Raw genomic sequence first — 45,601 nt, forward strand, 5'->3', positions numbered from 1 at the left:
GGGCAATAAAACGGACAAGAAGCCCATAACAGTCCGAGCTGTCCGCTACGACGGACACCTCATCATCACCGACCGCGACGCCTTCACCGCCGCCCTGCAAACCGGTATCGGACCAGCGAAGGCCTACGGCTGCGGCCTACTCACCCTCGCCCCACCCCGAACCACATGACAGCAGCCGACTCCCACCCACTGCGCATGCGACGATCGTGGGTACTGACAGAAACCGATTGAAAAACCCGGATGCTCGCGGAAAACGCCCAGGTCAACAAGTATCTTCCCCGCGCACGCGGGGGTGCTCCCTGGACAGCCCGGTCGTGCTGGCAGTGGGATGCATCTTCCCCGCGCACGCGGGGGTGCTCCCACCCGCAGACGAAGCAGCCTCTTTAGCACCGGATCTTCCCCGCGCACGCGGGGGTGCTCCGGCCCACGACCAGGTCGCGAACGCCGCGTACGCGATCTTCCCCGCGCACGCGGGGGTGCTCCGAACTTCTGGTCGTGCGAGACACACTCGGACAGATCTTCCCCGCGCACGCGGGGGTGCTCCCCGGCCCGGGGGGTCGCTTCGCGTTTGGGTCGCATCTTCCCCGCGCACGCGGGGGTGCTCCTTGAACCCTGTGCGACCTTGCGTGCGATCGCTGATCTTCCCCGCGCACGCGAGGGTGCTCCGGTGTCGTCATCGAGCAAGTCGAAAGCCGCGGCATCTTCCCCGCGCACGCGAGGGTGCTCCGCGCTGGCCGCCGCCTTCAACGTCAGCACTCGGATCTTCCCCGCGCACGCGGGGGTGCTCCGCCCGCCCCGCGGGGAGAACCCAACCTCCATGGGATCTTCCCCGCGCACGCGGGGGTGCTCCCGCGGAAGCCGCGCTCTTGGCTCAGGCCACTCCGATCTTCCCCGCGCACGCGGGGGTGCTCCGCAGGCGAGGCAGGCCAGCGACCCGGCGGCGTGCATCTTCCCCGCGCACGCGGGGGTGGTCCAAGCAGCTCGGAGCGGCGCAAAGGGACATCCCCGCCGCATCCTTGGCCCCCAGCATGCGGACTCGTCCTCCTCGCCCTCCCGAAGCGGCCATCTCCGCCGAAATGCCCCATGTTCGTACACAGCTCAGGCGCACGCTTGCTACAAGCAGGTCATCGCGCTGGAACAAAGTCTCGCAGGTAGATTGGGAGATCAACTGCCCTCAGGCGGTGACCCTCAAGCTGCGACGCCACAGCGGGCGGATTGTCCCAGCGGTTCGCTGCAAGGCCAGCGGCGAATGCGATGACTGCATCCTTGATCCGTTGCAGGCCACTTTCATCGAGTACCTTCATTCCGGGAGTTGCCGCAGCATCGTCGTGCATTCTGTGTGCCTTGTGAACCATCACGGGTGCGGCCGCAACGAGGTCGCCGTATCGCTCGCGGAACCAGTTCATGTGCCCAGACAACTGGTCGGCACAGTCCTTATGGATCCGTTGTGTGTTCGAGCCGCTTTTAGCCTCGATCACCCAGTAGTCCGATGGGCTCAGCGCCCATAGGATGTCTGAGCCGCGCCTCTTCTCGAAGTCTGGCCTGTGCGCCGCGAAGCCCAGGTGTAGTGCGAGCTGTAGCATCGCATCTTCAAATTCCGGCACGTGATCCTTGTCGAAAACCAGGTCGTCCACGATGCCCTGGAAGGCGAGTCGTAGCTCCTCTGCCTTGGAGTAATTCCTTGTGAGCAAGTCGGCTGCGCGCTTGGCTTGATTGCTCTGGAAGTCCAGCTTCCGGTACTCGATGCCGCTGAGGGGACGCAGAACCTCCGAGTTTAATGTCCGAGCACTCGCTAGTATGCGTTGAGCCTCAGCCGGATCGAGGTGGTCTATATACGCGGCGCGTTGCGCTTGGAGCCAGCCCTTCTCCCGCGGCTCCTCAACTTGCTCCTCCACCTTTTCAAGAATGTCTGCTGCGGCTTTGACCCGGCCGTTCGCGGCCGCATTAAAGGCCTCACGCCGGGCGACGGCGACGGGCGAAACGTGTCCGGGAGCTGGTTTGACCGCCGTCAGGGCACGCTTGGCAAGAATCGTCCATTTTGGATCCCTATTCAGCGCCTGGCCAGCTGTCTGCATTACCGCGTCCAACGTCTTGCCGGGCATTGCCGCGGCGACTCTATGCGAGAGCTTCAGTTGTGCCTGTGTTGCCGGGCTGAATCTGGCAAGGGAACGCGGATCAACCACCAGTTGACTCAGCCGAGTGCCGAGTAGGAACACGACGCAGTGGTCCTCGCTGCTACGAACACCGCGTCCCATACCTTGCTCGATTCGTTGAACCTGCCGGTCGTCCGAGCCAGCCTGGCGCAGCAGCTTGGTTTCTAGGCGATCTTCTGCCGATCTCGCCTCTGGTAGCCCGTCCAACACCAGAACGCGGCATGCCTTGCCAGGCAGGTCGATTCCGTCGTAACGGTTCGAGAACACCACGAGGCCAACATGCTCGTCTTCCTTGCGGAGCCTCTGGACGACTTCCTCGACCTGACTGCTGCCGTCCGTAACCACGATCGCACCGAATTTCGACCACTCGCCGGCTGCTCGGTTGCTAGGCGCGAGAACGACAACGTTGTAGCGCTTCGCTAGCTGAGCGATCTGGCGCCTAACGTCTTCGACAACGATACCCGGGTTAATGCCTTGGGGTGCGAGGATCATCCGCTCGCCAATATCCCCCGCCGTCGAAGGCGCAATTGGCTTCTGCACGCTCGTCCGATCCGCGCCGAACGTCTCCACCAGGACGCTGTCGTCTGCCAAGGTTGCGGTCAGATAGACACGCCGCTTGGCATCGGCGAACTCAGTAATGTGTCCAATTGGCGGGCATGGAGGGGTGATCGTTACCTCTTTTCCGGTGAAGACAATCCGACAGAACCCCAGGACGTCACGAACCGCAGGCCAGACATAGCGGAGCTCATCGGACTCCCGATGCGTGTGCAGCTCTCCGCGCACCTGCTCCAGCTTGGCGCGCAGGGCCCAGAATGGCACTTCTGCTAAAGAGCCGTAGCTCTGGTCGTCGATGTCGAGCAGCTCTGTCGGTGAAGACTTCTCAAGGTCGCTCCGGAACAACTTAAGCAGTTTCGGGTAGGCGTTGTGCTCTCGCTCGAGCTTGATGGACAGGTTTTCGCGGACGGTCGCCAGAGCAGCGTGCGCGTCGTCGATGACCACGCTCCCAATGGGGGCCGGCGGGCGGCTCGGACGCCTCGTGGAAAACACGGTCCTACCGTTCACCAATTTGAAGGCGTTGATTACCGCGACGGCCTGACATCCTGTGTAGGCAGGGCTGTCGGGGTCATCGACCGCCGGGATGCCGATGCGCTTGGCCTCGTCCAGCACCTGATTGACTAGCTGCTTGCCAGGCGCGACATAGAGAGCTGGTCCGAGCCCCTCGTTCAACAGGCTCTGAAGGATAATTAAGCCGTCGATGGTCTTGCCGCCGCCTGTGTTGACTTTGACTACCAGGTCACGCTCACCGCGTCGCGCATGCCACGCTTCCAGAACCTCGCCCTGCACGAGCCGCAAGTAGCCGTAGCCCTCCTTCTTATCCGGAAGCGCCTCATACAGTTCACGGGGCTCGATCGGGGCTTCCGCATCCTGTCCATCGAGCAACTTTCCAAAGTCCATTTAGCTGGAGCCCCCGTATCAAGATCGCGACTATTGGCATCGTGGCAAAGGCGATCTGGACAGAGCATGAGGCTGCTGCCTGCACTCCGATCACAGCTGACTTGGCGCACACCGTAAGCATCGTCTCGCGCCTGTAAGTCGTTTCCATGCGCTGGAGACCGCGCGACCTCCTGGCGGGCTGGTCGATTGGTGCCGACGGTCGCCTTCCCTGATGCAGCGCGGACCGCACTATCGTGGCGCTCGTAGTCGACGTCTGGCAGGTACAAGTGGCAGCTCCGCCGCAGGCAGCCGCGATTAAGCTGGCCGAAGGAGCTGTCGAGGTGAAGCCGACAGTCGGCGAGCAGGTCGCAGGGCTCTCGACCGTTCTGACACCAGGCGCTTCACCCAGATCTCACGGCCCGCGCGTCAGACGGATACCGCTAGCGGCCGGCCTGCTCGGCAGCGGCGCCCTCGTGGCCGGCATCTAACGCCTCTGGCGCGAAACGTGAGCAAGCTCCGCTAACGCTTCCGCCACCGTCCCTGGTTGCCCGATTCAGTGCCGATCGTCCTTGACCGTTGCCGCATGCCGTTCGACAACGGTAAACCGATCCTCGCGCGGCGGCGCCCCCTCGTCGCGGTGGCCGTCGTCGAGGCAGTCGGCGTGCACCCAGTCGCGTGTGAGGCGTTCGGCGAAGCCGGGACGCCATTGGTGTAGCCAGTACTGGGCCTCACGGGCACTGGCCGACGATCCCATGTTGGCCGACCGCCAGCTGTAGGCCAGCGTGGCGACCTCCATCGCCAGGCCCGGGTGCTGTCGCCAGCACGCCGGGATCGGTTTGGCGCGGCCGCCGTCGATCCCTACGAACGTGTTGTTGTACCAGGTCACGAAGTTCTTGACGGTGAGACGCGGGTCCTGATCGGTCTGCGGTTCGTCCTCCGTGGCCGCGGGCGGGTTGAACCACAGCCATGCGGCCGGTTCGGCAGAGTCCTGTTCGTCACGGGCTTCGGCCACGATCTTGGCAACCCAGTTGACCTGGCCTTCGACGCGGCGCAGGTTCTGTGCGAGCGTGCCGACGATCTGGGTGAGAGCGGCGATCTGGAGGTCCCGCTCACCCTGGTCCTTGCGGCGTTCGTGTTCAGGCAGCTCCGCCATCGGCTACGACCTCTCTTCAGCTGGCGTGGTTAGTGCGAAGCCCGTGCGATCGACCGGGACCTGCCCGGCCCGCACCTTCGCGACGTGGTCACGGATGGTCGGCCAGTCACGGCGTTTCCCCACGTCAAGCGTGTGGGCGAGGACCGGGTCGAGGTGGCGGTGGATCACCAGCACCCGGCCGCGCCGGATGCGACGCACGTCGCCGGGGCGGTAGGTCGGGACGGTCTCGGTGCCGACTGCGGTGCGCCCGGCACTGAGGAGCCCGTCGGTGTGCTGTTGGTAGCGGCGTCGGTCGTGGTGGCCAGTCAGCATCGACACCCACTCCAGGGTGCGCTGGTCCTTGATCCCGCCCCACACCGACAGCGTCGTGGTGTTGTCCATCAACTGGCGGGTGCGCTGCGGGGTGAAGGCATCTTCGAGGGCGGCCAGCGACTGCGCACCCCAGTGGATCAGCACGCCGCGACCGGCGGAGTCGGAGATGATCTCCGGGATCTGCGGCACCGGAGTGGCGTTGGTCAGCTCGTCCAGGATCGCGGTGGCAGGCGGATCCAGCCTCCGGTGTGGGGTGTGTGGAGCCATGTCCTGTGCAGCGCTCAGCCAGTGCTCGACCAGCGCGGTCAGGATTGGTGCGGCCTGCGCGGCCTGGTACTGACCGGCGACGATGTAGAGCGATCCGTGCTGCGCGATGAAGGCGCGCGCGTCGAAACCCTCACCGGGACGCGGGGTGCACAGCCGACGCAATCGCTGGTCCATGAGAGGTTCGAGGACCCGCCGCACCGACATCCACACGGCGTCCGAGGTCTCGGCCACCATCCCGATCTCCGAACGGAGATTGCGGGCGTGCTCGGCATATCCAGCTTGTTGTAGCAGCTTCGCCGGTTCCTGGTCGGCAGGCTTGGACATCGCCCAGCGCACCAGGTCCCCGACGTCGCGGTCATGGATGGCCGCGGCGAGGAAGTACGCCTGGATCACCATCTTCGCTCTGTCTCGGAAGACCTTGTCGTTCCCGGTAACGTGCGCCAGCCCGACCGAGGCAGCTTCGACCATGGTGTGCGCGCGCCGGTAGGCGACGTCGGTGTCCTGGCAGCCGTCGATCGGCGACCAGTACAACTGCGCCGGCCAGGGCACCGTGCCGGTCGCGTCATAGACCAGCACGGGTCCGGCCTGGGGTCGCATCGTTCGCAGCAACGCCGAGAACTCCAGGAGGTCTGGCTTCGTCGTGCTGCACAGCAGGGCGCCTGGTGCCGCGATTGCCTTGTGCACCAAGTCCTTGCGGCTCTTACCCGACTGGGTCGGCGCGAGGGTGCCGGTCGGATTCTCCAAGGGGGTGCACATCGGTTGCCGTTGCGGAGACAGGTGCAAGGGCGCGGCAACCTCCTCCAGCGGAGCCCGACGCGCTTGCGCTGGTGGCAGGCTTGGCCGCGTCCACTCGGCCGTCGTCCGCGCGGCTGCGAGCGACAGTTCCCGGCGAATGTCCTCTCGAGTGGCGTGGCCAGCTGCTACCGGCCCAAATCGTCGCCATAGGAAGATTTCGACGAGGGAGCCGCCGACGAGGGCGAGCGCACCGAGAACGGTGGTGATCGTCCAGTACAGGGCGGTGTGCCCAGCCAGTTTCGTTGCCCAGGGAGGACCGAGCGCCACGCCGGGCTGACCGGGGTGGCCGAGAACGCTGATGGCACCTCCAATCCAGTGCGCCGGGTCGGGCAAGAGCCATCCGGCACCCAGCAGCGCACAGGTTGCGGCGGCGCCGACCATCAGCACAGCCGCGATGAACGCGAGGTTGAGCAGCGCGACTACGACCAGGCTCAGCAAGGCAAAGTCACGGTCGGTGGCAGGCGAGATGGTCTTCCTCATGTCTTCCCGTCGCCTCCTGAAGGAAGCGGTCGGCGGATGGCAACGACCTTGAGCGCCCAGGAAGCGAGCGATTCTGTGATCACGCCGTGCTTCTCGTCGTAGGCGTTGATCACGGTCCCGTACCCGACGTACATCCCGACGTGTCCGGGATTGACCGGAGTGCCGTCGGCTCCAGGAATGAACAGCAGGTCACCGGGTTTGACGGAGCTCAGCGAGCCGACGGCAACACCGTCATGTACCTGGCTGCTGGTGGTGCGGGAGATGCCGACACCGGCATGTGCCCAGGCGGCTTGCATCAGACCGGAGCAGTCGAAGGCGTCCGGACCGGTGGCGCCCCAGACGTAGGGCTTACCCAACTGGGCGATCACATAGGTCACGGCCGCGCTCAGCCTCGAATCGGCCGGCGGCCGGAAGTCAGGCGGGAGCTGCTTGTTGTCACGATCGGAAGCCAGTGGCAGATTCGACTGACCGTTGTCCGGACAGCCGCCGTAGGAGAGGCTGACTTGCTGTGCGGGATTCGGTCCTGGCGCCGACGACGTTGGGTTATCCGGCCCCTGCCAGTACTTCGCCACCAACTCGGCCGCTGTAGCTTCTCGCGGCGCGTAGCGTCCGGGGAACGCCGAGCGCTGCACCTGCTGCTCGGCGATGCCCGGTGACATCGTCTGCCAGCCGGATACCGCCAGAAGACGGTCGTAGAACGCGTTGGCCGCGTAGGTCGGGTTCAGAACCTCGTCAGCGGCGCCCCAGCCCTGGCTGGGGCGCTGCTGGAAGAGCCCGAGGGAGTCGTGGTCCCCGGTGGGCAGGTTGCGCAACCCTGATTCCACCATCGCGGTCGCGAGTGCGAGCACTGCGGCTCGTCGGGGGAGCTTACGTTGGACCGCGACGGTGACGACGGTCTGAGCGTTGGTCAACTGCTCAGAAGTCCAAAGCTGGTCGCCGACCTGCTGGGTAGCGTGGCCGCAGCTGGGAGCCATGGCCGCGAGGTCATTCTGGGTCGTCATGACGACGGTGCCGACCACCAGCGCTGGGAGCACCACGACGGGGCAGACCGCGATGGCCACCGCGGCGAGGTTCGCTCCCCCAGCCGCCCCCATCAGCGAGCCCGCCAGTCCGTCCGGCGCTCACGAGAGACGCTGCGAAGCTGAGCGTTCGTGTCGAAGATTTCCTTCTCGGTGCGCGAGAGCACGGTCTGCACCTTGTAGCCCGGGCGGCCCTCGATTTTCCACAGCGCTCGCCCGATCCGCTCCATCGCCCAGCCGGTGGTGACGTCCTGTTCCCGCTCGCTCAGCGCCAAGTCCTCGGCGAGCTCGTCGGCAACCCTGGTGGACTGTCCAAAAAGGATGCGAGTCGAGCACAGAGCGAGCAGGTCCTTGGCGATGGCCACTTCCTGCGAGCCGACCGCGCCCACAGACAGTGGATCGGAGGGCTTGTGCATGACCAGGATCTGGATCTTCTTCTCCGCTCGGCTCAGCCGCAGGTCGGAGTCCACCGCCTGCACCGCGCGCAGGCCGAGCCGCATCTGCCGCCACACCTCGTCCCGGACCACGATGCGGATCTCGCCGTCGTCCTGCAGGTCGGTGACCATCGACGACCAGGAACCCAGGCAGGTCAGCGCGACCGCCACGGCCTGGTCGCCGCGCGAGCGCAGCAGCGACAGGTCCATCGATTGCACCGGGGCGTCCCAGTCCAGCTCGAAGTTCGTCTGCACGTCGAACAACCCGGACAGCGGGCCGCTGATCAAGTTGCCGAGTGCGTCGGTGATCGGCCGGAGCACGTCCAGGAACTGACGGCGGTCGGCGAAGCGCATCCCCTCCCACAACTGCGGGTCGGGGTCGGCGAGCTGGCGCTGCACATCCGGGATGGTCACCGGAGTCAGCTCGGTGTATCCGTCGTGCGCCCCGACCAATCGCCGCAGCACTGCCGAGAGCGTGGCCTCGTCGGTCACGGTCGGCCGGTAACCCTGCGCCTCGGCGAGCGCCACCAGCAGTTTCACCCACCGGCCGAGCACGCCCTCAAGTTCTTCGACCTGTCGCTCGACCGAACAAGCGGCCCAGCGCGAGCGCAGTGGCCCGAGGTCGAGGGCGTTGAGCCTGGCCCAGCTACCGCGGCCGAGCGCGATCGGCGTGATCCCCAGGGCCCGCAGCAGGGGCGAGTACTCCCCTTTGACGTCGCCAGAGATCAACGTCCTGATGCCGAACAACATCATCCTCAGCAGGAAGGCGACGACCGTCGACGACTTGCCCCTGCCCGGCTCGCCAAAAACGACCACATTCGGGTTGGTCGCCAGGCCCCGCAGGACCCACTCGATCGGATGGGCGTAGAAAGCCCCGCCAGACAGGCTGTCGTAACCGATGCGGGCGCCCACCGCGGGGATACCGTTGGCGGCCAGCAGGGGAAACAATCCGCCGATCTCACTGGTCGCGGCTTGATAGACGGCCATCGGCGCTTCCACTGGAGACCAGCCTTCTCCCGGCCGGGCGCGGCCACGGCGCGGCGCGATCGGCCGGTTCACCCGTTCCCGGCTGCGTTGTTTCTTCTCCCCCGGTGGTTTGACGGTTGGCGGGGCGCCGAAAGACCCGAGCAACTGCGCGGCGCTGCGCTCGCATCCGATATCCCGGCTCACAGCAGACCTCCCCGGTGACGAGGAAGTCCGATTCCGACCGGTAGGACCGCCACCACGAAGGTGCTGTCCTGCGCCAAGTCCAGCCTGAGGAGGCGGAATCTTCCGCTGGCGTCGTTCTCCAGCCGGGCGGCGTGATCCTCGATGTTCCATGTCCGCGGCACGGTGACCGAGGCAGCGACCGCGAAGCGCACCACCGAGTGCCCGGCCGCAACCGCCCGCTCCTGCGCGCGGGCACCGCTGGCCTCCCGCTCGTCCCTCGCGGTGGTGTTGAAGCCCTTCGACCGCTTCCAGTCGGTCGTGACGTTGACTCGGAATCGGTTGCCTTGGACCGCGCGGTGCGCCCTACGGGCGTCCAGCACCTCGTAGTGGATCGCCAGCGTGCGGCGCTCTCCAGCGGTGCGCACCGCCAGTAGTGGGCCCAGGCTGCCGAAAACCGTCCCGGCTTCGGGCATGAGCACGGTGTAGGAGACGGTGGCGAACCCGTCGTGGGTGTAGGCGCGCGGCGCAGGCGACGGCGCCTCGGTGGGGCCGGCCGCTGCCTTCTCCAGTCCGTGGCCGGCGACGCCGCGTTCGTGCGCGGACGCCAGAACCGCGCGGGCGGCCGGGTTGAACCCGGTGCGCAGCGCCTCGGCCATGCCCGCACCGTCCAACCACTCCACGGTCTGCGCGCCGAGCGCCTTGAGCGGGTCCTCCAGACCGTCGAGCACCCGGTACAGGGCGTGCGCCCGACCAGCGACACCCCCACCGGCGGCCACCGCAGGCTTGCGGAGGCTGTCTTCCGGGCCGCTGACCGTCACGAACAACTCGTGCCGCACGGAGACATTGCCGATGGTGCGGTCGAGTTCGTTGGTGGCCTGTCGGGCCAGTCGAGGTGCTTCCGGAACCTCATGGCTGCCGCGCCACACCTCGTACTCGGTGCCGTCGTCGGGCACTGTGCGCACCAGCAGGCTCATCCGGTCGATGACCTCGCGGTGTCCCAACGACAACAGCAGGTTTCCAAGCCGGGAAGCGAGCCGTTCGCACTGCTCGTAGGACAGCATCCCGACTCCGGAGTGCGTCAGCCGTGCGGTGGCACCCCATCGGTCGTCGCCGGTGTCATGAATAAGGCAAACCCGCCCCTGGTCCCTGAACTGCGGACCGTCGGGAAAGCTCACCCGCTGGAGGACTCCGGGAAGATCGGGCTCGCCCGGGTCGACCGGGACGCCCGCGGCGGCTTTGGACTGCCAGCGGGACCAGCCGGTAAGGACGCCGATCTGGTAGAGGACGAGGTGCCAGAACCATCGGAATGCCGGACGGCCGCGCACCGGAACCACGACCAAGGCGGCGATGAAGCCACAGATCAACAGCAGAATCGCCGCCTCGCCGAACCGGCCGTCCGAGACCGTCCAGAGCACCGGCAATGCCAGCGCGATACAGAGCATTACCTGCAACGGGGTCAGGCCCATGATCCAGCCGACGTGCTCACGCCGGTTGAGCCCGCGGTAAATGCGGGGTGCGCTTGACGTCATGCGATCACCGCCGCTTCCCCTGCTTCACCGGCGGCGGCACCACCGCTGCCGCCGTCCGGCGGTTTCGGCGGAGGTGGGTCGTCTCCCTCGTCACCTGGACCGCCTTCGTCGTGGTCGCTCGGACCGAGATCGCGCCCGGAGGACGCGGCTCGTCCATGGTGGGCCGGAGGCGGTGCTGCGGCCTGCAATGCGGTCGAACTGTGGCCGACATCGGTGTCGTCCACCGATTCGTTGGCCTGGTTGGCCACCGTCTCGTCGAACCGGCCGGTGTTCGCGTCTTCCATCGCGCCACCGCCTCCGCTGCCACCAGCCGCGCCGGCGGCGAACATCGCGGGGTTGTTCGCACCGTAGGAGTCGACTCCGACGTCGGAAAGGGCGTCACGGAGGGCGGCTCCGGCATCGGAGTTCGGGTCGACGAAGGCAAACAGCCGGAACAGCACGAAGGGCGCCAGCAACGAGATGATCAGCACGCCGACCCCGGCCAGCAGCCCCGACAGGCCCCGGGCGCCACCGGCGATGGCGACTCCGAGCACCAGGGTCATCGCCAGAACCGGTTTCATCGTGATGCAGGCCAGCAGCCACCGGCAAGCTCGCCAGAACCAGTTGGCTGTGACATTGGCGAGCAGGCCCGCCACGACGATCGGGATGGTGGCCACCAGCACGTAGGTCGCCGCCTCGCGGAAAAGCATCTCGAGGAGGTAGCCGATGGCCGCGGGGATCACACCGACGAACGCACAGACGCCCAGTACGACAGCTTTGACGCCGTCAACCACGCCGTCACCGAAGCTGGTGTGGTTGAGCGCATCGCTGAAGTTTTTGGACTGCAAGCCGTACTGGAGGATGCCGTTGGTCAGGCCGTCGACGGCCGCCAGGAATCCGGCGACCAGGCCGACGGTCACCGCAAGCGCGATCCCGTACTGCACTGGGCCGCTGACCAGCCGCATGAATCCGCGGCCGCCGCGCAGATTGGTCAGGGTGAGCTGCCAGAAGAAGAGCCCCAGCGCAAGCACCCCGCTGATCCACAGCATCATCGGCCACAAGATCGAGATGGGTCCGGTGCGAGTGTCCACAGTGAACACCGAAAACTGGTCGGCCAGGCCGAACGCGCCCCGCAGCACAGCGAGGCTCGCATCCCAGATCGCCTTCATAGACGCATCGAAGGCCGAAGAGATCATGCCCTTGATCGCGCTGCCGAGAGCAGCGCCGATGTCATCGAACGGCCACATGGCTACCTCACCTCCCGGTAACCGGCCTTGACCGCGTCGGCGCTTCCCGGCCAGGCGCTGGGTGCCGGAGCGGCCAGCGCACCGGGTGCCATTCGCCAAGTCGACCCTGTCCACCGCATCGCCTGGCAGTCCCCTACTCCAGCGGCTACTACCTGGCCCTGGACTGTCACGGAAAACTGGCCAAGCACGCACACCACGACGTACCTGCCATCGGCGGCCGTGCCCTTGATCTGCCCGTAGTTGATCTCATAGGTGGCCGACATCCCGGCGACCGAGCCCGTCGCGGGCAGTCCGGCGCGTGACCGGAGACTGGTCAGCAAGGAGTAGAGCCCCGTCAAGCCGGGATCGGGCGCGCCAGGAAGCGATAACTCCCGGTAGGCGCGGGCATATACCTGTGGGTCGGCGGCCGTCAGTGCTGTCTCGTTGAGCGCCTTGAGCTGGCCGAGCGCACCCTCCGGGGTCTCGGGGAAGCCGCCGGGAATCCACTGCCCGATGGTGATGGCTGGGTCCGGCACGTCGATGTCGGGCCCGGCGGTCATGGTGGTCATGACCTGCGGCTGAGCTGCCTGCGCCGGTAACTGCACCATCGGCCGCGCGGCGAGCGCATTCTCCTCTGCAGCCGCGCTGTCCGGCCCGGCCGGCGCTGAAGGCGCTGGCGTACCCGCTGGCCTCGACTTGTCCGGGCGTGTGAGGTAGTGCGCGATCAGCACTGCGGCGGCCACGGCCACCACGAGGACGATCAGAGTGAAGATGGCAGTCAAGGTCATGCCCGCCTGACGGCGGGCCCGGCCCTCAGTGCGCGCCCCGGTCACGGGATCAGCCCCCTGTACCGGCGAAGTGCGAGATGAGCTGGTAGCCGATGCCGTAGAGCAGGCCACCCCCGATGGCGCAAAGCATCATGATCACGCCGATGCGGCCTGCGCGGTGATGGTCGACCCACCGGCCGCCGGCCCAGACGACCAGCCCGACAAAAAAGCCAACCAGGAGGGCGATTCCGGCCCCCCACTTGGCATTGCCGACTGCTTCGAGGATCTTGTCGCTGCCCGGCGGCGCGACAGGTCCTGGATTCGGGATCTGCTGGGCGAGAAACTGGATCGCCTCAAAACGCTCAATCACGAACGCCCCCTTCGGTGCAAGCGCTTGCCAGTGCTCATGGGCTCGGGAAGAAGACCCCAGCGGCGCAGTACCGGCGTGATCGCCTGGCGCAGCCGAGCAGGGGTGACAGACGCGGTGATGCCGGACGCGGCAAGTTCCGAGTCGTAGGGCACGAACACCGCGTCCTTCAGCAGCGCCTCGACCCGGCGGCCTGCCGCGCCCGCGACCCCTTCTGGCCAACGTTTGGCGCCCATCACGAGCAACTGCGTCGGCTGGTTCAGTTCAGCGCAGGCCGCCCACGGGTCCAGCCGGGCCAGCACCTGCTCGGCGTGCAGCAGCGAAGGACGGGACGGCCGCACGACCAGGACCGGCCGCGGCTGCGGAGTGCCCCGGCGCAGCCATGCTCCTGGCCCGGACAACGGGTGCGCCGCGACCCGCCACGGGTCGTGGCCCAGATCGACCACGGTGGCGTGCAGCTGCCGGACCGGCGGCCGCCAGAACCGCGGCTGGGGCACCGCGCCGGGCGCGACCACTGGCAACGTGGTCTCCAGGCGCGCCAGCAGGGCCTGGGCGCGCCACGAGTAACGGATGTGGACCTGCGAGTGTGGCCGAGCCACCCACGGCCCTTCGGAACGGGCCGCCATCGTTAGTCCCGACCTCGACGGGTCGGCCGGGTCGATCATCAGCGCGCAGCGCCCGGAGAGTTGGAGCACATCGGCAAGCAGCGTGGCCACAACCGACGCTCCAGCGCCGGGCGAGCCAGCCAGGACCGGGATTACCGTGCCGAAGCCCGACCAGTCCACAGCGGCGGCCACCGACGGAGACAATCCCCGCCCCTGCAACGTTGCCGCCGCGGCGCTTGCCGCGGTGAGCATTCCCGCTTCCACTGCGGCAGCAATGTCGGCTGGGGGCAGATCTGGCCACATCCGTTGGGCAGCGCGCGCAAGCTCGGCTTCGAAGGCGCGAACACCTTCCCCCGGCTCAGCCGGTGCATGCCCCGGCCTGGAGGATGACACCGTGGTGCTCGAGAAACCGTTGCTTCCCTGAGGATTCCTCGCTACGGCCATGTCCTCTCCTTCCCCCTCGGCCACCCTCGACGTGTAAGCACCCAGTTCCCGGCGCGGCGGCGAACACGTGCTGCCAAACACGGCAGCGTGCGAGTGCCAGCGAATGGCGGACCGCTGACACCGTCCACACGTGCTTGCCTGGGGCCGCGGCCTCGCGCGCCCCGCGTCGCCAGACGTCCACATCAGTTGCCGTTCTCGCTAGACAGAGCTTAAGTCGAAGTGGGAACATGTCAACTGATGTGGACGTTTTGACGAACGATCACCTATGATTGGGTGACCGGTGGTCACCCGTGGCGTGGAGAAACCGATTAAGGAGGCGTAGGCCGTGGCGGAGGCACCGACGCTGGCAGCCGTCATCGACAAGCTGTTCAAAACGATCAAGCGACCCAACGGGCAAGAACACTCTCTGGAGGAGGTCGCCCGGTGGTGTGCGGCATGGCTACGGCAGCGCGGTGAAGGAACCTTCTCAAAGGAGTACCTGCGGCAACTCCGGTTAGGGATCAAGAGCAACCCGACCAAGCGTCATCTGGAGGCCATGGCCGCGTTCTTCCAGGTCGACCCGGCGATCTTCCTCGACTCGGAGAGGTCAGCCGAGATTCAAGCCGACCTCGAGTTGGCGGTGGCTATTCGCGACGCTGGTGTTTCGGCCCTGGCGATGCGGGCGGTCAGCCTCACCCCCGACGCACGCAAGCAGGTCATCGAATTCATCAAAAGCCTGCAAAACGAAGGAAAAACCCAAGGGTGAGGTTGGTGTCGTCTGGTTTCAGCCGGATGGCGTTCCGCGCCCGACACCGCCGAGAGCGCGGGACAAGGCGAGCAGTTCCCTCGTATCAGCTTCCATTCCCGCAGCTCTCGGCGCAGCCAGGACCATGGTCGTGCCGATCTCCTTACCCTGGGCGCTGCGAACCAGCGCGTCCCCGATCAGCTTGGATTGCCGCTCGGGAGGCTGGGACACGTCGATCGGCTCTTCCACGAAGGGACTGAGGCACACCAGTCCGTCGCGACATTCGATCACACGTCGATAGAGCCGGAGCCGCATCTGGCGAACGCGGAAAGCCTCCCGCAGCGCACTGTCGGGCGGGAACAGCGCGATGTTGGGGAACTGCGTGGTCACCGCAAGCCAGAGGGGCCGCAACTGGCGATGCTGCCGCCGGGCCTCCAGCCACAGCCGCGCTTTCATCGCCCCGGTCCGGGCGCCGGGGTATCCGATACCGAGGCAGAACACGCTGATGCCGATCGCGAGCAGCGGGGTGGTCCACACCGCAACACCGAGCAACCCTGGCACGTTGAGGGTGAGTCCTCCCGCCACCGCCACCACCCGCGGCACATGGGTACCCAGGCAGCACACCATGAGGCCGACCGCGGCGACGCGGAGACTCAGGCGGGCCTGAGAATGGGAGCGTTCGGCGGCCGCCCATGCGAGGTAGGCCCCACGGCTCGTCGCGTAGGCCATGTACAGGTTGCCGATCAGGTAGAAGACGAGCGCCCCGGTGAATCCACCCGCGTCCTGGTAACTGGCACCACGGGCACCGGGAGTTGTGGCTACGAACGCAGCGGTCAGTGCGACGCTGGTCAGCAGCGCCAGGCCGACCTCGGTGTATCCGCGCATGCCTGCCCTTGCCGGGGCGATCGCAGCCTGCAACAGCACGATCAGCAGCGCGAAGAAGAACGTCAGAATGACGTTTTGGATGAGTTTCGGCAGGCCGTGGGAGACACGACCGGCCACACCGGGCACGCTGACCACGAGTTGCGCCGACAGTGCGATGAGCACCAGTACCGTGCAGGCCGTGACTGCCCGGAGCCCTTTGTCGTGCGGCGCGCGAGCCAACTGGGAGATCTTCCACAGCGCCGCGATTGTCGCCGCCAGCCACATAAGTACGTTGGGTAGCAGTATCAGAACCACCCCTGGTGGTCGTCGAACGCGCCCTGAAGTCGTCGGCCCGCATCGGTCATGCGGTCGCGGGAGACGCCGAGCCGGTCGAGAAGCGTGGCCCAGTCCTTGACCACGGTCGCCACCATCTCGGCCTCCCGTTCGAAGGCGGGGCCGTACCCTTCCCGCCGCAACGCCCGGTGGACCATGTCCGGAGGGATGTCGGGAAAGAACTGGCTCCAAAGGTCGCCGTCTTCCTCGTAGCCCGAGTGGCCACTGATGATGTGGCCGATTTCGTGCAGGATGATGTGTTCTTGGTGCGCGGGCGTGGTGTTCTTCTGATAGACGATGTAATCGGCGTCGATGGTGCCGATCCAAAGTCCGAACACTCCAGGGGCCGGCAGCGGGTAGGGGATCAACTTGATCGGGCGGCCGCGGCGTTGGGCCAGACGTTCGCAGAGCACGCGAACGTTGAGCGGGGCATCAATCTGAAGCTCGCGCAGGAGCTGCTTGACCTCGCGCCTCAGGGCGAGATCGCTGCGCCAGGTTCCACAGTCACGTTTCACGGACCTCAGCTCCGGCGAACAGGGACTTCAGCCGATCTGCCACGGCCCGGGGATGGCTGACAAGCGCACCATGACCACCGGGCAGTTCGACGAACGGGCGGCCGATTTTGCCGGCCAGCTGCTCAGCGCAGCGGTACTCCCACTGGCCTCGCGATTCCTGGCCGCCGGTCAAGACGATCGTCGTCGAACGCGCGGCTGTCGCGATCTGGCCGGAGTCCAGCTCGGACGTGCGCACCGCGGGAAAGTCGTGGGTGAAGAACCAGCCGAGGTTCGCGTCCAGGTCACCCACCGCCGACGCCGGGCGCGCGCCTTCCTCAGCTGAACCCTGTCCTGCTCTGGTCAGCGATGCCATACGACCGATCGCGGCCCGAACATCCTCGCGTGCAAGCGCGGCGATCTCGTCCAGCGCAGCTTCTCTCTCTGCGTCCAGTACCACGGTAGCCATGGGTGGTTCGTGTGCGACCAAGGTAGCTACGCGGTCAGGGTGACGGACGGCGAAGTGCAGTGCGATCAGGGCACCGATGCTGGCCCCAACCACGTATGCCGGTTCGACGGTCACCGACGAAAGCAGTGTTGCCACGTCGTCGGCATGGGTCGCGATCGTGACCGGCGCGGTGTCCTCGGCAACCGCACTTCGGGACAGGCCGCGCCGGTCGTAGGTGATCACCTGGTGATCACAGGCCAGCGCTTCGGCGAGCTGTTGCGTGGCACCTGCCTCGCTCAGCCCACCTTGGATGATCAGGACCGGGCGGCCTTCACCGCGCGTCTCGTAGTAGAGCTGCGCTCCCTCAGCCCGCACCTTCCCGTGTTTGACCTGCACTGCCGCCCCCCATCTCCGGCCGATGTCACACGCTTGTGCTGCCAGGATCGCCTGTCGCGATCTTCTGCGCGTGAGTTTGAGTGCGTCATCGGCAGATACGCCGCATTAACGGCAAAAATTCACTCGGACGAGTTTTCGTCAGGACCTTGGCCCTGGCCTGCCTGGAAGTCCAGATACGCCAGGACATCGCGCAGCTTGTCCGGAGGCAACCGGCTCGCCCGGGTCGCGATCTGGCGGACGTTCTGCTCTCCCAGGCGCGCGAGCAGTTCGTACTGACGGTTGAGATCCCGTCCTCGCACGGTGTTTCGGAAGTATTCCGGCTGCGCCGCGAAAAACTCGGCGATCTTCACGGGCAGATGATCGCCGCCGGGCTGCAAGGTTCCCGCCAGCAGGTCTTGCACCTCAGCTGCCGACACCCCGATGCTCTCAGCCAGCTCGACCGGCGTGTAGTCGGAGCCGTCCTCCCGCTTCACGCTCGCGAAGAGCCGGCGAAGTTTGATCGCGAATGGCTCGTCGGACTCGTCCGGCGCAGCCGACTCGTCTGTCGGTTGGGTGGCACCGCTGGGCTGGTGCACGGCGTTGAAAGCTTCTTCGCTGGAAAAGTAGTCGGGGTCTACCCGGAGAGCTTGGGCGATCTTGCGGAGGTTGGAGTTGCGCGGTTCACCGCGGCGACCAGTCCTCAGCTGCCAGATGTACATCTTGGTGAGCCCGGTCATCTCGGCCAGCTCTTTGTCACTGTATGGGGTGCCATCCGGCTTGCGGGCCACATCGACCAGGAGCTGGAACTTCTCGGCGAACGACAGCTCGTCGGTCATCGATCATCTCCAGGTCGGACTCGTCCTCGTTGCGGCAAGGAGCCAGTAGACCATCCATAAACAGGTGTTGACAAGACCTATAAGCAGGTGTTTATCGTAGTAGCGCGGATCACAGCGATGGGGAGCGGCGGTGTCTCAGCTGCACAGAAAGGTTCGGCCGAAACCCCCGGCATCGCCGGGGCAGGTGATCGTGCGAAGTCGTGAGAGGTCCATCGGGGGGTGGCCTCTCACGTCAGCAGGAACACGCCACGCCAAAGCCGTGGCGCGGGCATTTCTGCTGACGCTCCAGGCTGGGCAGGCGAGCACCTGCCCAGCCTGGGGTCCCGACAATGCCGGAGAGCCACTCCAGCGGAGAGAGCATCAGTTCTCCAGTGACCAGGCCAGACGCGAGCACCTGGCGCTGGTCGCGGGGTCGGAGCCAAGCGAGGGGGAATTCGACGTTGACCACGACGCTGGATGAAGTGAGCGCACGGTGCGAGAGCTTGATCAGCACACTGCCCATTCCCCGCCCCTTCGACCTGGATCGCTTCCTGGAAGCATTGGCCGAGGAGCGCGGCAAACGCATCAAGCTCGTTCTTTCGCGGCTTGGCCCGGATCAGCCCTGCGGGATGCTGATCAGCACCACCGAGGCGGATTACATCTACTGCGCCGTCAATGTGCCCCCGCTGCAATCTCAGCACGTCGTGATGCACGAGGTCGGCCACTTGTTGTTCAACCACGGCACCGCCCGTTCCGGCTTCGGCGAGACGCCGCGCGTGGCCGGCGCCGACGCGCTCGCCGTGCTGCTGCCAAACCTCTCGCCAGAGCTGGTGCAGCGCATCCTCGGCCGCACCATCTACGCATCGGACCAAGAACGCGAGGCTGAACTGTTCGCCTCGCTCGTCCTCACTCGGATCAGCGGCGCAAAGGAGGTGTACAGCGGCCCCCCACCGGACAGCCCGGTGGATCTGGCGCTCTTGGAATCCGCGTTCGGCCACCCGGTGCGTCCCGGTAGCCGACATGGTTAGCGTACTGGGGTACCTGTGTTGCCTGGGCTCCGTGCTTGCCGCCGCAGCGAAGGTGTTCAGCACCCGCGGCACGCGGATGACCGCGAGCCGCCGGTTTCTGGTCGTCGCGATGGTGGCCTTCGGCCTGGCGCTCGCCGTGTCCGCGCCGGCCAGCGTTGAACTGGCCTCCGCCCTTGATCCGTTTCCCAACGCTACCCAGCTGCTGGCCAACGCCTTGGCGATGTTCGGCGCGTTCTGCGTACTGGGCGTGCTCGACCACTCAATCAGTGGCCGAGGGCCGTGCCGGTCGCTGCGCCACGCTGTCGCGCTCGTGATCAGCGTGGGCACGATGGCCGTCTTGCTGACCGCAGCGGATACCGAGTATCGCCACGAATGCACCGGCATCTACGGCGACCGTCCACTGATCACCACCTACATGGGCATCTACCTGGGGTACATGTCCTGGAGCCTGAGCCGCTTCATCTGGCTCATAGCCCGCTACTCGACGCGGACGGCAGACCGGCTCATGCGCCGTGGCTTCCAGATCACGCTGCTCAGCGCCGTCACCGGCCTGGGCTGGGCGGTTTGGAAGGTCGCCGGTCTAGTGGCCGTAGCCACCAGCCATACCGGCCCTGCCGTCCAGGCCTCCACGTCGGAAATCCTGGCAGGAATCGCGGTCGACATCGGCGCCGCTGGGGCGACCTACACGAGTTGGGCACCAGCGGTCCACAGCCTGATGCGGCAGTTGCGGGTACGGGTCGCCCACCGCCGCCTGTCGTGGTTGTGGCATCTCCTGATCACGGCGGTGCCGCAGGTGGAATTCACGACGCCGCGCACGAACCTGAGCGGGGCCGAGCGTGCGGAGTACCGCCTCTACCGTCGCGTTCTCGAAATCCGTGATGCTCAGCTAGCGCTGCGTCCGTACATCCCTCCCGGCGTTCCCGAGCTGACGCTGATGATCGGACGTCACCACGGCCTGGACCCGGTTTCCGCCGATGTCCTGTTGGAGGCCGGCGAGCTCGTCGCTGCCCTCGACGCCCGCCACACAGGTTGCCGCTACACGTCCGAATCAGAGCGGGCGATCCCGCAGCACGGCCCGGCGTCGCCGGACCTGCTCGACGAGGCGGCATGGCTGATTCGAGTCAGCAACGCGATGCGGAACAGCACCCTTGTTGCCGGGCTGCGCTCCGCGCCGCACATACCCAAACCAGCGACATGACGGCCATATGAGTTGACATTGATGCTTCGGTCTCTAATATTAGCGATCATCATAGGCAACTGATATGGACAACAGAGTCTTTTTACCGGCTCCTACGACGGAGGGGATGGGTTCGACATGCCCAAGGACACTCGCCGAGCCGTCTTCGCAGGGGCGTCGATGTCCGCACCCGAGCCGAACTTGTTTCCTGACCGGCAGCGCGATCACGACCGACTCTACGGAACCGGCCGCACAGTCCACTACGAAGTTACGGCCGCGGACTCGGCGCGACGTATGGCCAACCGGAAAGTGACTCTTGCGCGCGGGCCCGAGATTGCCACCTTCACGCGCCTACTCGAGCTGTGCAAGTGGCCTTGCGTGGACGCGGTACGCGAAACCATTGAGCCGAATGAGTGCAGCCTTGACGCTTCGCACCGACTCGAATATCGGGTCCCCGTCCCGATCGGCACCCGGCTTGTCATTACCGCGCGCTGCACCGTGTCCAACCACCCCTACAGCGAGTGGGAGGTCAGCGTCCACAACGGATATGAGGATGTCTGCCACGCCACCTTGGCCTTCATCGCGGTCGACCGCGCCGAATTCGAGCAGGAACAAGTGAAATCGAAACGCCGTCGACGTCATCGCACCGCGAGTTTCCAAAAATGGAGAGGGAGAAGAAATGATCACAATGCGGACTAAACCCCGACACAACAGGTCGAAGCGCATGACCGCGCGCGCCGCTGTCGCCGGTATGCTGATACTCGGCGCGCTTGCCTTTGACACAACTGCCGCTTCCGCGGCACCGCCAGACCGCGGACTGCCGTCCGCCCCTGCAGGAGCGACCACAACAGCCTCGAGAGCGGACTGCGCCAGCTACGCCTACGTTACCGGCGACTGGGTGCGTATTCGCATCAATCCGGATGGTGACCGGATCGGCTGGGCGTTCCGAAGTGACTCGATCTCCTGGCCGGATCTCTACTCCGGGAACTGGGCCCACATCACCGACCACACCCAGAACGTCACCGGGTGGATCTCTCGGGACTGGATTGACTACTACCAGCCAACTTGCTGGTAGATCCATCCCTTTCAGCAGCACGCCACTGGGCTTCGTTTTGCCTGGAGGGAGAAGCAAGATGAGCAACTCCACGCAGACGCGCTTGTGGGCCAGTGGCGGGCTGCGGCCGGTGGCCGCGGCGCTTCTGCTCGCCGCGGCCACCGCCAGTGTCGGGACCACTTTCGCCACGCCCGGATGGCGGCGATGAGCGACGAAGCGGCCTCCGGCATGATTCGCAAGATTCTCACTGCGCCCGGTCCCGTGCTGGCCGCCTCGACCAACCCTGACGTGTGGGCGATGACCGCGCCCAGGCGGGCCGAGATCGGACCGATCTTCCTCTTCGACTTGCAGTGCGTCGGCGGGCTCCCTCGATTACCCCAGTCCTGGTGGTTGGACCCGCTGGCCACTGTGGGCAGCGTCGTAGCGGCGGCAAGGTTCACGTCGCATTTCACGCACGGTGTGAACCATCCTGGCCTGGCTGACCCAGCCGTCGCCCAGACGGCAGCGACGACGCTGCGGCACAACCTATTGGCAGCCGCGTGCGGGAGTAGGACTTTACGCGACGTGCTGGTATGGGTTGCCTCTCGAAGTGAGGAGCCAGTCGCTTTCTTGGAGGAGTCTGGATACACCGCCCAGGCTTCCGGTCTACGCTCGACGTTGGATCTCGCTGCCAGGTCGTCGGAGACGGTCTTTTCGATCGTTTCCAGCATGATCGGCTGTCTGCAGAACGAATCCCTCCTTCGACGAGTCACGCCGCCATCCACATGGGTCGATCCTCCAAAATCAGTGGACGCGGTCGTTGAGCTCGACCTGTGGAGTCTCATCACCGCGCGGACGGACGCCCATCCGACGGTGTATCTCCTCTACCGCGAGGGTGCCGACTCGATGCGCCCAGTCGTCTCCGCCATTGTCGGTGAACTGGTCCACGTTGCCGTTCAAGCCGCACGGGTTCGAGGAGGGCGACTCGACCCTCCTGTGACCATTGCTTTGGATGCGAGGCGTCGGGGCCGCTGCTGACTGGGTGTGATCACCTGACCTGGCCCCGGTTGGCGGCCTGATCGTCACGAATTTCGGCCTCACCTGGGTGGTGATCTCGCTGCCGGGTGGCTGCTGCGTGTCGTCACGGATGTTGGCCCCACCCTGAGTTCAGATCTTCCCGTCGATGTCGGCGGCGGGGAGGTTCGGGATGGCGCGGTCCAGGGTGGAGTTGTTCGAGAAGATCAGGCGGGACAAGCGAGACGAGGATCTGGAGACCGGCACCGAGTCCTACAGACTCCGCACCAGCAAGACCAGCGGCCGACGCAGCGCGCGACCGCTACGTGAGCGGGCTCGCGGCACCTCCGTCGGAGAGCGCCGTCCGGACCGCTTGCGTCCAGTCGGCCCACCTCGCCGGATCGCTGTTCAAGTACTGCAAGAACAACACGAGCCCGACGTCGGGGTTTGCCTCAAGCGCCACGTACTGCTCCGCCAAGTAGTACGCCGCTCGAAAGGCCTCATCCAAGGAGAGAGACTCGGGCAAGGAGACCTCGCGTTCTTCACCGTTCACCAGCCGACGATGTCACACGCGCAAACGGTGGGGCCGAAATTGGCGAAGACAACTGGGGCCAGATGACTTGACGAAACCCACCTGACCCTGCGCGCTTCGCCGTCAGGGGTCGCGCTGGAGGATAGCCCCGGTAGCGGCGTGGGCGAGTGCGTGTTGCGTGGTGGCATCCAAGCCGAGCCGGTTCCAGTGAAAGATCACATGGTGGGCCAGGATCGCTCGGAGGCCGCGATGGAGGTTGGACTGGGCCGCCGCCACGGCAAGCGCTTGACCGGCATCGTGGAATGCCTCGGCCCACGGGCGGACCATGGCCAGCGGACCGCCCGGCCCGAACAGGGGGCCGCTGAGGCGGATGTCGTAGCTGAGCAGGGTGCGGAGCTGGGTGGTGAGAGTGGCGTGGTGCCTCGTGTCGGTGCTGGCGTGGTCGGGGTCGGGGCGCAACCGGCCGACGCGGTGCCAAATGTCGCCGGCCTCGAACCCTTCTTGCCGGGCGGCACGAAACAGGGCGGTACACAGAAGCAGGGATAGCTCACGCCGCCCCATGGGGGTTTCGCCAGCGCGGAGGTAGGCAAGCAGGTTCCTCGTGTCGGCGCTGAACAGGTCGTGAGCGATGGTGATCCCGATCGGTCCGCCGAAGGCGAGGGTTTCCGGTTCGTAGTGAGTCGGCTGCCACCGAGCGAGGTGCCCGTCGACGACCAGGCGGTCGAAGAATGCCGCAGCGGTCGTGACCAGCGCTTCGCGACTGCTGGCGGGGTGCGGGCGCAGACGCACGCGCCAGCACGGTGCCTTGCGGATGAACCACCAGCGGTCGAGCAACCCGTTGATGCTCCAGTCATGCAGCTGCGGTTGGAGGTGGACGGCAGCGAAGTGTTCCGCCTGGTCCCAAGCGGTGAATTCCAGGTGTGCTTGCCACCAGCCAGCGTCGGCGACGTGGTCTTGGAGGGCGGTCTCGCCGGCGTGGCAGTAGATCTCCACTGCTGCGGCCAGCTCCTCCACCGTCAGTCCACAGCGTAGGGCGGCCTCGGTCAGCGGAGTGCCGGACAGAACGCCGCACACCGCGTCCGTGAGAACCTCCGCCGATGACGGGGCCGGGATGGTGGGTGCGGTTACGCGATCAGCAGGCATCGGTCCCATCCGGAACGAGGTACGGCAACAGCGCCGTTGTCGGTGATCGCGCTCAGGGCGAGCGCGATACCGGCGGTGCCGTCGAGCAATCCGTGGTCAGGTGGTCGGGTAGCGGCGGCGTGCTGGATGAGCCGTTGCGCCAGGTGTGGCAACTGAGCAGCCAGGGCGGGGTTGTCTGCGTCGGCGGCGGCGCGGCCGACGGTGCAGTAGAGACCTGCCCAGCCGTGGCATAGCCCGAGGTCGGTGATCAGGTCGAGTTGCACCTCATCGGCGAGGCAGGCGGCCAGCGCTGCTTCCGCTGTCCGTTGTCGTGATGTGTCGCGGGTGGCGAGCGCGGCGAGCTGGCAGGCGCGGGTGATGCCGGGGGTGCCGTAACACCATGAAGGCCGTCCCGGTCCGGTCTGCTCGATACCGCCACGGGCGTAATCGCCGCGGTTGATCCAGTACGGCCACCAGCAGCCGGTCTCAGTGTGGCAGCGCCAACGGTCGAGGTGTGCGCAGATGATGTCGATGGCCTCGCGATGCCCGTCGACGGTGATCCCGGCCCGCAGCGCCATTGCCAGCAGCGCCAGCGGTCCGGAGATGCCGTGGGCAAGTCCGAGGTTGGTGTGCCCGCCGGGGGTCGGTAGCAGCGGGTCGGGATCGTGTGCGACCCACCACCCGGGCAGGAGATCACCGTCGATTCGCAGTGGCTCGGTCAGGCGCACGAGGTACGTCAGCACACGGGCCAGCGCATCGGTGCCCGGCAGGAAGTGCAGCAGCAGTTGCCCAATGCCGGTCAGGCCGTGCAGCAGGTCGTACTCCGCGAACCCGGGTAGCTCACCTCGATCAATGCGAGCCATCGCGGCGGTGACACGCCGGTGGGTCAGCCGGATCAGGTGGGCATGACATTTCTCGACAGCCGACCGGTAGTCGGGGATGACGGTCTCGGCGACGTCCAGAAGGAAGGCGATCGCGGGCAGGCCGGCGAACAGCCCGGCGATGGCGGAAGTGCTGACCGGCTCGGCGAGCGCCGTCCGTACCCAGGTATGCACCCGCTGTCGCGCACCGACATCCGCGTGGGCGCACTCGATGTGCCATAAGGCGATGCCAGCCGACCCGCGGGCCAGCGACTGTCCGACAACTCCGCTCCCGGCTGGCGGCTGCTGCAGGGGGCGCGCCAGCGTCTCCAGCAGCGCCGCCCGCTTGGCAGCGTGGGGTACGGCCGGAGGGCTGATGAGCGGGGATGTCATGAGGACTCCTGAAGAGCGAGTGCCTCGGCGCGCAAGGCGATCGTGCGGGCGAGCCGCTGGGTGGCAGCTTCGCGCTCCGGATGCACCGCGACTGTGCGGTTGAAATGGTCGTGCAGCAGCGCGCGGAGCACGCGGGACGGATCGCGGTCAAGGCGTACCCGGTAGGCGGCGAGCGCCTCGCGGCGCTGTGCCCAAGCAGTAAGCACCGCCGCTTCACGCAGGCTGTGGTGCGGTTCGGGTTTGCGTGTGGGGTGGCCGAGGTGACGGGCGAGCTGCAGGGCGTGCTCGCGCACGCTTTGGTCGAGCAGCCCGTGGTGTTGGCCGATCACGGTGATCAGCCACTGCCAGCCTTCCTCCCGTGTGGTGGCAAGGCCCGTCGCCAGGTCAACCAGCGAGACCGCGGCCACCGCTTGCACAGGAAGTCGGCTCTGACGGGCGAGGGCGATTTCGGTCAGGGCGGCAGCGGAGTCGGCGGCGGCCACCTGTTCGTTGCTGGCGATGTCGGCGCCGTACTTTCCGGTTTGGACCCAAGCGGTCTCGAAGCTGAGCTGGGCGATCAGGCCCACATCGCGCAACTCACACACCCATGCCGCGATGTGGGCGGCGACCGTGCCGTACTGCTCGGCGTCCGCCAGCCGCGCGAAGAGCTGGAGGTAGTGGTCAGAATCGGGGCGGGTGGTGTCGTGGTGGCGACGAAACCAGAACCGGACCATACCGTCGCCTACACGCTCCCGCAGCCGTGGCAAATAGTCGGTGAGGACGTCGTCGAATCGCTGCGGGTGGCCCTCGAGCTGCGCCAGCAGCAAGTCGGACTTACCGGGCATTGCGGGACGGGGAACGTCGATGCTGGTGTAGTCGGGCGCAGCGAGGTCGCCGCGCGCTGCCGCGCGTTCCTTGCGTGGGAATTTCCTGGACTTGTCGCGAGGGGTAGCCGTAAGCGGGACAACGAACTCGCACGCTCGCCCAGCCCATCCAAGGTCCGCAGGATCACCGGCTTCCCGGAGCTCCACCGTCTTTGTGCCGTACAGCCGAGTGCGTACCAAGCTCCGTTGAGTCGGGTCGTCCAGATCGAGCGGCAAGCGTTGCTCACCTTCACAGAGCACGACATGGGCGGGCACGCGCCAGCGGCACCGCCACGCGACCAGCGCCTCGTGCCAGTCTCGTGAGCTGGCCCGCGGGCCGGGAAGATCGGCGCCGTCCAGCAACCACCGCGCCGCAGCCAGCACGCTCCGCCCGGAGCGAACCCTCGGCAGAAACGGCAGTGTCCGGGTGGACCCGAAGTCGAACGGCCCCCACACGGCGCTGCGGGCCGTGCCCAGTTCGGCGAGGAACCGCACCAGCGGCGGCGTGAACACCGTTGTTTCCAGCGCATGCAGAACATGGGCATGGACACGCTTTCCCGTAGGGCGATGGATCAGAAAGAACCGCGTGGCCGTCGCGGTGACCGCCAGATCGTCAAGAGCAAGGCAGCCGGAGGTTTCAGCGTGGTGTTCGGCGACAGGCAGCAGCCACGGCAACAGTCGCGGGGTTCGGATGACGGCGTCGTTGTGCATACGGCGAGGCGGAAACGACAACTGCGCCACCATTGCCTCGGCATCTGGGGTGTAGGTGTCCGCGAGCCGACGGCAGTCGTGTTCGTCGAGCAGCGATGCGAAACGCCCGATCATGCTGCTGGAAGCGGGCGGAGCACCGCTGACCCACAACTGAAACCGACCTTGGGTCAACGCATTGGCGGAGCGCGCGTGCAGGGTGAAGGCGAGTTCCACACGCTCGGGCGGTATGAGGTCGGTGCGGTCGCCCACGGTGAGCTGACCGATCAGTGCCTCGGACAGGACGACCTCGGTGCGTCGGTCGAGCACGGCTTCCTGAACCAGCCGTTGCAGAACCGCGTCACGATCGGTCAGGGCGCGAGAGGGTTGTTCGCGAGCGGCGCCGAGGAACCCGACCGGATAGCCCAGTCCGGCGTCCGATACCAGCTCACGCACCGGCACCGCCGCGCCCGCGCCGTACCGATCGCGAAAACGCAGGTGGTAATCCCGCCATGCCGCGGTGCCGAAGGGGCTCCGGGTCACTCGCAACAACGTGGACGCCGCGGCCTCGGCCTCCCGCAGCACCGCGTCGGGCAGGGCAAGCTGACCATCAACCACGACATCCACCGCCGGTCGCGGTTCGACCAGCGGGCTGCCCGGGCGCCCGTCCTTTCGCACCTGCGGGGATACGGTGTGGAGATCCTGCGCGGCCATCTGACGATGCAGGACGCGCAACGATTCGCGGATCTCCGCGATCGGCGCCGGTCCAGAATCCTGCCCGTCTGGCCTCGTGAGCTGGGTGAGCAGGTGGCCCACCGGATCGGTGCTGGTTGCTGGGGCGCGCAGGTTGGTGATCAGGACGTGGTTGGCGACCAGCCCGGTCAGCATCGTCGTGATCTGCTCGCGTGACGCTCCGGGGAATTCGCGTTCAAGCTGGCTGACCAGCTCCCACCCACGAACGGGTTGTTGGGCAGCGGCAAGTGCCGCTGCTACCGGATGGGTGCGGCGCAACGCCAGCTCCACCATGCCGAGATCCTCGACGAGCTTTTCGGTGGTCTCGGTTCCCGGTATGCGTTCGCTGGGCAGCATTTTCGGGACGACGAACTGGTCCGCGCGGGTGAACCCCCCGTTGTTGACGATGAGCGACACATCGGCGAGGACAGTCGGGTCGTGTTCGAGGCGACATATCACCTCGTCCAGCCACTCGGGGTCGATCCGGTGGTGAATGGTGTGGTCCTCACCGAATTTGATCCGCACAGCCGGGCTCAGGGTGGCGGTGGTGATGCCCGCGAACAGGCCGAACGGGGTGGCTCTGCCGCGCCACCGCAGGACGTAGGAGCACACCGACACCAGCAGCCGTCGCCACTGCCGGCGCTCCAGCGGAGCATCAGACAGCGCCGAGGTGATCTGCTCGCTGAGAGCCGGACTGGCTGTGCTCAGCGCGGCACGTACAACCTCGCGATCCCACAGCCGCACCAACCAGACTCGTCCCAGGGAATCGGCATTGTCGCCGGTGTGCAGGTCCACAGCGGGTAGATCCAGTCCACCCGGATCGGTGCTGGCCCGCACTGCCACCGGTCCGCGGTGTCGGAAGTGTCGTCGTGCCACCATGCGCGCAGACCTCCTCGCGGCGTCTCTGGATCAGTGAGTGGTGTGAGGTCGGACCCGGTGCGCCGACACGGAGGGGGTGGCGCGACGCACCGGGTCCGGATGGTGCTCAGGAGGGGTTGTTGGCCTGGCTGTTGCAGGCACTGGTCGAGCAGGTTTGACCGCAGCCGTCGCTGGTGTCGCAGCTCAGCTTCGCCAAGGGGTACGCGGCCTCGATCACCGAAAAATCGAGGCTGAACTCCCGGTCGTCGATACTGCCGCTACGGGGCACTGTGCTGGCAATAGACATGATCCACCGTGTCCTTTCTTCTGTGTGGGTGTGCGTTGGAGGACCTGGCCGACCCCAACTCAGGCGGTGGCGGTTGGCCAGGAAATCGCGACGCGGGTGTGGCGCTTGTCGATCACTGTCACCGCCGACGATGCGGTGGCGGAGTCTCCGGGAACCGGTATCTCGCGGAGCAGATGATCAGCGGTGTCGTGAGGCCAGATGCTGATCACAGGGTCGGGTCCGTGTCGGTAATGGCGATCCCAGAAGCGGATTTGCTCGACCAGTGCCTCGGCAGTGGGGCGGGCGTGCGGGCCGAAGGCGTGTGCACCCATCTCGAAGACACCCGGTCTGACTCGACGACTCGCCAGGTAGGCAAAGGAATCGCCGACGACATAGGCGCTCGGGAACCACCGACCGCCCTCATCCGCCATCACCGGGCCGCCTGCGGCAGCAGGCTGGTAGTCGCTGTCGACGGCCAGCAGGCAGGATCCGGGCAGCACGGTGGCCAGCCACAACGGAAGCGAGTCAAACGACTCCATGCCACCGACGGTCACGCCGGACCACGCATCAACGCGCTCGCGGGCCAGCACCCCGTCGAGCTCGAGGGGGTCGGAGGGATGGGTGTCGTCGTCGAAGCGCAGTGCGATCTGATCGCCGTACAGCAGCAGCATCCGCTCTCGATGCGCCCCCTCGCCTTGGATCTTCACGAACCCACAGACCTCGGCCGAGCGGCTGACCAAATGGTCACCGACGCGCTCCAGTGCCAGCGACCTGGTGATCCCGCGCATCCGCAACGGAACAACCAACCGTCCGCCGTCAACCAGTTGCCGAGTCCAGGCGGGCGGGATATCCCAGCAGCCAACGGTCACGATGATCACGTCGAACAGCCCGGCCTCGGGCAGGCCGCGCTCGGCGTCGCCGCACTCGACACGCACCCGGGAATACCCGGCCGCATCCAGGAGCTTCCGAGCGCGGTCGGTGATCTCCGGGTCGATGTCCATCGTCGTGACGGCGCCGGACTCGCCGACCAGCTCGGCCAGCATTGCCGCGTTGACCCCGCCCGAACCGATCTCAAGCACCCGCATGCCCGGTGCAACGTTCGCCTGCTCGAGCATGAAGGCCTGAACCTGCGGAGCGGAGATCGAGCTGATGGGAGCACCGCGCTCGTCCCACTTCGTCCTGACAGCCGTCGTGGCCGCGTACACCTCAGGCAACGGCACACCGGGCGCAAAGACATGCCGGTCGACCCGGGCGAAGACCGCCGCCACGCGATCCGAACGGACCGCGTTCAACCGCCACAACTCTTCGATCATCGCCGCACGCAGAGCCTCCACATCCATCGACTCCGGGGGGCCCGGCGGGACGCCCCTGCCATCTTCCGCGGCTGTGTTCACGTGGCTGTTCATCCAATCTCTCGTCGCTCCTGCGAGACGCTATGGCAGCTACTCGAGGCGAAGCCAGAAGTTTGCTTCAGTTTGCTCGAAGTTGCGCTCCTTGTGCGATAGGTTGTTGACGGATTGCCGCAGGTGAGGCCACTCTCGACGAGGCCAAGCAAACTGACGCACGTTCCTGGTGGAAGGGGTAGTCATGCAGCTAACGTTCCTCGGCAAAGAGACCCAGGGCGGGGGTTCGCCGACCCTGTACGCGACCGACCGCGGCACCTACGTGGTGCAGGGGTGGAAGGTCAGTGGATACCCGGCGCGGGTAGAGATTCCGCACCGTCTTCTCGGACACGTCGAGAAGGGCAAGTGCCTGGGTGTGCACCTCGACGACACTGGCCGTGGCAGTTTCGTCCTCGCTGGCGAGCCCATGACCGATGCCGACGCGTTGGCACAGATGGACATCCCGGGACACGAGACGTGTGTCGAGGTCCCGACCAAGAAGGAGGTTTGGGTCAGTGGAACTGCTACAGGGTGACGCGTTCGACGCGCTCTTTCGCGATTTCGAGCGCGATGCGTTCCACCTTGAAGTCAAGGACACTTACCGCACACCGGACGAGTCGGGGCCGTTCCGTCTGTTCCTGACAGGCCAGCACGACGACTTCGCCTGGTTCCAGCCCTGGCTCGACCTTGTCCGCGGTGCCACCAAGGCCGGGCGGAACGTCCGGCGAGCACGCGTGGTGACGGTGCCACACGGCGACTACACCCGATGGGGACTCACCGTGGCCGAACACAACATCGCCGCCGGCGAGAGCGTGCGCTGGCTTCCTCGCCATCTGATCAACCCCGACGAGTTGTCCGCCGATGACTACTGGCTCTTCGACGACGAGCTCGTGGTGTTCACGGTGTTCGAACCCGATGGCCGGTTCGTCGGCGGCGCCGCTACGACGGATCCCGTCATCGTCAACTACTGCATCGCGGTGCGCGATCGAGTCTGGCAGGCCGCGATCCCGCACCATCGCTACCTGGAGACCGAGTACGTCACGGCCTGACGGTGATCACGTGACGCACTCCCTCCACCAGGCACGCCAGGCCCTCGGCCAGCAGTTGCGCGACCTCCGCAAGGAAGCGGGGCTGACTGGCCGGGGCCTGGCGCTTCTCGCCGGATGGCACAGCTCGAAAGTCTCGAAGATCGAGTACGGCAAGCAGACACCCTCCGAGGACGATATCCGGGTTTGGTGTCGACACACCTGCGCTGAGCGCGAGATTCCTGACCTGATTGCCGCTGTACGCACCATCGAATCGATGTACGTGGAGTGGCGGCGCATGCTCAGCACCGGCACCCGACGCCGCCAGAGCGCATCGCGACGGCTGGAGTCCACCACCACGCTGATGCGATGGTACGAACCCGTTCTCGTGCCAGGACTGCTGCACACAGCGGAATACGCACGCGAAGTCATGCGCCGAGTGATCGACTTCTACGACATTCCGGACGATCTCGACGCTGGCGTCGCCGAGCGCATGGAACGCCAGGCCGTCCTGTACCGAGGTGACCACCGTTTCCACTTCGTCCTCGCCCAACAGGCACTGAACACCATGGTCGGCGGAGTGGACACCATGATCGGTCAACTCGACCGGCTCCTCGCCGTCATGTCCCTGCCGCAGGTCACGCTCGGCATCATTCCGAGCCGGGCCGTATACGAGGCGCCAACTAATCAGTTCATCATCTTCGACAACCGCCTCGTCCACGTCGAGACGGTCTCGGCCGAGCTGAGCATCAGCCAGTCCCGAGAAGTCGCGCTCTACGCCAAGGCCTTCCAGCGGCTTGCCCAACAAGCAGTCACCGGCTCAGCAGCGCGAACCCTCATCACCACGACCCTTGACCAGCTCCGCACAGGGCAGAACGATGACGAGGAACCACCTGCGTGACGAAGCCGGCTTCCAAGTCCACGACCACGACTGGGGTCCCCACCGATTTCGAAGGCATCAACCTCATGCTCCGCCGCGACAACACCAGCAAGGCACCCGAAGCGACCAGCCACGGCAACCGCTAACCTCGCACCAAAGTGAATCTAAAACGCCCGCACCCGCCGCAAAGTCGCTGGTCAACAAGTGTCTTCCCCGCGCCCGCGGGGGTGGTCCGCTGATCGGATGCACGCTGACGGGAGTTCGATTGTCTTCCCCGCGCCCGCGGGGGTGGTCCCTGGGGCGACAGCGGATACGGCAGCGTCGAGGAGTCTTCCCCGCGCCCGCGGGGGTGGTCCGGCCATATACGCCAGCTCCTCCGGCGTCCTGGTGTCTTCCCCGCGCCCGCGGGGGTGGTCCGCTCCGGACGTTGGCCCGTCTCGTGCGGCCCGGAGTCTTCCCCGCGCCCGCGGGGGTGGTCCGTACGACGCCGGCAAGGCGGCTGTGGCCTACCAGGTCTTCCCCGCGCCCGCGGGGGTGGTCCCCACTCCGGTGACTCGGACTCGACCGGTTCGATGTCTTCCCCGCGCCCGCGGGGGTGGTCCGTCGCCCTCGTCGCCCTCGGCAGGCCCGCTTTCGTCTTCCCCGCGCCCGCGGGGGTGGTCCTGCTGCGATAGCCCCTGGGACGAATACGGTGGTGTCTTCCCCGCGCCCGCGGGGGTGGTCCGGACCCGACTGTGTTTGTGGTCGGGGGCGCCGTGTCTTCCCCGCGCCCGCGGGGGTGGTCCCGCGATGCCGCCGGAGCGGGTGCGGACCACTTCGTCTTCCCCGCGCCCGCGGGGGTGGTCCCCTTTCGTACTTTTTCGCGTTGTACCGCATAAGCGTCTTCCCCGCGCCCGCGGGGGTGGTCCCGACTACGACCGGCGCTTCAAGCGCGGCACGATGGTCTTCCCCGCGCCCGCGGGGGTGGTCCGGAATTCCGCGCCGGTGGCGGGAAAATTCGTGAGTCTTCCCCGCGCCCGCGGGGGTGGTCCGGAATTCCGCGCCGGTGGCGGGAAAATTCGTGAGTCTTCCCCGCGCCCGCGGGGGTGGTCCCATCGAGAAAGCCCACGAGTTGGGCATCCCGCTGTCTTCCCCGCGCCCGCGGGGGTGGTCCCTCCACGACCATCTTGTGGATCTCGCGGCGCTCGTCTTCCCCGCGCCCGCGGGGGTGGTCCCACGCTCCCCGGCCCGCTTCGGTGAAGTGCTTCGTCTTCCCCGCGCCCGACCGTCCCGGCGTGCCGGCTGTGATCACCGAGGGGCGGAACTCGGCTAACCAGTACCCACCCGGCGACGTGGTGCGCGTGCTTGCCCCACCGTCGAGATCGGCTGCGGCCCGGCCCGAGGTACCCGGCAGGTTCGGCTGAGCATAGGCAAGAAGTCACGGCTTTCCACGAGCGCATCGTCGTGAAATGCGCTGCTGATCTCGGCAAGCGCGGCAGCGCTACGGCCGCGCGAACTCTCCGTCCATGACGCCACCCGCGAAGGCGTCCCACTCTCCCGCCGTGAAGACGAGCACTGGCCCTTCGCCCTGCTGCTTGCTGTCGCGCAGGGCCACACGGCCGTCCTTCAAGAAGGCCACCTCGACACAGTTCGCCTGCCCGTTGCTGCGGCTGCTCTTGCGCCACTGCACTCCGGTCAGATCGGCACTCATCATGACCCGAACTCCCTTGCTGCTTCGATGAAGAGGTCTTTGCTGGCTGCCTCATCGAGGGCAGCATCCCAAATCCGGTGGAAGGCGTCGTCGTAGCGTGCAACCTCGTTCGCCTTGTCGAGGTAGAGCGCTCCCGTGAAGCCGTCCATATAGACGGTGGGCGGCTCAGTCTCCTTGCCGTCACCGTTCGTCGGGAACCGGAGGAGCACGAACGGCCCGGACATGACGCCGTGGTGCAGGCCGGCCGCGAAGCCCGCCACACGAAGCCTGACGTTCGGCAGTTCGCTCACCTGGGCCAGGCGCTCCAACTGGCCTGCCATGACCGGTCGGCCACCGACCGGGCGGCGCAGGATCGCCTCGTTGAGCACGACGTAGAGCCGAGGCGCAGCGACCGGACGAGTAAGGAGCACCTGCCGCTCCATGCGCAGGCGCACCCGAAGTTCGACCTCATCGGGATCGTCCTCTGGGTTGTCGTAGGAGATGACCGCGCGAGCGTAGTCGGGTGTTTGGAGCAGGCCGGGTACCAGCTCGGATTCGTACCAGTGAAGACTCGCGGCCGCGCCCTCCAGCCCGATATACACGTCGAAGCCGTTAGGGATGACGTCGCCATAGGCGTGCCACCAGCCGCGCGTCTTGGTCTCCTTGGCGAGTCCCTTGAGGGCCTCGGTCGTTTCCGCATCGACACCGTAGATCCGGCACATGGCCTCTGCGTCGAGACTACGCAGACTGGTCTGGCCGGTCTCGATACGCCAGATCTTCGCCTCAGACCACTCCAGCGCCTCAGCCGCGGCCTTGACCGTCAGCCGGGCACGGCCGCGGGCCTCTCGAAGGTGTCGGCCGAGTTGCCGCCGCGGCACCGTCGAGCCTGAGTCCTTGTCCGCCACTGTCCTCCCTCTCATTTCGAGTCAAGCTTTCACCCGTATTGAAAGTATCCGACAGCGCGACTTGAAATGCTATTCCACTTTTCGGGTACTTCGTTCCGAGTCTTCAATCTGAAGTCTTGCATTTTTGCAGGTTGCAGTGGTTCAGTCGTGATCGGTAGCGGACCAATCGCCTACCTCACCGAACGTCCGCCCAGCGGTGCCGCAACCCCGATGGCGCCGTTGGGCGGACACCCCAGCGGAAGGCTTCAGATCGTGCCTGCACTCATCGACGACGAGCTGAGTCTGGACACGCTCCGGTCGCCACTGGCCAACGGCCTGTCTTTGCCGCGAGACGCGCCAGACGAGTTCCCTCGCCTTGAGGACCGGCCGTGAGCGCGCTCGCGTGGTTCGGGATCTGGACTGTTGGTCTTCCCGCCGCATACCTCATTGGTCTCGCCGCGTGGGGGCGGCGACGACGGGTGGCGCAGACGCAGAACAAGCGATCCGTTGCTGCCATCGCCGCACGGGTGAAACAGGAACGCAAGCAGTCAGAACGGTTGGTCCGCTGGCCGCAGGCCGACCCCGACCGAGGCGCTATTCGCATCAACCGGCAGACCAGGCTGGCGCCGCAGGTTGGACGACATGCGCGGCCGGGCGACGACGTCCGACATCCAGATAACTGAACCGACATTCCTCATTCCAACCATTTACGAGAAAGGCACACCCATGACCGAACCACGAAACGGCCAAAACCCGCTCCTGCAACAGGCCGGAGAAGAACAGGTCGTGCGCTACCACCTGCAACCCTGTGTCATGACCTACCTGTACGACCAGATGGCCGACCACATGACGGAGCGAATTGCCTCCGGCGACCTCGCCGTGAACACCATGTTGCCCGCGGAAGGGCCGCTGGCCCGCCAGTATGGCGTCTCCCTCGGCACAGCGCGCCGGGCGACCAACATCCTCCGGGAACGGGGGTTGGTGATGAAGTTGCGCAGCAAAGGCACGTATGTGGTGGCGCGGCCCGAGGCCGACACCGGCGGCGACGACGCCACAGGGGAGCCGGAACCCGGTCACCTGGCGCTGGTTCAGGACGATGGCTCGTGATCCACGGAAGGGCAGTCCCGACCGTCGCCGACACAATCAAGAGAGAACTGAATCGCGCTGCCCCGCAGTATCAACGTCGCCCGACAGTGCACGGATGATCGACGCGGTGACGACGGTGTAGCGGTTTCCGATGCGGTTCACAGTGGCCGGGAATTCGCCGCGTTTCGCCATGTTATAGGACTGGTTGCGCGACATACCCCAGGCCGTGCCAGCCTTGGGAACGGAGACGGTTGCCGGCCACGCTCTGATCTCGGCCAGGGTTGGCCGTTCCCTGCCGTCCGCCTGCACCGGTGTCATGATGCGACCCCGTCAACGAATGGCTCGGAGGCGAAGAGGTCCCCGACTTTCGCACCGAGCCGTCGCGACATCTCAACCTTCATGTCTGGCCTCAGCGTGCGCGTACCGCACTCGACCCTACTCGGGTCGCTTCCCTTCGTCATGGTCCCCCCTCTTTCATCTGCTTCACCGACAAGCCGATGAAGCGATTTTGACCAAGGGTGATCTGCTTGTCAACAGAGCAGACGATATGGCAGACTGCGATGGTGGCATCACCGCAGACAGTGGCCGCCGTAATCGGCGGCAATCTGCGACGTTTGCGGGAGCAACGTCGACTCACTCAGCATGGAGCTGTTCACCTACTGCGTCGGTACGACCTGCGCTGGAGTCGCAGCAAGCTCGACGCGATCGAAGGCGGCAGACGCCAAGAGGTGACCGTGACGGAGCTGCTCGCGCTGGCCATGGTGTTCAACGTCCAAGTAGCCGAGTTCTTCGTCGGCGATGGAGTGGTCCAGCTAACCAATGCCGAACTGGGGCGCAACCTCATACGGGAAGTTCTCCGCGGAAACCATGTCCGCGAGGATCTGCAGGACCTGGACCCGGAAGCCAGGATGAAGGAACTCCTCCGAGCCGAGGATCTCATCACCGCCACGGAAGCGGCGCTGCATCCAGACCCCACGGAAGCCGATGAGGAATTGGCACGCAAGCTTGGGCTTCCGTTGAAGACGGTCACAGAAGCCGCTTACGCGATCTGGGACCGGACGATGACCGAGGAGCGAGACGTCCAGACCGCTGGCCTCGGCGACATGACGACCGGAGAACGAACGGCACACCGCGGCCACATCACGCGCGAACTGGCGCGGCGCCTCGAAATGGAACTCACGAGTCGCGGAGTGATGTCCGACTCTCGCCGAGGAAAGCCACCGAACGCAGAGGAGGCAACTTGAAGAGACTGGAAAACAGGCGATGACCGCGGAAGGAGGTGTTCGCCGACGATGCCGCTGCAAGGACACGAACGGGCGGTTCCTCGAATCGAAGTGTCCGAAGCTGCGCAACCGCAAGCACGGGTCCTGGCAGCTGATCATGGAGCTGCACCCCGGCCGGGATGGGCGTCGGCGGCGGTTCCGACGGTTGGGCTACGCGACCAAGGATGACGCCCTGAGGGCACGCGACCGCATCCGGGAACTCCTCAACCTGGCCGGAAGCGACGAGGAAGACCAGGACAAGGTGTCGGAGATGCTGCACGGCTTGCAACGACGTGAGCCGATTCCCGACCCCGAGGTCATAAGAACCCAGTTGCGGTCAGGCCTTTCGCTCAACGACAAGGGCACCGTCGCGGAGTGGATGGAGGTGTGGCTCGCTCAGGAACGCGGGAAACACGCCGCGAAGACTGAGATCGGGTACGAGTCGCACGTCAGGCTCTACATCAACCCAAAGATCGGACATATCCGACGTACGCGCTTGAATCACGCCGACCTGATCGAGATGTTCAACTCGATCGAGGATGACAACGAGGTCATCGAGGCCAACAACGCCGACCGGGCAGCCAACGCCGAGCGCCGACGCGAGCTTTGGCGCAACAGGAGCCAGGGCCCGGTCATGACGGAGTTGCGGCGACTCAAGGCCGAGCACGACGCCATGCCCCCGTACCGTCGGCCGGTGAGTCCTGTATCACAGAAGGCGATCCTGCGCACCCTTCGAGCGGCGCTGAACGACGCGATCGCCCAGCAGCGACTGACCTTCAATCCCGCCGCCCACTTCGACATGGCCGTGACCTTGGAACGACCGATGGTGTGGACCGACGAACGAGTCGACCACTGGCACACGCTCGGGCTGAGGCCGGGGAAGGTGATGGTGTGGCAGCCCAAGCACGTCGGAACCTTCTTCGACTATGTCGCCGAGCACGACGTGGACTACGAGGCGATGTGGCACCTGTTCCTCAAGTACGGGCCCCGCCGTGGTGAAGTCGCCGGCCTACCCTGGGCCGAGACCCAGCTCGCGCATTCTCAGATCAACATCATCGTTCAGCGGACCGAGGCCAACGGCTACGAGGAGAAGGCGCCCAAGGCGGATTCGAAGCGGCCCGTGAAACTCGACCGCGAGGACACCGCGCTACTGCTTCGACACTACGAACGGCAGCAGCGCCGCAAGGCGGAGCTCGGCAGGGCCTGGATCGATTCCGGGAAGGTGTTCCCCCGGCCAGACGGCTCACCGCTGCGGCCGTCCTGGATCGGCGAGCGCTTCGCGCAGCACATCGCGGCCGCAAGCCTGCCGCCGATCCGCCTGCACGACTGCCGACACACCGCGGCGACGATGCTGCTGGCCATCGGCACGGACATCAAAGTGGTGCAACGGATGTTCGGCCACAGCACGCGGAGCACCACCTCGGACATCTACACGTCGGTGCTGAACGAGCTACTCGCTGAAGCCGCAGGCTCACTCGCCGCGCTGATTCCCCGCAAGCCCGGATCGAGACCAGCCGGGCAACTTTCGGACAACTCCAGGCCCACCGAGCTGGTTTCCAGCGGAGGAGGTGAATGTCTGCAACCCTGATGAAGGGCGCTCACGCTCCAGTTTCCGCTGGTCACCAGCTCGGTAAAGCTGGTGTGGCGGGTGAGGGATTCGAACCCCCGAAGGCAGTGCCGTCTGATTTACAGTCAGATCCCTTTGGCCGCTCGGGCAACCCGCCATGGCCGGGTGGACCGGCCGAGGACAAGAGTACCCAATGCCCCGACGGCCCCGGCAACCGGGTTGGCCATCGGCGGCTAGGGTGTGTGGCCGACCCGACAAGCGAGAGTACGAGGTGGGGATCCGTGGCCGATCCGTCTTTCGACGTAGTGAGCAAGGTCGACCGCCAGGAGGTGGACAACGCGCTGAACCAGGCCGCGAAGGAGCTGTCCACCCGGTTCGACTTCCGCGGCGTCAACGCGAAGGTGTCCTGGGCCGGCGAAGAGGCGATCACCATCGAGGCCGAGACCGAGGAGCGTGCGCTCGCGGCGGTCGAGGTGTTCAAGGAGAAGCTGATCAAGCGGGGCATCTCGCTGAAGGCGTTCGAGGCCGATGAGCCCGCCGTGTCCGGCAAGATCTACAAGGTCAACGGCAAGATCATCCAGGGGATCGCCTCGGACAAGGCCAAGCAGATCGCCAAGATCATCCGCGACGAGGGTCCGAAGGGGGTCCAGGCCCAGATCCAGGGCGACCAGTTGCGTGTGTCCGGCAAGAAGAAGGACCACCTGCAGGACGTCATCGCCCTGCTCAAGGGCAAGGACCTGGACATCGCGCTCCAGTTCACCAACTACCGGTGACGCAGGCCGCCTGACCTCAGCTTTCCTGGTTCAGGCGGCCCCGGGTATATCTCCGGTACCACACGGCGTCCGGCCAGTGCCCGACGTAGGTGTCAGCTGTCACGACTTGAACGCGTATCGAACGTCGGTCAGGCCTTCGGACAGATCCCACAAGCGGCGCCCGATCTCCTCGTCAGCCGCTCCCGGAGCCAGTTCGACCTGGGTGGGGAAGCCATTCAACTCGCCCCTGCCACCGGGGCCGATGAACTGCCCTCCCGCGACTTGGGCCGCGGTGGCCGCGAAGAGCGACGGCAGGGCGCCCCGCTCAGGCGTCTGTGCCAGCGGCTTGAGGACGCGTCCGAACAGGAACCGCACCATCCCCACCGGAGCGCTGGTTTGAAGGTTGGTGGCGGTGTATCCGGGATGGGCGAGCAGGCTCCGCACCGGACTTCCGGCAGCCGTCAACCGCGAGTGGAGCTGCCACCCGAAGACGGCGTTGGCCAACTTGGACTGGTTGTAGTAGGCCATCGGCGAGTACTTCCGGGCGCCGGTGAGATCGTCGAAGAAGATCGTCGCCTTCCGATGGTTGGGCGAACTGACCGTCACCACCCTCGGGTCGCTACCGGCTTCCAGGAGGTCGAGCAGCAAGCCAGTGAGCGCGAAGTGGCCGAGGTGGTTGGCGGCGAACTGCATTTCCTGCCCCTGCGGGCTGAGCCGCCGGGGCGGGGCCATGATGCCGGCGTTGTTGACCAGCACGTCCAAGCTGGCGTGATCACCGTGAAGTCGATGCGAGAAGGAACGAACCGACTCCAGGTCTGCCAGGTCGACAAGACGAACCTCCACGCCCGCGCCGGGATGCTCAGCCTCCAACTGCACCATCGCCTGCCGCCCCTTGATCTCGTCTCGCACCGCGAGGATCACATGTGCGCCCTTCGCGACGAACGCACGGGCGGTCGCCAACCCCACCCCGCTGTTGGCGCCAGTGACGACGGCGACCCGGCCGGTCTGGTCGGGCATCTGATCGGCGGTCCAGCCTCTCTTCGCACTCATATGACACATCATGATCATCATGACACCAAGTGTCAATTGAGTCATCGAACGCCATCATCGCCTCGGAGTGTACGGTGTGAGGGTGTCCACTTCGCCTCATCTGAGCCTCGCCGACCGGAAGCGCCAGCTCGTGGCCGACGAGTTGAGCCAGGCCGCGTTGACCTTGTTGGCCGCCAGGGGGTTCGAGGCGGTCACCGTGGACGAGATCGCAGCCGCCGCCGGCATGTCCAAACGAACATTCTTCCGCTACTTCGCTTCCAAGGAGGACGTGGTCATCCAGTTCCTGGCGGAAATGGGAGGCCGGATGCGCGCCGAACTCGCGGCTCGCCCAGTAGGTGAGCCACTGTCGTCAGTCCTGCACCACACCATCTGGTCCGCCATCGACGCGTGCGCCGGCCAGACCGAGCCAGCCCTGCGCGTGGTGCGACTGATCATGGAAACCCCCGCGCTGAGGGCCCGGTTTCTCGAACGACAGGCCCAATGGCAAGACGACCTTGCCCTGGAGATCGCACGGCGACTGCGTCAAGACCCAACCACGGACCTCTACCCGCAACTTGCCGCCGGACTTGCGCTCACCGCGTTCCGTACCGTGCTGCAGCGGTGGAGCACCAGCAACGGCGCCGAAGACCCAGGCGCTCTGACGGACCAAACCTTCGCGCTCATCGCACCGGCACTGGACGCATAGCCCAAACGCGGCAGCCTCGAACTCGACCACCGAGGCGCGCCAGTGCCGATCAGATCCCCATGGCGTGCCTTGTCAACGCTTCCACCACGCCCGAGGGATCAGTCTTCACACGCCTTCGCGAGGGCGGCCTCGAAGGTCTCTACCGACTGGGCACCGGACACCCCGTACCGGTTGTCGAAGACGAAGAACGGCACACCGTTCGCGCCGAGTGCTCGCGCCTCTTCGACGTCCGCCCGAACGTCGTCGGCGTAGGTGCCCTCCTTCAGGACCGTTCGCGCTTCCTCCGCGTCCAGACCCGCTTCGGCGGCCAGGGCGACCAGTGAATCCTCGTCGAACACCGACCGCTGTTCGGTGAAGTACGCACGGAAGAACCGCTCCGTCACCTCGGCCTGCACGCCGCGTTCCTTCGCCAGGTGCAACAGCCGGTGCGCGTCGAAGGTGTTGCCGATGACGCCGCCGTCGAGGCGGTACTCCAGCCCTTCCGCGGCGGCGAGTTGTTCGAGCCGGTGCTCCATCTCCCGCATTTCCGCCTCGTCCCGCCCGTACTTCGCGGCCAGCAACGGGAGTTTCGGCACGGTCTCGCCGCGCGGCATCCGGGGGTCGAGCTCGAACGAGCGGTAGACCACCTCGACCTCGTCACGGCGCTCGAAACCGGCGAGGGCGCGTTCGAGACGACGCTTGCCGAGATAGCACCACGGACAGACCACATCGGACCAGACGTCAACGCGCACGCCCAGCCGCAACGTGATCCCGCCGCAGGCTATTCCCGCGCCACCAGTGAGGCGAACCAGTGGCCGAGGACCTGCTGGACATCGGCGCGGGCGGCGGCCGGATCGTCTGCCTCGGCGATCATCCGCGCCCCCTCCATCACCGCGCTCAGCGCGAGCTGGGCCAGTGCGGGCACCGGCTGCGGCACGACCCGCCCCTCCTCGACCGCCCGCGCCAACACCCGGATGAGCAACCCGAGGCCATACTCCGCCTCGATCTCGCGCCAAACGCCCCAGCCGAGCACGGCGGGCGCGTCCGTCAGCGAGATCTGCCGGATTTCTTCGCGCAGGCAGGCATCGAGGAACACGGACAGCGCCATGCCCATTCCGGAGACCGCGTCCGGCGCGTCCTGGAACGCGGCTTCCACTTCAGCGGTGACCTCGCGTTCCAGCTCCTCCACCACCGCGCGGAACAGGCCCTGCTTGTCGGCGTAGTGGTGGTAGAGCGCGCCCCGCGTCACGCCGGCCGCGCGCACGATCTCGTCGGCGGGGACGGCCTGGTAACCGCGGCTCGCGAACAGTTCGCGGGCCGCCGCGACCAGGGCCGTCTTGGTGCTGTTGGAGCGATCTTGCTGGGTGCGTCGCACGCCCCTAATGTGCCACGACGCCCGCGAACTCGACGATGTGCCGCACCAGCACGGCGGGCTGGTCCTCGGCGATGAACGTGTAGGTGTCGGGGACCTCGACCAGCCGTCCCTTCGGCAGCAGTTCGGCGAGCCTGCGCCCGAACCTGATCGGGAACAGCTTGTCCTCCGTCCCCCACACCAGCAGGACCGGGCGCGAGAAGGTGCGCAGCTTCTCCGCCGCCGCCAGTGTGTGGCGCGGGTGCACGGCCCGCAGCAGCTTCCGCAGATCCCGGCGCACCCCGGCGGACCGGCGCACCGGCCCGAGGTAGGAGTCGATGATCTCGGGTGGGACGGGCCGCTTGACCACCCAGCCGAACAGCAGCGGGGACCGCTGCAGCGTCTTGTTCCGGGTCATCCCGGCGAGCAGCCGCATCGAACCGGGGAGCTTCGCGAGCACCGGGAGGGGCTTGAAGATCGGCGGGAAGAAGTACTCGAAGCTGTCCGAAGGCAGCAGTACCACGCGGTCGACCCGCTCCGGATGCCGCGTGAGCAGGATCTGGGTCAGCGCGCCGCCGGTGTCGTTGGCGACCAGGACCACGTCCCGCAGGTCCAGCGCCGCCAGGAAGTCCGCGATGAGGTCCGCGTGGCCGGGCGGGGTGAGGTCGGCGTCGTCGTTCATCGGCTGCTCGTGCCCGCCGAGCGGCCAGTCCGGCGCGAGGCACCGGAACCCGGCCTCGGCCACCCCCGGCACCACGGATCGCCACAGATCGGCGTTGGTGAGGATGCCGTGGAGGAAGACCACCGCCCGTCCCGATCCCCGGTCGTGGTAACGGATCCGCCCTTGCGGCAGGTCGAGGTGGCGCTCCTGCCCCAGTGATTCGCTTCTCGTCATGACCTCCAGACTTACATACATACTGCATGTATGTAAATACTCCCGCTAGGGTGGACCCGGAAGGCGTGAGGCCGACTGAGGAGGAGCCGCGGGATGAAGGGGATCGTGCTGGCGGGGGGCAGCGGGACGCGCCTACATCCGATTACCCAGGCCGTGTCCAAGCAGTTGCTGCCGGTGTACGACAAACCGATGATCTACTACCCGCTCTCGGTGCTCATGCTGGCCGGGATCCGGGAGATCCTGATCATCTCCACCCCCGAGGACCTGCCCAGCTTCCGCCGCCTGCTCGGCTCCGGCGACCAGTACGGCCTCACCTTCGACTACGCCGAGCAACCCAGCCCCAACGGCCTTGCCGAGGCGTTCCTGATCGGCGCCGACTTCATCGGCGACGGCGACGTCGCGCTCGTCCTCGGCGACAACATCTTCTACGGGCAGGGTTTCTCCGAGCGGATGCAGCGCGAGGTGTCCTCTTTGGACGGCTGCGTGCTGTTCGGCTACCCGGTCAAGGACGCCCAGCGCTATGGCGTCGGCGAGACGGACGCCGGGGGCAGGCTGGTCTCCATCGAGGAGAAGCCCGAGCGGCCGAAGTCGAACAAGGCCATCACCGGCCTGTACTTCTACGACAGCAACGTGGTCGACATCGCCCGCGAACTGCGGCCCTCCGCCCGCGGCGAACTGGAGATCACCGACGTCAACCTCACCTACCTGCGGCAGGGCCGGGCCAAACTGGTGGACCTCGGCCGCGGTTTCGCCTGGCTCGACACCGGTACGCACGATTCGCTGCTGGAGGCGGGCCAGTTCGTGCAGGTGCTCGAACACCGCACCGGGGTGCGCATCGCCTGTCTGGAAGAGGTCGCGCTGCGGATGGGCTTCATCGACCCCGACCAGTGCCTGGCCCTCGGCATGAAGCTCTCCAAGTCCGGCTACGGCGACTACGTGGTCGCCGTGGCCCGCGCGGCGGGCGCCACCGGCTGAGCCACCGGCGGGGCCGCCGAGGTCAGCGGCCCCGGCGCGCCATCTCCTCGAGCCGGGCGATGCGGTCCTCCATGGGCGGGTGGGTGGAGAACAGCTTCGACAGGGACTCGCCCGGCCGGAACGGGTTGGCGATCATCAGATGTGACTGCGCCACCAGCTGCGGCTCGGGCACCAGCGGCGCGCGCCGCGTGCCCTCGGCCAGCTTGCGCAGCGCCGAGGCCAGCGCCAGCGGGTCACCGGTGAGTTCGGCGCCGGAGGCGTCCGCCTGGTACTCCCGCGACCGGCTCACCGCCAGGCGGATCACCGCGGCGGCGATCGGGCCGACCAGGATCAGCAGCAGGGAGACGAACGGGTTGCCGCCCTCGCGGTCGTTCCCGCCGAAGCCGACGAACATCGCGAGGTTCGCGAGCACGCTGATCACGCTCGCCAGCGCCCCCGCCACACACGAGATCAGGATGTCCCGGTTGTAGACGTGGGACAGTTCGTGGCCCAGCACCGCGCGCAACTCGCGCTCGGTGAGCAGGTCGAGGATCCCGGTGGTGCAGCAGACGGCCGCGTGCCGCGGGTTCCGCCCGGTGGCGAAGGCGTTCGGCGCCACGGTCGGGCTGAGGTAGAGCGCCGGCATCGGCTGGCGGGCCGAGGTGGCCAGCTCCCGCACGATCCGGTACATCACCGGCTGCTCCGCTTCGGAGATCGGACGAGCGTGCATGGCGCGCAGGGCCAGCTTGTCGGAGTTGAAGTACGCGTAGGCGTTCATGCCGAGCGCGATCGCCAGTCCGACGAACAGGGCGGTGCGGCCGAACAGCGAGCTGATCGCGATGATGAGGGCACTCAGCAGGCCGAGCAGCAGCGCGGTCTTCAACCCGTTCTGATGCCTGTGCACTTGACCTGCGCCTCCCTCGAGCAACACACCCGATTTCTGAACGTGCCGGCAAGCCGGGAAAGTTCCACGACGATTGTGGGCCGGGCAGGGACGGGCGACCAAGACCGAACTCGTCACGTCCCGTTCCCCCTGGTGACGCCGCGCGACGAAAGCGCAGATCGGCCGGTGAGACCCGGCCGGTGAATTCGGTCACCACCCCGCGGGCGGGAGTGAGGTGCGGTCACTGTGGGTATAGCGCCGGAAACGCTCGAACAACGAAATCGGACCGCGGAAGGCGCTCATGAAACTCGGTTTGCAGATCCCGGACTTCACCTGGCCGGGCGGCCCGGCCAGGCTCGGCGCCGATCTCGCCGAGGTCTCCCTGGCCGCGGACACCGCGGGGTTCGACCTCGCCGTAATGGATCACTTCTTCCAGATCCGGGACGTTGGCCCGGACGACGACGGCCCACTCCGGCGCCTCGCGGGCCTCGGCGTGGACGCCGTGATCGGCTTGGTGCCCGGCATGCCGGGCACCAAGCCGCTCGACCTCTTCGCCACGGACATCATTCC

At 66.4% G+C, this 45,601-nt stretch carries 47 protein-coding genes, 1 tRNA gene, 1 pseudogene and 2 CRISPR repeat arrays; of the genes and pseudogenes, 19 read left to right on the top strand and 30 right to left on the bottom strand.

The annotated features are described in order from the left end of the window. On the top strand, positions 1-169 hold a 169-nt coding region (cas6e, locus tag FNH05_RS01585), incomplete at its 5' end, for a type I-E CRISPR-associated protein Cas6/Cse3/CasE (protein WP_144585150.1). A 102-nt stretch (positions 170-271) separates the two neighbouring features. Continuing rightward, a CRISPR array of direct repeats spans positions 272-974; the repeat unit is 28 nt; unit sequence ATCTTCCCCGCGCACGCGGGGGTGCTCC. 150 nt (positions 975-1,124) lie between these two features. Here the strand turns inward: cas6e and FNH05_RS01590 are convergent. The 10 genes from FNH05_RS01590 to FNH05_RS01635 all read right to left on the bottom strand — a co-directional run bounded on the left by FNH05_RS01590 (position 1,125) and on the right by FNH05_RS01635 (position 13,780). Next, complete coding sequence (locus tag FNH05_RS01590) at positions 1,125-3,608, bottom strand: DEAD/DEAH box helicase (RefSeq protein WP_144585153.1); 2,484 nt, start codon at positions 3,606-3,608, stop codon at positions 1,125-1,127. 532 nt (positions 3,609-4,140) lie between these two features. After that, positions 4,141-4,740: a hypothetical protein gene (locus FNH05_RS01595; protein WP_144585156.1), complete on the bottom strand. Its 600-nt coding sequence runs from the start codon at positions 4,738-4,740 to the stop codon at positions 4,141-4,143. Between the two features lie 3 nt (positions 4,741-4,743). Next, on the bottom strand, positions 4,744-6,594 hold the full coding sequence (locus FNH05_RS01600; RefSeq protein ID WP_144585159.1) for a type IV secretory system conjugative DNA transfer family protein: 1,851 nt from the start codon (positions 6,592-6,594) through the stop codon (positions 4,744-4,746). Further along, entirely contained in the window at positions 6,591-7,655 is a 1,065-nt protein-coding gene (locus FNH05_RS01605) for a C40 family peptidase (protein WP_246127428.1), read from the bottom strand. The genes FNH05_RS01600 and FNH05_RS01605 overlap by 4 nt, the downstream gene beginning before the upstream one ends. Before the next feature lie 32 nt (positions 7,656-7,687). Continuing rightward, positions 7,688-9,034, bottom strand: a complete 1,347-nt coding sequence (locus FNH05_RS01610; protein ID WP_144585165.1) for an ATP-binding protein — start codon at positions 9,032-9,034, stop codon at positions 7,688-7,690. 179 nt (positions 9,035-9,213) lie between these two features. After that, a complete protein-coding gene (locus tag FNH05_RS01615; RefSeq protein WP_144585168.1) occupies positions 9,214-10,725 on the bottom strand; it encodes an SCO6880 family protein in 1,512 nt (503 codons plus the stop codon). After that, positions 10,722-11,951: a hypothetical protein gene (locus FNH05_RS01620; RefSeq protein ID WP_144585171.1), complete on the bottom strand. Its 1,230-nt coding sequence runs from the start codon at positions 11,949-11,951 to the stop codon at positions 10,722-10,724. Before FNH05_RS01620 ends, FNH05_RS01615 begins: the two co-directional genes overlap by 4 nt. Before the next feature lie 2 nt (positions 11,952-11,953). Further along, positions 11,954-12,718, bottom strand: coding sequence for a hypothetical protein (locus tag FNH05_RS01625; protein ID WP_144585173.1), 765 nt, complete (start codon positions 12,716-12,718; stop codon positions 11,954-11,956). A 49-nt stretch (positions 12,719-12,767) separates the two neighbouring features. Continuing rightward, positions 12,768-13,067, bottom strand: coding sequence for a hypothetical protein (locus FNH05_RS01630; RefSeq protein ID WP_144585176.1), 300 nt, complete (start codon positions 13,065-13,067; stop codon positions 12,768-12,770). Next, a complete protein-coding gene (locus tag FNH05_RS01635; RefSeq protein WP_246127429.1) occupies positions 13,064-13,780 on the bottom strand; it encodes a hypothetical protein in 717 nt (238 codons plus the stop codon). Before FNH05_RS01635 ends, FNH05_RS01630 begins: the two co-directional genes overlap by 4 nt. 658 nt (positions 13,781-14,438) lie before the next feature. On the opposite strand from FNH05_RS01635, the gene FNH05_RS01640 reads away from it, so the two are divergent. Next, positions 14,439-14,858, top strand: a complete 420-nt coding sequence (locus FNH05_RS01640; protein WP_144585179.1) for an XRE family transcriptional regulator — start codon at positions 14,439-14,441, stop codon at positions 14,856-14,858. A gap of 18 nt (positions 14,859-14,876) precedes the next feature. On the opposite strand, the gene FNH05_RS01645 is transcribed toward FNH05_RS01640, so the two are convergent. The 5 genes from FNH05_RS01645 to FNH05_RS01665 form a co-directional block, all read right to left on the bottom strand. Then, the gene (locus FNH05_RS01645) at positions 14,877-15,986 is read right to left on the bottom strand and encodes an MAB_1171c family putative transporter (protein ID WP_246127431.1); all 1,110 of its coding nucleotides are present in this window, start codon (positions 15,984-15,986) and stop codon (positions 14,877-14,879) included. 20 nt (positions 15,987-16,006) lie between these two features. Next, entirely contained in the window at positions 16,007-16,549 is a 543-nt protein-coding gene (locus FNH05_RS01650) for an ImmA/IrrE family metallo-endopeptidase (protein ID WP_144585182.1), read from the bottom strand. Next, positions 16,539-17,369: an alpha/beta fold hydrolase gene (locus FNH05_RS01655; RefSeq protein ID WP_144585184.1), complete on the bottom strand. Its 831-nt coding sequence runs from the start codon at positions 17,367-17,369 to the stop codon at positions 16,539-16,541. Before FNH05_RS01655 ends, FNH05_RS01650 begins: the two co-directional genes overlap by 11 nt. 119 nt (positions 17,370-17,488) lie before the next feature. Then, positions 17,489-18,184: a helix-turn-helix domain-containing protein gene (locus FNH05_RS38765; protein ID WP_144585187.1), complete on the bottom strand. Its 696-nt coding sequence runs from the start codon at positions 18,182-18,184 to the stop codon at positions 17,489-17,491. A gap of 232 nt (positions 18,185-18,416) precedes the next feature. Then, positions 18,417-18,686, bottom strand: a complete 270-nt coding sequence (locus tag FNH05_RS01665) for a hypothetical protein (RefSeq protein ID WP_144585190.1) — start codon at positions 18,684-18,686, stop codon at positions 18,417-18,419. Here FNH05_RS01665 and FNH05_RS01670 point away from each other — a divergent pair. The 5 genes from FNH05_RS01670 to FNH05_RS01685 all read left to right on the top strand — a co-directional run bounded on the left by FNH05_RS01670 (position 18,667) and on the right by FNH05_RS01685 (position 22,439). After that, the gene (locus FNH05_RS01670) at positions 18,667-19,191 is read left to right on the top strand and encodes a hypothetical protein (protein WP_144585193.1); all 525 of its coding nucleotides are present in this window, start codon (positions 18,667-18,669) and stop codon (positions 19,189-19,191) included. The genes FNH05_RS01665 and FNH05_RS01670 overlap by 20 nt on opposite strands. Then, positions 19,184-20,389, top strand: a complete 1,206-nt coding sequence (locus FNH05_RS01675; RefSeq protein WP_342781520.1) for an MAB_1171c family putative transporter — start codon at positions 19,184-19,186, stop codon at positions 20,387-20,389. Before FNH05_RS01670 ends, FNH05_RS01675 begins: the two co-directional genes overlap by 8 nt. Positions 20,390-20,548: 159 nt before the next feature. After that, on the top strand, positions 20,549-21,067 hold the full coding sequence (locus tag FNH05_RS01680; protein WP_144585199.1) for a hypothetical protein: 519 nt from the start codon (positions 20,549-20,551) through the stop codon (positions 21,065-21,067). A gap of 434 nt (positions 21,068-21,501) precedes the next feature. After that, positions 21,502-21,630 (top strand): hypothetical protein, encoded by a 129-nt coding sequence (locus FNH05_RS39685; RefSeq protein WP_281287587.1) that lies wholly within the window; start codon positions 21,502-21,504, stop codon positions 21,628-21,630. After that, positions 21,627-22,439: a P-loop NTPase family protein gene (locus tag FNH05_RS01685; RefSeq protein ID WP_144585202.1), complete on the top strand. Its 813-nt coding sequence runs from the start codon at positions 21,627-21,629 to the stop codon at positions 22,437-22,439. Before FNH05_RS39685 ends, FNH05_RS01685 begins: the two co-directional genes overlap by 4 nt. Positions 22,440-22,737: 298 nt before the next feature. Here the strand turns inward: FNH05_RS01685 and FNH05_RS01690 are convergent, their stop codons facing one another. The 6 genes from FNH05_RS01690 to fxlM all read right to left on the bottom strand — a co-directional run bounded on the left by FNH05_RS01690 (position 22,738) and on the right by fxlM (position 30,133). After that, complete coding sequence (locus FNH05_RS01690) at positions 22,738-22,968, bottom strand: hypothetical protein (protein ID WP_144585205.1); 231 nt, start codon at positions 22,966-22,968, stop codon at positions 22,738-22,740. A gap of 102 nt (positions 22,969-23,070) precedes the next feature. Next, on the bottom strand, positions 23,071-23,961 hold the full coding sequence (locus FNH05_RS01695; RefSeq protein WP_246127433.1) for a thiopeptide-type bacteriocin biosynthesis protein: 891 nt from the start codon (positions 23,959-23,961) through the stop codon (positions 23,071-23,073). Positions 23,962-24,071: 110 nt separating this feature from the next. Then, positions 24,072-25,322 (bottom strand): lanthionine synthetase C family protein, encoded by a 1,251-nt coding sequence (locus FNH05_RS01700; RefSeq protein WP_144585211.1) that lies wholly within the window; start codon positions 25,320-25,322, stop codon positions 24,072-24,074. Further along, positions 25,319-28,378 (bottom strand): lantibiotic dehydratase, encoded by a 3,060-nt coding sequence (locus FNH05_RS01705; RefSeq protein ID WP_186382319.1) that lies wholly within the window; start codon positions 28,376-28,378, stop codon positions 25,319-25,321. Before FNH05_RS01705 ends, FNH05_RS01700 begins: the two co-directional genes overlap by 4 nt. Before the next feature lie 190 nt (positions 28,379-28,568). Further along, a complete protein-coding gene (locus FNH05_RS01710) occupies positions 28,569-28,748 on the bottom strand; it encodes an FxLD family lanthipeptide (RefSeq protein ID WP_144585217.1) in 180 nt (59 codons plus the stop codon). Positions 28,749-28,807: 59 nt separating this feature from the next. After that, entirely contained in the window at positions 28,808-30,133 is a 1,326-nt protein-coding gene (gene fxlM, locus FNH05_RS01715; RefSeq protein ID WP_246127435.1) for a methyltransferase, FxLD system, read from the bottom strand. 181 nt (positions 30,134-30,314) lie between these two features. Between fxlM and FNH05_RS01720 the strand changes: the two genes are divergently transcribed. Genes FNH05_RS01720 through FNH05_RS39690 form a run of 4 tightly spaced genes read left to right on the top strand, consistent with a single transcriptional unit; the run spans position 30,315 to position 32,160 of the window. Continuing rightward, entirely contained in the window at positions 30,315-30,644 is a 330-nt protein-coding gene (locus FNH05_RS01720; RefSeq protein ID WP_144585220.1) for a hypothetical protein, read from the top strand. Beyond that, positions 30,625-31,158, top strand: coding sequence for a DUF6879 family protein (locus FNH05_RS01725; protein ID WP_144585223.1), 534 nt, complete (start codon positions 30,625-30,627; stop codon positions 31,156-31,158). Before FNH05_RS01720 ends, FNH05_RS01725 begins: the two co-directional genes overlap by 20 nt. 10 nt (positions 31,159-31,168) lie before the next feature. Continuing rightward, positions 31,169-32,035, top strand: coding sequence for a helix-turn-helix domain-containing protein (locus tag FNH05_RS01730; RefSeq protein WP_144585226.1), 867 nt, complete (start codon positions 31,169-31,171; stop codon positions 32,033-32,035). Continuing rightward, the gene (locus tag FNH05_RS39690; protein ID WP_281287588.1) at positions 32,032-32,160 is read left to right on the top strand and encodes a hypothetical protein; all 129 of its coding nucleotides are present in this window, start codon (positions 32,032-32,034) and stop codon (positions 32,158-32,160) included. Before FNH05_RS01730 ends, FNH05_RS39690 begins: the two co-directional genes overlap by 4 nt. 60 nt (positions 32,161-32,220) lie before the next feature. Next, positions 32,221-33,228: direct repeats of the CRISPR family, unit length 28 nt; unit sequence GTCTTCCCCGCGCCCGCGGGGGTGGTCC. 266 nt (positions 33,229-33,494) lie between these two features. On the opposite strand, the gene FNH05_RS01735 is transcribed toward FNH05_RS39690, so the two are convergent. Both FNH05_RS01735 and FNH05_RS01740 read right to left on the bottom strand, forming a co-directional pair. Next, entirely contained in the window at positions 33,495-33,707 is a 213-nt protein-coding gene (locus tag FNH05_RS01735; RefSeq protein WP_222426480.1) for a DUF397 domain-containing protein, read from the bottom strand. Further along, positions 33,704-34,588, bottom strand: coding sequence for a helix-turn-helix domain-containing protein (locus tag FNH05_RS01740; RefSeq protein ID WP_144585229.1), 885 nt, complete (start codon positions 34,586-34,588; stop codon positions 33,704-33,706). The genes FNH05_RS01735 and FNH05_RS01740 overlap by 4 nt, the downstream gene beginning before the upstream one ends. A gap of 368 nt (positions 34,589-34,956) precedes the next feature. On the opposite strand from FNH05_RS01740, the gene FNH05_RS01745 reads away from it, so the two are divergent. Continuing rightward, positions 34,957-35,250, top strand: a complete 294-nt coding sequence (locus FNH05_RS01745) for a hypothetical protein (protein WP_144585233.1) — start codon at positions 34,957-34,959, stop codon at positions 35,248-35,250. Continuing rightward, positions 35,210-35,674: a GntR family transcriptional regulator gene (locus FNH05_RS39860; protein WP_342781522.1), complete on the top strand. Its 465-nt coding sequence runs from the start codon at positions 35,210-35,212 to the stop codon at positions 35,672-35,674. Before FNH05_RS01745 ends, FNH05_RS39860 begins: the two co-directional genes overlap by 41 nt. A 36-nt stretch (positions 35,675-35,710) precedes the next feature. Here the strand turns inward: FNH05_RS39860 and FNH05_RS01755 are convergent, their stop codons facing one another. Further along, positions 35,711-35,971 carry a DNA-binding protein gene (locus tag FNH05_RS01755; RefSeq protein ID WP_144585236.1) on the bottom strand — a complete coding sequence of 87 codons (261 nt, stop codon included), beginning with the start codon at positions 35,969-35,971 and terminating at the stop codon, positions 35,711-35,713. A 209-nt stretch (positions 35,972-36,180) separates the two neighbouring features. Between FNH05_RS01755 and FNH05_RS01760 the strand changes: the two genes are divergently transcribed. Together FNH05_RS01760 and FNH05_RS01765 are read left to right on the top strand one after the other, a co-directional pair. Further along, positions 36,181-36,897 carry a helix-turn-helix domain-containing protein gene (locus FNH05_RS01760; protein WP_144585239.1) on the top strand — a complete coding sequence of 239 codons (717 nt, stop codon included), beginning with the start codon at positions 36,181-36,183 and terminating at the stop codon, positions 36,895-36,897. 136 nt (positions 36,898-37,033) lie between these two features. Then, positions 37,034-38,503, top strand: coding sequence for a tyrosine-type recombinase/integrase (locus tag FNH05_RS01765; RefSeq protein WP_186382321.1), 1,470 nt, complete (start codon positions 37,034-37,036; stop codon positions 38,501-38,503). Between the two features lie 54 nt (positions 38,504-38,557). Here the strand turns inward: FNH05_RS01765 and FNH05_RS01770 are convergent. Beyond that, positions 38,558-38,639 (bottom strand) — tRNA-Tyr (locus FNH05_RS01770). A 124-nt stretch (positions 38,640-38,763) separates the two neighbouring features. On the opposite strand from FNH05_RS01770, the gene FNH05_RS01775 reads away from it, so the two are divergent. Beyond that, on the top strand, positions 38,764-39,255 hold the full coding sequence (locus tag FNH05_RS01775) for a YajQ family cyclic di-GMP-binding protein (protein WP_186382322.1): 492 nt from the start codon (positions 38,764-38,766) through the stop codon (positions 39,253-39,255). Between the two features lie 99 nt (positions 39,256-39,354). Here FNH05_RS01775 and FNH05_RS01780 read toward each other — a convergent pair whose 3' ends face one another. Next, positions 39,355-40,305: an oxidoreductase gene (locus tag FNH05_RS01780; RefSeq protein ID WP_246127437.1), complete on the bottom strand. Its 951-nt coding sequence runs from the start codon at positions 40,303-40,305 to the stop codon at positions 39,355-39,357. Positions 40,306-40,366: 61 nt separating this feature from the next. Between FNH05_RS01780 and FNH05_RS01785 the strand changes: the two genes are divergently transcribed. Continuing rightward, positions 40,367-40,969 carry a TetR family transcriptional regulator gene (locus FNH05_RS01785; protein ID WP_246127439.1) on the top strand — a complete coding sequence of 201 codons (603 nt, stop codon included), beginning with the start codon at positions 40,367-40,369 and terminating at the stop codon, positions 40,967-40,969. 98 nt (positions 40,970-41,067) lie between these two features. Here FNH05_RS01785 and FNH05_RS01790 read toward each other — a convergent pair whose 3' ends face one another. The 3 genes from FNH05_RS01790 to FNH05_RS01800 are packed head-to-tail and all read right to left on the bottom strand — an operon-like array spanning position 41,068 to position 43,194. Continuing rightward, the gene (locus FNH05_RS01790; RefSeq protein WP_144585245.1) at positions 41,068-41,700 is read right to left on the bottom strand and encodes a DsbA family oxidoreductase; all 633 of its coding nucleotides are present in this window, start codon (positions 41,698-41,700) and stop codon (positions 41,068-41,070) included. A 29-nt stretch (positions 41,701-41,729) separates the two neighbouring features. Further along, the gene (locus FNH05_RS01795; RefSeq protein ID WP_144585248.1) at positions 41,730-42,323 is read right to left on the bottom strand and encodes a TetR/AcrR family transcriptional regulator; all 594 of its coding nucleotides are present in this window, start codon (positions 42,321-42,323) and stop codon (positions 41,730-41,732) included. A gap of 4 nt (positions 42,324-42,327) precedes the next feature. Further along, complete coding sequence (locus FNH05_RS01800; RefSeq protein ID WP_144585251.1) at positions 42,328-43,194, bottom strand: alpha/beta fold hydrolase; 867 nt, start codon at positions 43,192-43,194, stop codon at positions 42,328-42,330. A gap of 93 nt (positions 43,195-43,287) precedes the next feature. Here FNH05_RS01800 and rfbA point away from each other — a divergent pair, with 93 nt between their 5' ends. After that, entirely contained in the window at positions 43,288-44,169 is an 882-nt protein-coding gene (rfbA, locus tag FNH05_RS01805; protein ID WP_144585254.1) for a glucose-1-phosphate thymidylyltransferase RfbA, read from the top strand. A 22-nt stretch (positions 44,170-44,191) separates the two neighbouring features. Here the strand turns inward: rfbA and htpX are convergent, their stop codons facing one another. Further along, on the bottom strand, positions 44,192-45,052 hold the full coding sequence (gene htpX / locus FNH05_RS01810) for a zinc metalloprotease HtpX (protein WP_144585257.1): 861 nt from the start codon (positions 45,050-45,052) through the stop codon (positions 44,192-44,194). 280 nt (positions 45,053-45,332) lie between these two features. On the opposite strand from htpX, the pseudogene FNH05_RS39035 reads away from it, so the two are divergent. Then, a pseudogene (locus FNH05_RS39035) lies at positions 45,333-45,601 on the top strand (hypothetical protein); the annotation flags it as partial.

It is taken from the genome of Amycolatopsis rhizosphaerae, from assembly GCF_007713715.1.
In the GTDB taxonomy this organism is placed as follows: domain Bacteria; phylum Actinomycetota; class Actinomycetes; order Mycobacteriales; family Pseudonocardiaceae; genus Amycolatopsis_E; species Amycolatopsis_E rhizosphaerae.

Bases quoted from the DNA above. Each gene is read 5' to 3' on its own strand.
- FNH05_RS01590 (WP_144585153.1), bottom strand. From the start codon at position 3,608: ATGGACTTTGGAAAGTTGCTCGATGGACAGGATGCGGAAGCCCCGATC.
- FNH05_RS01595 (WP_144585156.1), bottom strand. From the start codon at position 4,740: ATGGCGGAGCTGCCTGAACACGAACGCCGCAAGGACCAGGGTGAGCGG.
- FNH05_RS01600 (WP_144585159.1), bottom strand. From the start codon at position 6,594: ATGAGGAAGACCATCTCGCCTGCCACCGACCGTGACTTTGCCTTGCTG.
- FNH05_RS01610 (WP_144585165.1), bottom strand. From the start codon at position 9,034: ATGGCCGTCTATCAAGCCGCGACCAGTGAGATCGGCGGATTGTTTCCC.
- FNH05_RS01615 (WP_144585168.1), bottom strand. From the start codon at position 10,725: ATGACGTCAAGCGCACCCCGCATTTACCGCGGGCTCAACCGGCGTGAG.
- FNH05_RS01620 (WP_144585171.1), bottom strand. From the start codon at position 11,951: ATGTGGCCGTTCGATGACATCGGCGCTGCTCTCGGCAGCGCGATCAAG.
- FNH05_RS01625 (WP_144585173.1), bottom strand. From the start codon at position 12,718: ATGACCTTGACTGCCATCTTCACTCTGATCGTCCTCGTGGTGGCCGTG.
- FNH05_RS01645 (WP_246127431.1), bottom strand. From the start codon at position 15,986: ATGTGGCTGGCGGCGACAATCGCGGCGCTGTGGAAGATCTCCCAGTTG.
- FNH05_RS38765 (WP_144585187.1), bottom strand. From the start codon at position 18,184: ATGACCGACGAGCTGTCGTTCGCCGAGAAGTTCCAGCTCCTGGTCGAT.
- FNH05_RS01665 (WP_144585190.1), bottom strand. From the start codon at position 18,686: ATGGGCAGTGTGCTGATCAAGCTCTCGCACCGTGCGCTCACTTCATCC.
- FNH05_RS01675 (WP_342781520.1), top strand. From the start codon at position 19,184: ATGGTTAGCGTACTGGGGTACCTGTGTTGCCTGGGCTCCGTGCTTGCC.
- FNH05_RS01680 (WP_144585199.1), top strand. From the start codon at position 20,549: ATGTCCGCACCCGAGCCGAACTTGTTTCCTGACCGGCAGCGCGATCAC.
- FNH05_RS39685 (WP_281287587.1), top strand. From the start codon at position 21,502: ATGAGCAACTCCACGCAGACGCGCTTGTGGGCCAGTGGCGGGCTGCGG.
- FNH05_RS01685 (WP_144585202.1), top strand. From the start codon at position 21,627: ATGAGCGACGAAGCGGCCTCCGGCATGATTCGCAAGATTCTCACTGCG.
- FNH05_RS01700 (WP_144585211.1), bottom strand. From the start codon at position 25,322: ATGACATCCCCGCTCATCAGCCCTCCGGCCGTACCCCACGCTGCCAAG.
- FNH05_RS01710 (WP_144585217.1), bottom strand. From the start codon at position 28,748: ATGTCTATTGCCAGCACAGTGCCCCGTAGCGGCAGTATCGACGACCGG.
- fxlM (WP_246127435.1), bottom strand. From the start codon at position 30,133: ATGAACAGCCACGTGAACACAGCCGCGGAAGATGGCAGGGGCGTCCCG.
- FNH05_RS01720 (WP_144585220.1), top strand. From the start codon at position 30,315: ATGCAGCTAACGTTCCTCGGCAAAGAGACCCAGGGCGGGGGTTCGCCG.
- FNH05_RS01735 (WP_222426480.1), bottom strand. From the start codon at position 33,707: ATGATGAGTGCCGATCTGACCGGAGTGCAGTGGCGCAAGAGCAGCCGC.
- FNH05_RS39860 (WP_342781522.1), top strand. From the start codon at position 35,210: ATGCGCGGCCGGGCGACGACGTCCGACATCCAGATAACTGAACCGACA.
- FNH05_RS01755 (WP_144585236.1), bottom strand. From the start codon at position 35,971: ATGACACCGGTGCAGGCGGACGGCAGGGAACGGCCAACCCTGGCCGAG.
- FNH05_RS01765 (WP_186382321.1), top strand. From the start codon at position 37,034: ATGGAGCTGCACCCCGGCCGGGATGGGCGTCGGCGGCGGTTCCGACGG.
- FNH05_RS01780 (WP_246127437.1), bottom strand. From the start codon at position 40,305: ATGATGATCATGATGTGTCATATGAGTGCGAAGAGAGGCTGGACCGCC.
- FNH05_RS01800 (WP_144585251.1), bottom strand. From the start codon at position 43,194: ATGACGAGAAGCGAATCACTGGGGCAGGAGCGCCACCTCGACCTGCCG.
- rfbA (WP_144585254.1), top strand. From the start codon at position 43,288: ATGAAGGGGATCGTGCTGGCGGGGGGCAGCGGGACGCGCCTACATCCG.